At 62.3% G+C, this 52,744-nt stretch carries 66 protein-coding genes and 2 tRNA genes (2 of these 68 running past the window's edge); 27 read left to right on the top strand and 41 right to left on the bottom strand.

The window, feature by feature from the left end:
• From OPC11_RS01975 to OPC11_RS01935, 9 genes are all read right to left on the bottom strand, one after another.
• Positions 1-232, bottom strand: the start of a protein-coding gene (locus OPC11_RS01975; protein ID WP_264780854.1) for a protein-glutamate O-methyltransferase CheR. 563 nt of this gene lie to the left of the window's left edge; 232 of the gene's 795 nt are visible here — the first part of the coding sequence; the start codon lies at positions 230-232; its stop codon lies off the left edge, out of view.
• Positions 229-735 (bottom strand): chemotaxis protein CheD, encoded by a 507-nt coding sequence (locus OPC11_RS01970; protein ID WP_264780853.1) that lies wholly within the window; start codon positions 733-735, stop codon positions 229-231. Before OPC11_RS01970 ends, OPC11_RS01975 begins: the two co-directional genes overlap by 4 nt.
• Positions 732-1,901 (bottom strand): chemotaxis protein CheC, encoded by a 1,170-nt coding sequence (locus tag OPC11_RS01965; RefSeq protein ID WP_264780852.1) that lies wholly within the window; start codon positions 1,899-1,901, stop codon positions 732-734. The genes OPC11_RS01970 and OPC11_RS01965 overlap by 4 nt, the downstream gene beginning before the upstream one ends.
• A 1-nt stretch (position 1,902) precedes the next feature.
• Complete coding sequence (locus OPC11_RS01960; RefSeq protein ID WP_007977466.1) at positions 1,903-2,499, bottom strand: chemotaxis protein CheC; 597 nt, start codon at positions 2,497-2,499, stop codon at positions 1,903-1,905.
• Complete coding sequence (gene cheA, locus OPC11_RS01955) at positions 2,499-4,553, bottom strand: chemotaxis protein CheA (RefSeq protein ID WP_264780851.1); 2,055 nt, start codon at positions 4,551-4,553, stop codon at positions 2,499-2,501. Before cheA ends, OPC11_RS01960 begins: the two co-directional genes overlap by 1 nt.
• A 6-nt stretch (positions 4,554-4,559) precedes the next feature.
• A complete protein-coding gene (cheB, locus tag OPC11_RS01950) occupies positions 4,560-5,597 on the bottom strand; it encodes a chemotaxis-specific protein-glutamate methyltransferase CheB (RefSeq protein WP_264780850.1) in 1,038 nt (345 codons plus the stop codon).
• The gene (gene cheY / locus OPC11_RS01945) at positions 5,594-5,956 is read right to left on the bottom strand and encodes a chemotaxis protein CheY (protein ID WP_007977457.1); all 363 of its coding nucleotides are present in this window, start codon (positions 5,954-5,956) and stop codon (positions 5,594-5,596) included. The genes cheB and cheY overlap by 4 nt, the downstream gene beginning before the upstream one ends.
• Positions 5,957-6,041: 85 nt before the next feature.
• Positions 6,042-6,524 carry a chemotaxis protein CheW gene (locus OPC11_RS01940; protein ID WP_007977455.1) on the bottom strand — a complete coding sequence of 161 codons (483 nt, stop codon included), beginning with the start codon at positions 6,522-6,524 and terminating at the stop codon, positions 6,042-6,044.
• A gap of 68 nt (positions 6,525-6,592) precedes the next feature.
• Positions 6,593-7,273 (bottom strand): hypothetical protein, encoded by a 681-nt coding sequence (locus OPC11_RS01935; protein ID WP_264780849.1) that lies wholly within the window; start codon positions 7,271-7,273, stop codon positions 6,593-6,595.
• A 149-nt stretch (positions 7,274-7,422) separates the two neighbouring features.
• On the opposite strand from OPC11_RS01935, the gene OPC11_RS01930 reads away from it, so the two are divergent.
• The 4 genes from OPC11_RS01930 to OPC11_RS01915 all read left to right on the top strand — a co-directional run bounded on the left by OPC11_RS01930 (position 7,423) and on the right by OPC11_RS01915 (position 8,673).
• A complete protein-coding gene (locus tag OPC11_RS01930) occupies positions 7,423-7,644 on the top strand; it encodes a helix-turn-helix domain-containing protein (RefSeq protein ID WP_018128750.1) in 222 nt (73 codons plus the stop codon).
• Between the two features lie 73 nt (positions 7,645-7,717).
• Entirely contained in the window at positions 7,718-7,888 is a 171-nt protein-coding gene (locus OPC11_RS01925) for a hypothetical protein (protein ID WP_264780848.1), read from the top strand.
• Positions 7,889-7,927: 39 nt separating this feature from the next.
• Complete coding sequence (gene bcp, locus OPC11_RS01920; protein ID WP_007977447.1) at positions 7,928-8,380, top strand: thioredoxin-dependent thiol peroxidase; 453 nt, start codon at positions 7,928-7,930, stop codon at positions 8,378-8,380.
• A complete protein-coding gene (locus tag OPC11_RS01915; protein WP_264780847.1) occupies positions 8,377-8,673 on the top strand; it encodes a hypothetical protein in 297 nt (98 codons plus the stop codon). The genes bcp and OPC11_RS01915 overlap by 4 nt, the downstream gene beginning before the upstream one ends.
• Positions 8,674-8,679: 6 nt before the next feature.
• On the opposite strand, the gene OPC11_RS01910 is transcribed toward OPC11_RS01915, so the two are convergent.
• The 7 genes from OPC11_RS01910 to pgk all read right to left on the bottom strand — a co-directional run bounded on the left by OPC11_RS01910 (position 8,680) and on the right by pgk (position 13,791).
• Positions 8,680-9,030, bottom strand: coding sequence for a YbjQ family protein (locus tag OPC11_RS01910; RefSeq protein ID WP_007977439.1), 351 nt, complete (start codon positions 9,028-9,030; stop codon positions 8,680-8,682).
• Positions 9,031-9,069: 39 nt separating this feature from the next.
• On the bottom strand, positions 9,070-9,579 hold the full coding sequence (locus OPC11_RS01905; RefSeq protein WP_264780846.1) for a macro domain-containing protein: 510 nt from the start codon (positions 9,577-9,579) through the stop codon (positions 9,070-9,072).
• 36 nt (positions 9,580-9,615) lie between these two features.
• Positions 9,616-10,005 carry a hypothetical protein gene (locus OPC11_RS01900; protein ID WP_232423723.1) on the bottom strand — a complete coding sequence of 130 codons (390 nt, stop codon included), beginning with the start codon at positions 10,003-10,005 and terminating at the stop codon, positions 9,616-9,618.
• 202 nt (positions 10,006-10,207) lie between these two features.
• Positions 10,208-11,695 (bottom strand): D-alanyl-D-alanine carboxypeptidase/D-alanyl-D-alanine-endopeptidase, encoded by a 1,488-nt coding sequence (gene dacB, locus OPC11_RS01895; RefSeq protein WP_264780845.1) that lies wholly within the window; start codon positions 11,693-11,695, stop codon positions 10,208-10,210.
• A 328-nt stretch (positions 11,696-12,023) separates the two neighbouring features.
• Positions 12,024-12,097 (bottom strand) — tRNA-Thr (locus OPC11_RS01890).
• Positions 12,098-12,114: 17 nt separating this feature from the next.
• Entirely contained in the window at positions 12,115-12,591 is a 477-nt protein-coding gene (locus tag OPC11_RS01885) for a GNAT family N-acetyltransferase (RefSeq protein WP_264780844.1), read from the bottom strand.
• A complete protein-coding gene (pgk, locus tag OPC11_RS01880) occupies positions 12,592-13,791 on the bottom strand; it encodes a phosphoglycerate kinase (protein WP_264780843.1) in 1,200 nt (399 codons plus the stop codon). It lies immediately after the preceding gene.
• 210 nt (positions 13,792-14,001) lie between these two features.
• Here pgk and OPC11_RS01875 point away from each other — a divergent pair, with 210 nt between their 5' ends.
• The 5 genes from OPC11_RS01875 (at position 14,002) to OPC11_RS01855 (ending at position 18,888) form a co-directional block, all read left to right on the top strand.
• A complete protein-coding gene (locus OPC11_RS01875; RefSeq protein ID WP_264780842.1) occupies positions 14,002-15,117 on the top strand; it encodes a branched-chain amino acid ABC transporter permease in 1,116 nt (371 codons plus the stop codon).
• Positions 15,114-16,427 carry a branched-chain amino acid ABC transporter permease gene (locus tag OPC11_RS01870; RefSeq protein ID WP_264780841.1) on the top strand — a complete coding sequence of 438 codons (1,314 nt, stop codon included), beginning with the start codon at positions 15,114-15,116 and terminating at the stop codon, positions 16,425-16,427. Before OPC11_RS01875 ends, OPC11_RS01870 begins: the two co-directional genes overlap by 4 nt.
• Positions 16,424-17,257 carry an ABC transporter ATP-binding protein gene (locus OPC11_RS01865; protein WP_007977424.1) on the top strand — a complete coding sequence of 278 codons (834 nt, stop codon included), beginning with the start codon at positions 16,424-16,426 and terminating at the stop codon, positions 17,255-17,257. The genes OPC11_RS01870 and OPC11_RS01865 overlap by 4 nt, the downstream gene beginning before the upstream one ends.
• Positions 17,257-17,964, top strand: coding sequence for an ABC transporter ATP-binding protein (locus OPC11_RS01860; RefSeq protein WP_007977422.1), 708 nt, complete (start codon positions 17,257-17,259; stop codon positions 17,962-17,964). Before OPC11_RS01865 ends, OPC11_RS01860 begins: the two co-directional genes overlap by 1 nt.
• Positions 17,965-18,042: 78 nt before the next feature.
• On the top strand, positions 18,043-18,888 hold the full coding sequence (locus tag OPC11_RS01855; RefSeq protein WP_264780840.1) for a right-handed parallel beta-helix repeat-containing protein: 846 nt from the start codon (positions 18,043-18,045) through the stop codon (positions 18,886-18,888).
• Positions 18,889-18,896: 8 nt separating this feature from the next.
• Here the strand turns inward: OPC11_RS01855 and OPC11_RS01850 are convergent, their stop codons facing one another.
• The 4 genes from OPC11_RS01850 to OPC11_RS01835 all read right to left on the bottom strand — a co-directional run bounded on the left by OPC11_RS01850 (position 18,897) and on the right by OPC11_RS01835 (position 23,258).
• Positions 18,897-20,168, bottom strand: a complete 1,272-nt coding sequence (locus tag OPC11_RS01850) for an ABC transporter substrate-binding protein (protein WP_264780839.1) — start codon at positions 20,166-20,168, stop codon at positions 18,897-18,899.
• Between the two features lie 153 nt (positions 20,169-20,321).
• A complete protein-coding gene (locus OPC11_RS01845; protein WP_264780838.1) occupies positions 20,322-21,680 on the bottom strand; it encodes an ABC transporter substrate-binding protein in 1,359 nt (452 codons plus the stop codon).
• A 101-nt stretch (positions 21,681-21,781) separates the two neighbouring features.
• A complete protein-coding gene (locus OPC11_RS01840; RefSeq protein ID WP_069450619.1) occupies positions 21,782-22,360 on the bottom strand; it encodes a CBS domain-containing protein in 579 nt (192 codons plus the stop codon).
• Between the two features lie 139 nt (positions 22,361-22,499).
• A complete protein-coding gene (locus OPC11_RS01835; protein WP_007977416.1) occupies positions 22,500-23,258 on the bottom strand; it encodes a GTP cyclohydrolase III in 759 nt (252 codons plus the stop codon).
• A gap of 183 nt (positions 23,259-23,441) precedes the next feature.
• Between OPC11_RS01835 and udk the strand changes: the two genes are divergently transcribed.
• Positions 23,442-24,179, top strand: a complete 738-nt coding sequence (udk, locus tag OPC11_RS01830) for a uridine kinase (protein ID WP_007977415.1) — start codon at positions 23,442-23,444, stop codon at positions 24,177-24,179.
• On the opposite strand, the gene OPC11_RS01825 is transcribed toward udk, so the two are convergent.
• Both OPC11_RS01825 and OPC11_RS01820 read right to left on the bottom strand, forming a co-directional pair.
• A complete protein-coding gene (locus OPC11_RS01825; RefSeq protein ID WP_007977414.1) occupies positions 24,180-24,500 on the bottom strand; it encodes a DUF5785 family protein in 321 nt (106 codons plus the stop codon).
• Positions 24,501-24,544: 44 nt separating this feature from the next.
• Positions 24,545-24,751 carry a helix-turn-helix domain-containing protein gene (locus OPC11_RS01820; protein ID WP_264780837.1) on the bottom strand — a complete coding sequence of 69 codons (207 nt, stop codon included), beginning with the start codon at positions 24,749-24,751 and terminating at the stop codon, positions 24,545-24,547.
• A 176-nt stretch (positions 24,752-24,927) separates the two neighbouring features.
• Between OPC11_RS01820 and OPC11_RS01815 the strand changes: the two genes are divergently transcribed.
• Positions 24,928-25,905 carry a malectin domain-containing carbohydrate-binding protein gene (locus OPC11_RS01815; RefSeq protein WP_007977410.1) on the top strand — a complete coding sequence of 326 codons (978 nt, stop codon included), beginning with the start codon at positions 24,928-24,930 and terminating at the stop codon, positions 25,903-25,905.
• 63 nt (positions 25,906-25,968) lie between these two features.
• Entirely contained in the window at positions 25,969-26,616 is a 648-nt protein-coding gene (locus tag OPC11_RS01810; protein ID WP_264780836.1) for a TMEM175 family protein, read from the top strand.
• A gap of 302 nt (positions 26,617-26,918) precedes the next feature.
• Here OPC11_RS01810 and OPC11_RS01805 read toward each other — a convergent pair.
• A tRNA-Ser gene (locus tag OPC11_RS01805) sits at positions 26,919-27,001 on the bottom strand.
• A 147-nt stretch (positions 27,002-27,148) separates the two neighbouring features.
• Between OPC11_RS01805 and nhaC the strand changes: the two genes are divergently transcribed.
• Positions 27,149-28,597 carry a Na+/H+ antiporter NhaC gene (nhaC, locus tag OPC11_RS01800; RefSeq protein WP_264780835.1) on the top strand — a complete coding sequence of 483 codons (1,449 nt, stop codon included), beginning with the start codon at positions 27,149-27,151 and terminating at the stop codon, positions 28,595-28,597.
• 33 nt (positions 28,598-28,630) lie between these two features.
• Here nhaC and OPC11_RS01795 read toward each other — a convergent pair whose 3' ends face one another.
• Positions 28,631-29,383, bottom strand: a complete 753-nt coding sequence (locus OPC11_RS01795; RefSeq protein WP_018128749.1) for a DUF2064 domain-containing protein — start codon at positions 29,381-29,383, stop codon at positions 28,631-28,633.
• A gap of 68 nt (positions 29,384-29,451) precedes the next feature.
• Here OPC11_RS01795 and OPC11_RS01790 point away from each other — a divergent pair, with 68 nt between their 5' ends.
• A complete protein-coding gene (locus tag OPC11_RS01790) occupies positions 29,452-29,661 on the top strand; it encodes a hypothetical protein (protein ID WP_007977405.1) in 210 nt (69 codons plus the stop codon).
• 133 nt (positions 29,662-29,794) lie between these two features.
• On the opposite strand, the gene OPC11_RS01785 is transcribed toward OPC11_RS01790, so the two are convergent.
• The 4 genes from OPC11_RS01785 to aroC form a co-directional block, all read right to left on the bottom strand.
• Positions 29,795-30,424, bottom strand: coding sequence for a uracil-DNA glycosylase (locus OPC11_RS01785; protein ID WP_007977404.1), 630 nt, complete (start codon positions 30,422-30,424; stop codon positions 29,795-29,797).
• A gap of 31 nt (positions 30,425-30,455) precedes the next feature.
• On the bottom strand, positions 30,456-31,370 hold the full coding sequence (locus OPC11_RS01780; RefSeq protein ID WP_264780834.1) for a hypothetical protein: 915 nt from the start codon (positions 31,368-31,370) through the stop codon (positions 30,456-30,458).
• A gap of 355 nt (positions 31,371-31,725) precedes the next feature.
• Positions 31,726-32,004: a HalOD1 output domain-containing protein gene (locus OPC11_RS01775; RefSeq protein WP_264780833.1), complete on the bottom strand. Its 279-nt coding sequence runs from the start codon at positions 32,002-32,004 to the stop codon at positions 31,726-31,728.
• 124 nt (positions 32,005-32,128) lie between these two features.
• Positions 32,129-33,277, bottom strand: coding sequence for a chorismate synthase (gene aroC, locus OPC11_RS01770; RefSeq protein WP_007977402.1), 1,149 nt, complete (start codon positions 33,275-33,277; stop codon positions 32,129-32,131).
• A 104-nt stretch (positions 33,278-33,381) separates the two neighbouring features.
• Here aroC and OPC11_RS01765 point away from each other — a divergent pair, with 104 nt between their 5' ends.
• Entirely contained in the window at positions 33,382-33,771 is a 390-nt protein-coding gene (locus tag OPC11_RS01765; protein WP_007977400.1) for a hypothetical protein, read from the top strand.
• Positions 33,772-33,774: 3 nt separating this feature from the next.
• Here the strand turns inward: OPC11_RS01765 and aroA are convergent, their stop codons facing one another.
• Together aroA and OPC11_RS01755 are read right to left on the bottom strand one after the other, a co-directional pair.
• Positions 33,775-35,064 (bottom strand): 3-phosphoshikimate 1-carboxyvinyltransferase, encoded by a 1,290-nt coding sequence (gene aroA / locus OPC11_RS01760; RefSeq protein WP_264780832.1) that lies wholly within the window; start codon positions 35,062-35,064, stop codon positions 33,775-33,777.
• Between the two features lie 123 nt (positions 35,065-35,187).
• On the bottom strand, positions 35,188-35,724 hold the full coding sequence (locus tag OPC11_RS01755) for a universal stress protein (RefSeq protein WP_139136229.1): 537 nt from the start codon (positions 35,722-35,724) through the stop codon (positions 35,188-35,190).
• A gap of 110 nt (positions 35,725-35,834) precedes the next feature.
• Here OPC11_RS01755 and OPC11_RS01750 point away from each other — a divergent pair, with 110 nt between their 5' ends.
• The 5 genes from OPC11_RS01750 to aspS all read left to right on the top strand — a co-directional run bounded on the left by OPC11_RS01750 (position 35,835) and on the right by aspS (position 42,376).
• On the top strand, positions 35,835-37,013 hold the full coding sequence (locus OPC11_RS01750) for a Xaa-Pro peptidase family protein (RefSeq protein WP_007977394.1): 1,179 nt from the start codon (positions 35,835-35,837) through the stop codon (positions 37,011-37,013).
• Between the two features lie 161 nt (positions 37,014-37,174).
• Complete coding sequence (locus OPC11_RS01745; RefSeq protein ID WP_264780831.1) at positions 37,175-38,407, top strand: carboxylate--amine ligase; 1,233 nt, start codon at positions 37,175-37,177, stop codon at positions 38,405-38,407.
• A 399-nt stretch (positions 38,408-38,806) separates the two neighbouring features.
• Entirely contained in the window at positions 38,807-39,871 is a 1,065-nt protein-coding gene (locus OPC11_RS01740; RefSeq protein WP_264780830.1) for an ATP-NAD kinase family protein, read from the top strand.
• A gap of 53 nt (positions 39,872-39,924) precedes the next feature.
• Positions 39,925-40,953, top strand: coding sequence for a phosphate uptake regulator PhoU (locus OPC11_RS01735; RefSeq protein ID WP_007977391.1), 1,029 nt, complete (start codon positions 39,925-39,927; stop codon positions 40,951-40,953).
• A 112-nt stretch (positions 40,954-41,065) separates the two neighbouring features.
• Positions 41,066-42,376 (top strand): aspartate--tRNA(Asn) ligase, encoded by a 1,311-nt coding sequence (gene aspS, locus OPC11_RS01730; RefSeq protein ID WP_264780829.1) that lies wholly within the window; start codon positions 41,066-41,068, stop codon positions 42,374-42,376.
• Positions 42,377-42,452: 76 nt separating this feature from the next.
• On the opposite strand, the gene OPC11_RS01725 is transcribed toward aspS, so the two are convergent.
• Both OPC11_RS01725 and OPC11_RS01720 read right to left on the bottom strand, forming a co-directional pair.
• Positions 42,453-42,863 carry a hypothetical protein gene (locus tag OPC11_RS01725; RefSeq protein WP_007977388.1) on the bottom strand — a complete coding sequence of 137 codons (411 nt, stop codon included), beginning with the start codon at positions 42,861-42,863 and terminating at the stop codon, positions 42,453-42,455.
• Positions 42,864-43,006: 143 nt separating this feature from the next.
• A complete protein-coding gene (locus OPC11_RS01720) occupies positions 43,007-44,209 on the bottom strand; it encodes an LEA type 2 family protein (protein WP_007977385.1) in 1,203 nt (400 codons plus the stop codon).
• A 109-nt stretch (positions 44,210-44,318) separates the two neighbouring features.
• Here OPC11_RS01720 and OPC11_RS01715 point away from each other — a divergent pair, with 109 nt between their 5' ends.
• From OPC11_RS01715 to OPC11_RS01700, 4 genes are all read left to right on the top strand, one after another.
• Positions 44,319-44,507: a hypothetical protein gene (locus OPC11_RS01715; RefSeq protein ID WP_018128742.1), complete on the top strand. Its 189-nt coding sequence runs from the start codon at positions 44,319-44,321 to the stop codon at positions 44,505-44,507.
• 67 nt (positions 44,508-44,574) lie between these two features.
• Positions 44,575-44,799: a hypothetical protein gene (locus OPC11_RS01710; RefSeq protein WP_007977383.1), complete on the top strand. Its 225-nt coding sequence runs from the start codon at positions 44,575-44,577 to the stop codon at positions 44,797-44,799.
• 38 nt (positions 44,800-44,837) lie between these two features.
• Positions 44,838-45,269: an SRPBCC family protein gene (locus OPC11_RS01705; RefSeq protein ID WP_007977382.1), complete on the top strand. Its 432-nt coding sequence runs from the start codon at positions 44,838-44,840 to the stop codon at positions 45,267-45,269.
• Positions 45,266-46,066, top strand: coding sequence for a carbon-nitrogen family hydrolase (locus OPC11_RS01700; protein ID WP_264780828.1), 801 nt, complete (start codon positions 45,266-45,268; stop codon positions 46,064-46,066). The genes OPC11_RS01705 and OPC11_RS01700 overlap by 4 nt, the downstream gene beginning before the upstream one ends.
• Positions 46,067-46,097: 31 nt before the next feature.
• Here OPC11_RS01700 and OPC11_RS01695 read toward each other — a convergent pair whose 3' ends face one another.
• From OPC11_RS01695 to OPC11_RS01680, 4 genes are all read right to left on the bottom strand, one after another.
• The gene (locus tag OPC11_RS01695; RefSeq protein ID WP_007977380.1) at positions 46,098-46,697 is read right to left on the bottom strand and encodes an archaellin/type IV pilin N-terminal domain-containing protein; all 600 of its coding nucleotides are present in this window, start codon (positions 46,695-46,697) and stop codon (positions 46,098-46,100) included.
• A gap of 203 nt (positions 46,698-46,900) precedes the next feature.
• The gene (locus OPC11_RS01690) at positions 46,901-47,137 is read right to left on the bottom strand and encodes a UPF0058 family protein (RefSeq protein ID WP_007977379.1); all 237 of its coding nucleotides are present in this window, start codon (positions 47,135-47,137) and stop codon (positions 46,901-46,903) included.
• A gap of 282 nt (positions 47,138-47,419) precedes the next feature.
• Positions 47,420-47,599 (bottom strand): hypothetical protein, encoded by a 180-nt coding sequence (locus tag OPC11_RS01685; protein WP_007977378.1) that lies wholly within the window; start codon positions 47,597-47,599, stop codon positions 47,420-47,422.
• 96 nt (positions 47,600-47,695) lie between these two features.
• Positions 47,696-47,890 carry a cold-shock protein gene (locus tag OPC11_RS01680; protein WP_007977377.1) on the bottom strand — a complete coding sequence of 65 codons (195 nt, stop codon included), beginning with the start codon at positions 47,888-47,890 and terminating at the stop codon, positions 47,696-47,698.
• Positions 47,891-48,078: 188 nt separating this feature from the next.
• On the opposite strand from OPC11_RS01680, the gene OPC11_RS01675 reads away from it, so the two are divergent.
• A complete protein-coding gene (locus OPC11_RS01675) occupies positions 48,079-49,272 on the top strand; it encodes a putative manganese transporter (protein ID WP_018128740.1) in 1,194 nt (397 codons plus the stop codon).
• Positions 49,273-49,286: 14 nt separating this feature from the next.
• Here OPC11_RS01675 and OPC11_RS01670 read toward each other — a convergent pair whose 3' ends face one another.
• From OPC11_RS01670 to OPC11_RS01655, 4 genes are all read right to left on the bottom strand, one after another.
• Positions 49,287-49,577: a winged helix-turn-helix domain-containing protein gene (locus OPC11_RS01670; RefSeq protein WP_007977365.1), complete on the bottom strand. Its 291-nt coding sequence runs from the start codon at positions 49,575-49,577 to the stop codon at positions 49,287-49,289.
• A gap of 131 nt (positions 49,578-49,708) precedes the next feature.
• Positions 49,709-50,014: a hypothetical protein gene (locus tag OPC11_RS01665; RefSeq protein ID WP_007977357.1), complete on the bottom strand. Its 306-nt coding sequence runs from the start codon at positions 50,012-50,014 to the stop codon at positions 49,709-49,711.
• A gap of 58 nt (positions 50,015-50,072) precedes the next feature.
• Positions 50,073-50,348, bottom strand: a complete 276-nt coding sequence (locus tag OPC11_RS01660) for a winged helix-turn-helix domain-containing protein (RefSeq protein WP_007977355.1) — start codon at positions 50,346-50,348, stop codon at positions 50,073-50,075.
• 61 nt (positions 50,349-50,409) lie between these two features.
• The gene (locus OPC11_RS01655; protein ID WP_007977353.1) at positions 50,410-50,694 is read right to left on the bottom strand and encodes a DUF357 domain-containing protein; all 285 of its coding nucleotides are present in this window, start codon (positions 50,692-50,694) and stop codon (positions 50,410-50,412) included.
• A 137-nt stretch (positions 50,695-50,831) separates the two neighbouring features.
• Between OPC11_RS01655 and trxB the strand changes: the two genes are divergently transcribed.
• Positions 50,832-52,145: a thioredoxin-disulfide reductase gene (gene trxB / locus OPC11_RS01650; protein ID WP_306421005.1), complete on the top strand. Its 1,314-nt coding sequence runs from the start codon at positions 50,832-50,834 to the stop codon at positions 52,143-52,145.
• A gap of 83 nt (positions 52,146-52,228) precedes the next feature.
• Positions 52,229-52,558 (top strand): hypothetical protein, encoded by a 330-nt coding sequence (locus OPC11_RS01645; RefSeq protein WP_264780826.1) that lies wholly within the window; start codon positions 52,229-52,231, stop codon positions 52,556-52,558.
• Between the two features lie 4 nt (positions 52,559-52,562).
• On the opposite strand, the gene OPC11_RS01640 is transcribed toward OPC11_RS01645, so the two are convergent.
• On the bottom strand, positions 52,563-52,744 hold the final stretch of the coding sequence (locus OPC11_RS01640) for an inorganic phosphate transporter (RefSeq protein WP_264780825.1). Its footprint extends 1,039 nt past the window's final position; 182 of the gene's 1,221 nt are visible here — the last part of the coding sequence; its start codon lies off the right edge, out of view; the stop codon is at positions 52,563-52,565.

Here is a 52,744-nt window from a genome sequence, read left to right as displayed (position 1 = left end):
AGACGTCCGGGTTCCGGAGGAAGCTCGTCACGTTGACCGAAAGCGCATCGAGGAGCGCATCCCGCTCGTCCGGGTCGTCCGCAAGTAGCGCCCGATACTGTTCGTACTCCTCGACGTCGGTCCGGCGCATCCGGGAAGAAACCCGTCTGTCGAGATACGAGGTGTCGTAATGGCTCGTCGCAAACCCGAGTTCCGATTCGATGAACGACAGCAACGTGTCGAACGAACTCAAATTCGCTTCACCCCTCGGTGGGCGCTCTTCACGACGAGCACCGACGTCCTCGTGTCGAATTCGAGCGAGCGTCCGTAGTCCCCGCCGGTATCTTCGCCGACTATCGGGATTCTTTCATCGGCCAGCAACGCCTCGGCCGCTTCGACGTTTCGCGTCCCGACATCGCTTCCAATACCCGATAGTTCGAGCATGTTGCTTCCGCCCGCTATTTTCGCTTCGACCGTCTCCATGTTTGCACCCGCGTCTTCCATCTCTGTGAGCATTCCGTTGATAGCCGTGTCTACGAACTTGGCTTCGTTACCGTCCGAGTCGGCCGTGGACGGGAGCATTGCGTGGGCGAGTCCCGCAACTCCGCTGGTCGGCTCGGACAGTGCGATTCCGAGACAGGAGCCGAGTCCGGTCGTCGTCAGTCGTGTTTCCGCTTCCGTCACGGCGTACTCCGCCACGCCGACTTTTATCGGTCCACTCCCCCCACGCTTCGAGTCGCTACGATACACCTTCATAATCGTCCCGCGTTCGTTTTCCGTTCCGACGTCGCGTCGGCGTCGAGCGACGAGAGGACTTCCCGGAGTTCGGATTCGTCGGGAAGCACGTACAACGAGCAGTCGAACGGCGTCTTGGCGGCACGGATGGTCGCATCGGAAACGAACGCGAACTCCTGTTTCTGGCCGAGTTGGGCGACCAACGGGTCCGCAATCGCGCTGCCCATGTCGTGGGCGAACGTCGGCGGCGAGATGTCGATGGTCGTTTCGAGCGCGTTCGCCCACCCATCGATGAAGCTGCTCGCCATGATGTTTCCGAGTTCCTGGATGGCATTTTGCTCCGTTTCGCTCAACTCGCCGTCCGAAATGCATTCATCGCCGGGGAGCAGCGCACCGGAGATGTCGCGCGCCGACGTTTCGTCGAACAGAATCAGAACGAATCCGCCGGGGGACGTTTCGAGTTCGATGACAACGCCGACGTACGTCGTGTCACCCAACGCTTCCGGGACCTCTTCGACCGGAACGAAACTGACGTGCGTGATTTCGACCGTCGTCTCGATGCCGGTCATGGCGGTGATGTTCTCGGCGACCGTCGTCGCACCTCCCCGTGTCATCTCGTCGAAATGAGAGAGGTCTTCGACGGAGACCGTCTCCCCGTCGTCCCCGAGGAGTTCGCCGTACTCCCCGACTTCGGGCGAGAGGTGGACGCTGAACGAGATGGACTCGTCCACGGCCCCGATAGAACTCGCGAAAACGAACGTCTCGTCCGCATCGTCGAAGAGAAGCGTCGGGTCGCCGTCCACGTACGTCGGCGGCGAGATGTCGATGGTGGTTCCGAGGTAGTCCGCCCATCCGTCGACGAACCCACCCGCCATCACGTTCCCGAGCTCTCGAACCAGACTCTCGTCCATATCCTCCATTCCGGGCGCGAGAACGTCGCGCACGCGTTCGACGGCTTCCGCGGGAAACGTAAACGCGGTGCGCCCACGTAGCCCGCCGTCCAATTCGATGACGACGCCGACACACTGTTGACGTTCCAGCGCAGTCGCATCCGAGCGAACGTGCGTTCGCGTCACGTCCACGGACGTCTCGATGTCGGTCATCGCGGACAGGTGCGACGCCGCGCGTTCCGCCCCCTCGTGTGCCATTCTGTTTGCCGCTTCGAGCTTTCGGATGTCCACTTCCATCTCAGACCTCTATCTTCCGCATCATCCGAACCAAGTCCTCCAGTTCGGGGAACGTGTACACCTTCACCTCGACGTTCGAGTCGGGAACTCGGACACGCGAGTCGAGCACCATCGCCACGTCGTCGTCGCGGTGCCCGACGAGCGCCTCGACCGTGCGGCTGGCCGGGCCGTAGGTGAACTTCGGCGTCGAAAAGTCGATAGTCGTCTGGAGAACGTTCGCCCACCCGTCGATAAATCCGCTGGTCATGATGTTGCCGATCTCCTGAACGGCGGACTTCTCCATGTCGCTGAACCCCTTCTTCGCGGGTTCTCCCATTCCTCCCATCATGCCGTGTGCAAGCTGTTTTGCGCTTCCCACGGAGAAGAGAAACAGGATGTAGCCGTAGGGCTGTTCGACCAGTTCGATGTGGATGCCGACCTGTTTCTCGTGGCCCATGTGGGCGCGAACGTCGCGGATGTCGATGAAGTTCGTCTTCGTTATCTCCATCTCCGTCTCCATCCCCGTCATCTGACTGAGATGGTTCGCCACCGTGTTCGCACCCTGCTTTGCCATCTTGTTGAACAGGCTCAACTTCCGAATGTCAATCTGCAAGCTCATTAAAGACTCTCCACGTCGAGGATGGTCACCACGTCACCTTCGCCGAGCACCGCCGCGCCCGAGAGGCCCGGAATGCCGGACAGGATTCCCTCGAACGGTTTGACGACGACTTCCTCCTGTCTGCTCACCGCATCGCAATGAATCGCCACCTGTCTCTCCGACTCGTTGACGCGGACGAGCATGCCGTCCCCGTTTTTGGTCTCGCCGGGAACGTCGAGCGCCCGCCCGAGTCGAATGAGCGGATATACCGTATCGTCGTGGGTGATGACCTCCTCGCCTTCGATGTGTTGTACTTCGCCCATCCGCCGTATCTCGTCCACGTTCTTGATGGGGATTCCGTACTCCTCCTCGCCTGACTCCACGAACAACACCTTGACGATGGCGACCGTAACGGGGAGCGAGAGGCTTATCGTCGTGCCGTCCCCGAGTTCGCTCTCGACGCTGATGTCGCCGTCGAGCCGTTTGATGGTGTTTCTCACCACGTCCATGCCGACGCCGCGACCGCTCACATCGGTGATTTCGTCGGTCGTCGAGAATCCGGCGTGGAAGATGAGTTCGTACACCTCCTCGTCCGAGAGCTCGTCGGCTTCTTGGCGCGACATGATTCCCTTGCTCACCGCCTTCGTTCGGACGGCATCCGCGTCGATACCGGCGCCGTCGTCCGACACTTCGATGGTAACGCGGTCGCGCTCCCGTTTACCGCGCAGATGAACCGTCCCGGTCCGCGGCTTTCCGTTCGCTTCACGCTCGTCCGGCGTCTCGATGCCGTGGTCGACCGCGTTGCGAAGCAGGTGCATGAGCGGGTCGCTGATCTCGTTCAGGATGGTGCGGTCGAGTTCGATGTTCTTCCCCTCCATCTCGAAGTCGATCTCCTTCTCCTGCGTGCGTGCGAGGTCCCGGACCAACCGCGGGAACTTGTCCACGATTTTCTTGAGCGGCACGAGCCGCATGTCCATGACCGTATCCTGCAGGCTGGTCGTTATCTTGTCGAGTTCGTCCAGATTGTCCGAGGCGCTCCCGAGTTCGCTCTGTTCGACCGATCGACGGAGTTTGATGCGGCTGGTGACGAGTTGTTCGACCAACCCGTGGAGGTCGTCCAACTGGTCTACGCCGACGCGAATCGACTGGATTTCGTCCACTTGCGTTTTGGTGGTCGATGTATCCGCTTCCGAGGACGCGTCGGATTCGTTCGATGCATCAGATTCGTTCGAACCGTCCGACGCATCCGAATCGTCGGCAGAGTCGGGGTCCGACGTGGATTCGCTGACCGAATCCGCCGTTTCATCGGCGTCGTCCGCTCCGTCCGCCTCGGAAATCGCATCCGGGATGTCGTCGGTCACGTCCGAGATGGTGGCGGCTTCCACCTTTCCGACGCCGTTGACGACTTCGTTAGCTTTCTCCTCGTCGCCACCCGTGACGAACAGGTCGAAGCCGTCGTCGTAGTCACCGTCGTTGATGGCTTCGACGGACGGAACCGCACCGAGGAGCTCGAGTTGCTCCGTCACCTCGCCGAGCACGAACATCGCGTCGACGCCTTTCATCTGCGAGTCGCGCATCTCCACGTCGGCGTGGAACACGACGTCCACGTCGGCGAGCGCCGAGGGGTCATCGAGCCGCGAGAGCGCCGCTTCGGCGGCCGTCGTCTCGGTCGCCGTCTCGTCGTCGTCCGGCGCTTCGTCTGCCGTTTCCAACGTGTTTCGGATGTCCTCGATGGTCGCGCTCGGGTCGGTTTTCGACTCGCCGTGCTCTTCGATTTCGGCGAGTATCAGCTCGATTTTGTCCACGCCAGCGAACACGTGGTCCATTATCTCCGGCGTGACGTCCATCCGCCCCTGTCGAATCTCGTCCAACAGGTCCTCGATGGCGTGTGCGAGGTTGCTTCCGTTCTGGAATCCCATCGCCGCGAAATTCCCTTTCAGCGTGTGCGCCGTCCGGAAGATGGAATCCATCGCTTCCGCGTCGTTCGGGTCATTCTCCAGTTCGAGCAGCGAGTTGTTCAGTTCCGTTATGTTCTCTTCGCTTTCACGAATGAAGTCCTGTATGTATTCATCCATATCGAATCACGTCGGTTTTCGTACGGTCGAAAGTATCCCCTGGGCAACCTCGTCGGCGGGAAGCACGTCGTCGACACAACCGGTTTCGATGGCCCGTGCCGGGATTCCGAACACCGAACAGGTCGCTTCGTTCTGCGCGATGGTTCGTCCTCCGGCGTTCTTTATCGCCTCCACGCCGACCGCACCGTCCGCACCCATTCCGGTGAGAACGACCGCGGTGAGCGGATCGGTAATCGTCTCGGCGGCCGTCTCCATCGTCACGTCGATGGCCGGGCGAACGCCGTGTCGTACCTCGTTCTGTGTGAGTCGAACACGGATTCGCCCTTTCGCGTAGTTCGAGACTTCCATGTGGTAGTCCCCCCGTGCGACGAGCGCCTGTCCCGCACCGATTCTGTCGCCGTCCGACGCTTCTTTCACGTCGTACTCGGTTCGGTCGTCGAGTCGTTTTGCGAACCGAGCGGTGAAGCTGTCGGGCATGTGTTGAACGATGAGAACACGAAGCTGAGCGGACCGCGGCAACCCGGCGAGAACGCTCTCGACGACTCGCGGCCCGCCGGTCGATGCGCCGATGATGATGGTCGCGTTCTCGACGTACGTGTCGTCGGGTTCCACCGGAGTCGCCGTCGAATTGTCCGGTGCGCTGACGGTGACGTCAGCGCGCGCGACCGACCGAACCTTCTCGATGAGGTCGTCTCTGTGGGCCGAAATCCGGGTCGAAACCTCGCCGCCGGGTTTCGCCAGGACGTCGATGGCCCCCCGGTCGATGGCTTCGAACGTCGCTTCCGCGCCGTCTTCGGTGTGTGCGGACAGCATGAGAACCGGGGTCGGCGTCGTTTCCATTATCTCCTCGACCGCTTCGATGCCGTTCATCGTCGGCATCTCCACGTCCATCGTCACGACGTCGGGTTCCTGTTCGGCGACGACTTCGACCGCCTCCCTCCCGTTCGTCGCCTGTGCAACCACGTCGATATCGCCCGATTCGAGAACGTCGGTGATAACGGTGCGCATGAAATGCGAGTCGTCGACGACGACCGCCCGCGTCATGCTGAGATAACGTCGTTGATGGCTTCCATCACGCTGGGCTTCTGAAACGGCTTCGTGATGTATCCGTCGGCACCAGCTTTGATCGCCTTCTTCATCTTCTCTTCCTGTCCGATACTCGTACACATGATGATGTTCGCGCTCGAATCGAACTGCTTGATTTCGGCCGTCGCGTCGATGCCGTCTCGAATCGGCATCACGATGTCCATCATCACGAAGTCCGGTTGCTTTTCCTTGTACAGTTCTATCGCTTCGACGCCGTTCTCGGCTTCGTCGGCGATTTCGAAATTCTCCTCCAGAATCTCGCGCAGTAGATTCCGCATAAATTCCGAGTCGTCGACAATTAGTACGTCATTCACCATTCAATTTTCACTATCGAGAGCTTTTGAAAGCGGGCAAAATAAATGCTCCCCTGTGATTATCACAGTTGATGATTTATCGAGATTCTTAACTCAGGCTAGTAATCATTTTGTCAATATCGACCCAGATGATGAGGTCGAGACCGTTTTCGTCGTCGGGTCGCTTGATGATTCCCTGTGCGATTTGGTCGCGGATGCCGCGGGTGTCGAGGTTCTCCAGTTCGTCGCTGGTGTCGATGTGCTCCGGGGCGTGGGTCGTCACGTCGAGCACCTCGTCCACCCGAATCCCGATTTTCTGTTTGTCGTCGGGACGGTCCAGAACGAGAACGTCGTTCCCTCGCTCGTCGGAGGCGACGCTGAGGAACTCCTTGGGGTCGATGATGGCCGTCGTCTCGCCGCGGAGGTCCATGACCCCCTCGATGGAATCCTGTGTCCGGGGAATGCGCGTGACCTTTTTCACCTCGACGATGCTGTCTACCTGCTCGATATCGATGGCGCACACGTCTTCGCCGAGTCGAAATTCCACGACTTGGGTTTCCCCGGCCGACGGATTCTGTTTCTGAACGCTCATAGTCAGTTACCGAATACATCGAACGGCAATACATAAAACCTACTCCCGACTATCACGGCGGATAATCGCTAGCCGTTTTCCGGGGGAAAGACGATGCCGTTCGCGTCCTGCATCGCTCGAAACAGGTCGGCGATGCTATCGTCGGGTGATAAGTCGTACGTTCCGAGAACACCACGGAAACACCGCGACGGGTAACGGACGCGAACGTTCGACTCCATCATGAGAATGCCGAGCACGTCCTCGACGGGCATGCTCGGTTCGACCTGCTGGGCGTACCACATGAGAAGGCTGTCGAAGACGGTCCCAATGTCGTCCGAAAACATCCGCTGATGGTTGATTTCGTCCTCGGCCTTCGCCGTGATGTGAAACCCGTATCTGGACGCCACGTCGCCAACGTCGTCTTCGAGCCATTCGCGGACGTCTTGGGAATCGATGTGGGATTCCCCGTCCGATGGCGCGGATTGACTCGGAGTGTCCGGTGCCGACGCCGGGTCGATGGCGGGCGGGGAGTCCGTCGATGACGGCGATTTCTCTGGGGGCGCAGGTTCGACACCGGGATTCGCGTCGGCGGTCGGTTCGCCGGTCGTCACTGCCTCCGGGTCGTCGGGCACGGACGGCCTCCCGGACGCGCCGATGACGAACCGGCCATCGTCCAGCGTGACGACGTTCTCGCTGTCCTCGATGTCGAGTTCTTCGGGAGAGATGACCTTTCGGCCCTCCGGGTCAGAATCGTCCCGCGCTGGACTCATTGCCCACGCCTACCACGGCTCGTTACATAAAATCACCGGCAGTTTACCTCGGTGAGAATACCTCTCCAATAAACGACGACTCCGACAGATTTCGACGATTGTCGTAGGGTAATTTTATTATCGTCGAATGTCTGGACCAGCATACCAACATGAGTGTTCAAACAACGCCTCTCGCACCGTTGCCGGACGAACTGGATTCGCCGCGCGCCAAACTGGTCTATCTCTCGCTCGCGACGACGGGCGGGGCGACGCTCGACGAACTCCAGACGGGTCTCGACCTGCCGAAAATCACGCTGTACACCATCATTCGAACGCTTCGAGAGCGCGGACTCGTCCGCCAAGACGGCGAAGCGCTGACGCTCGCCGCCTAACTCCGGAATCGCTTCACGTTCACTTTCACTGCGCTAGGCTTGCCTTCATTATCTGACCGGACAACATTCGGACATGAACGTCGAAATGAGCGCGCAGGAGTCGACAGTGCGACCGTGGAATTCGGCAGACGTCTCCGGGTTGTCAGCCAGCGAAGTCGCCGCGTACGTTCGTACCTCGGCCGAGGAAGGTTCCGTCCACCTCGAACGCAAGGGCGGACGAACGTTCGTCGTCGTCGGCGAGTGACACCGCAACGCAGTTGGTCGCTCGCTCCGAAGCCATCCCATGCTCGAACCCGGCCAACCGGCACCTCCGTTCGAACTGCCGAACCAAGACGGCGAGACAGTCTCGCTCGCCGACTTCGATACCACGGTCGTCGTCTACTTCTACCCCCGGGCGGACACGCCCGGCTGCACCACCGAAGCCTGTGGCTTCCGCGATTCGTGGGACGAATTCGAGGCGCGCGGCGTTCCGGTCCTCGGAATCAGCGACGACCCGGTATCCGACCTCGTGAAATTCCGAGACAAATACGACCTGCCGTTCGACCTCCTCAGCGACGAGTCCGGCGAGGTTGCGAGCGCCTACGACTCCTACGGCGAAAAGAACATGTTCGGAAAGACCTTCGACGGCGTGTTTCGAAACACGGTCGTCGTCGCTCCAGACGGGACCGTCGAAGCCGTCTTCGAGGACGTCTCGCCGGACGGACACGCGGACGAACTCCTCGAAACCCTCGAATGACGTACCTTTCACACCCCGTCCGTGCCATGCGCGACGACCCGATGTCCGACGAGTCGGCCACGCTTCTCCTCCGACTCGCCGATGCGAGCGTAGAAACGACCACCGCCCGCGTCGAAGACCTCGGCGGCGAGGTCCTCGAGGAACTCGAATTCGAGACGCTTCGCGCCACCCTCCCGGAACCCGCCGTGGCCGACCTGTGCGAACTCGACGGCCTGGAGGCGATAGAAACCGCCGCAACTATCGAAATCGGGGGAGGGGACGCGGGTGAGGACGTAGATTTAAACGGCTCTTAAGCAATCTCAGCGAATCGAAACCGCGGTTCCGAACGCCTTGATGTTCATCATTCCGCCCTGTCCGCCGAGGGATTCGTCGGTGATGTCCACCGCGACTACCGCGTCCGCGCCGACCGATTTTGCCTCCTCGACGAGTTCGTCGAGGGCAGTTTCCTGATTCTCTTCGAGGGTCTTCTCCCACGATTTGGAGCGTCCGCCAACGATGTCGCGCAACCCACCGGCGATGTCCTTCCCGATGTTTCGTCCCGGCGTCACGTCGGCGACGACCACGCCGTGGTGGCCCGTGATTTCCCGTCCCGGAACGGTGTGGCTCGTCGTCACCAATATCTCGTCGTCGTGGTAGCTGAACGCGGTCATCGGTCGGTTCTTTTCAGCCACGAATCATAATCCTGCTGGTTAGCCCGAGCGGACAGCGGCGGCAACCTCACGGAGCGTTTCGTACTCCTCGTCGCTGTAGGCGATGAGGCGCGCGTCTTCGAGGGACTCGGGGTCGAAGCGGTGAATTTCCTCGCAGATGATTCGACCACCCTCTCGGAGGTCGAATCCCGCGATACCGCATCCGAGCGCGGGAAGCACCACTGACCCCGCTCCCCGCTCGTCGGCTTCGCGGAGCGCGTTTCGGGTCGCGTCTCGAACGCTCCCGGGCGTCGCCCGTCCGTCCCCGTAGTGTGGCATGGCCGCCGCGTGAACGACGAACTCGGCGTCGAGTTCGTAGGCGTCGGTGACCGCGACGGAACCGAGTTCGACCGGTCCCCTCTCCATCGCTTCTTCGTTTATCGGCCCGTTCGCGCCACGGCGGAGCGCCCCGGCGACGCCGCTGCCCATCCGGAGGCTGGTTCCCGCGGCGTTGACGAGCACGTCAGCACGCTGTGTGGCGATATCGCCCTGAATCACGCTGAACTCCATATCCCCGCTACGCGGTTCTCGAACAAAATTTTCGGGTCAGTCGATCTGCTCTTCGAGGTAGGTCACTTCGACCATCAGGTCGGGGTGCTCGGCGTCCGGGTAGCGGAACGTCCACGCTCGGTCGAAGTCGATCCCTCGACGGTACCCCTTCAACAAGAGGTCGCCGAGCACGTCGCGGAAGTCCTTGAGAACGGCCTGCTCGGGCGGCTTCGTCGGCTGGGGAGGGTTCGTTATCTCTTTCGTCCCACCCTTTTCGAGGTGGGTTATCTCCGCCATCAAATCCGGTGTGTCGTCGGGATAGCGAAACGTCCATGCTCGGTCGAACCGGCGGTCGTTTTTGTACGCCGTACTGAGTACCATCTTGAGCGTACTCTGGAACTCCTCGGGCGACGCCATCCAGAGGGGGACACTCTGGGTGCGACTCATGGAGAAGGAACAGGCTCGGAGGCAGTATAAAACCGTCCGATAATTGTGTTGGCAGGAACGGCGAGCAACAGTTCACAATGCGGAATTCGGCGTTAAGCGGTCGCTAATCATGTCCACGGGCGGTCGTGTCGTGAGACGCACAGTCGGAATTAGTCCCCGTAAATCCGGGCATACCGGTCACCGAATTCGTCGTCGACAACGGTTACGCGTCGATGAGCGCACGAACCAAATCGTCCTGATAGTTGCGAGCATCGCCGAGTCCGACGGTCACGTTCGACATGAGGATAGAGAACAGTACGTCCGGGTCCGTCGGCCGCTCGATGACACCCGAAAGCGCACGTGTTCCGCGAACCGTTCCCGTCTTCGCGTGAACCGGAACGTCCACGTCCCGCAACCGATACGCGAGCGTCCCCTCGCCCGGCGTCGGAAGCGACCCGATGAGCGTCTCCGACCACGGCTTCTTCCGTATCCATTCGAGCAGGGAAACCATGTCCGCCGCCGAAACGAGGTTGAACTGCGAGAGCCCGGAGCCGTCCCGGAAAACGGTTGCGGGAGAACCCAAGCTCTCGAAGTAGGCGCCGGTTAGCTCCGTCCACGCGTCGAACGACCCGTCATCGAGCGCACGGCGGGCCGTCATCAATGCGAGTTGGTCGGCATCGACGTTGTTCGAGTACAACAGCATCGGACCTGTCGTCTCGCGGAGCGGTTCGGATTCGATGCTCGTCTCGAACGCCGCCTCCCGCTCCGTGGGTTCCGTTTGGAGGACGACATCACCTTTGACGGAGACGCCTGCGTCCGCGAGGCGGTCCCTGAACACCGCGGTCGCGTGTTCGTCGGGTCGCATCACGGGTGCCAGTTCCGTCTCCTCGTATCCCGGCGGCAGTTCGCCGATGGCGTAGATGGTGCCGTTCACCCGGTCGAGATAGGTGTAGAAATAGCCGTTCGCCCCTTCGGGTGCCGTGGAGAGGTGCGATTCGACGGTGACGAACTCCGAGTCGGGTTCGACGGCGAGGTCGATGCCGTTCTCGGTTCGCTTGGCGGTGAGGGACACCTTGTTCCAGTGGAGCGCGAGCGTCGAACTCGGTGCGCCGTAAGAGTACTGCGGGTCCTCCCACGTCCATCCCTCGGGGTACCCGGGGCCGCGAACCGAAAAGACGGGGCCGTACCCAGAGGTGTCGAACGCGGTGATGTCGGCCACGAGGTCGCCGTGAACCGTCCGTACTCCGTTCTCCGCGACCTGTTCCGCCAATCGTTCGAGGTCGGCGGTGGACAACACGTCACCGGTGCCGCGTAGCACGAGGTCGCCGTGGAGTTGATTCCCGGTTATCGACCCGTCGCCGACGACACTGGTCTCGAACCGTTCGTCCGGTCCCATATGTTCGAACGCCAATGCGGTGGTGAGCAGTTTCGTGTTCGATGCCGGTTTGACCACCGTGTCCGCCTGATGACTTGCGAGGACGTCGCCGTCCGCTCCGGCCTCCTTCGCGTACACGGAGACGATACCGCCGGGGAACTTCTCGGATGCGCTTTCGAGTAACCGCCCCACGGCGGAGCACCCCGATTCTCCCGTTTCATCGTCGACCCCCGTTCGATTTGCCAGCGCGGTATCGCCGAACATCGCGTTCGCGCCGACGGTTCCAGTCGCTCCGAGCATCGTCCGCCTGTCCAACTGCCAAATTTTATCTCCCATCTCGTAGTTTATTTTTCAATTGTTGGTAAATATTCACACCCTCTTGTGCTAGGTAATAACTTGCTTTGGTAGTGTAACGTTGGCAAAAACGAACGTAGCGACTCGCTTCGAAGGAAATCGCCGAAACGATTTCTATCTCGATTGGGAAGGGGTTGCTTCGAGCGTCGATAAATTTCACAAAAGTCGAGCGTTCTCCGCACCGAATTGGCGCAGATAGAAAGCCAAGGGTGGGATTTGAACAACCCCCGAGAACCAACGCTTCGCGTCGAACCTCGGTCTGCTTCAAATCCAAGAAGGTTGCGCAGGCGACGGAACAGTCGCCTGCACAAGCCAAGGGTGGGATTTGAACCCACGTATTCTCGATTACAAATCGAGTGCTTGAACCACCCAAGCTCCCTTGGCGCAACTGCCAGTTGTCGCTACTCCTTTGAGTGGTTATCGTTTTCGTCCGATTTTTCCATCTCGATTCGATGTGGTTCGTAGCCCCTGTTTTCGTACAGTCTGCGGGCGTTCTCGTTTCGCGCCAACACTTCGAGCGACAGCACCTCCGCGCCCCGCTCTCGGAGTTTTTCCTCCGCGGCGTCGAGGAGCGCCGACCCGACGCCCTCGTTCCGCGACGCGGGTTCGACGTAGATGTTCTGGACGATTCCGCGAGCGGTCGAGTGCCGGTAGAGACCCGTCTCCAGTTCGAACATCACGAATCCCACGATACCTTCGTCTCGGGCGACGAGCAGGTCGTCTTCGATGACGTGGCGCGCGACCGAATCGCGGACCGCACCGCGGTTCTCCTCCGCGAGGAGGTGTGACCCGTGGTCGCGCTGGTCGCGGGCGAGTTCGACCCAGCGGTCGGTAACGTGGTCGATGTCCGCGCTGGTCGCGGCCTCTATCGTAACCATCTATTGGGACAGCGCTTGCAACGCCGGGAGTTCGTCGCCGGTGAGCATCCGAAGACACGCGCCCCCGCCGGTGCTAACGTGGTCGAACCCGCCGAGGTCGAACTTCCGAATCGCGGCCGCGGTGTCGCCGCCACCGACGATGCTGAACTCGGCGTTTGCGGCTGCGGTGTACATTTCGCGGGTGCCTGTGGCGAAGGTGTCGTCCTCGAACACGCCAGCGGGGCCGTTGAGAATGACGGTTCCGGAATCGCGGAGGATCTCGGAGTAGGCGGTGATGGTGGCGTCGCCGACGTCCATCGCACCCTCGTCTTCGTTCGGTGGGAACTCCTCGCGGGCGAGTTCGACGCGCTCGCCGTCCCGTTCGACCGCGGCGTCCTTCGGGAGATGGATTCGGTCGCCGTACGTGTCGAGCAGTTCGGCGGCGTCGTCGATGTAATCCCAGTATCCCTCGTCGTGGATGAAGTCCGCGCTGGCGTCGCCGAGGTCCGCGCCGTCGGCGAACAAAAAGACGTTCCCGACGACACCGGCCGTCAGCACGTGGTCCGCGAGGTCGCGCTCCAGCACGTTTTTCGCAACCGCGATGGAGTCGGAAACCTTCGCGCCGCCGACCACGTAGGTTCGCGGGCGCGGCGTCGATTCGATGTCGCCGAGCACGTCCACTTCGCGCTCCATGACGCGCCCGGCGTAGCCCGGCAGCCGGGTCGGGAACCCGACGAGGGAGGGCTGTGAGCGGTGTGCGGCCGCGAACGCGTCGTTGACGTAGGCGTCGAGGACGGGGACGAGGCGGTCCACGAGGTGGGTTTGGGCGGCTTGTTCCGCCGGGAACTCCATGTACTCCTCGCTGTAGAAGCGGGTGTTCTCCAAGAGCACCGCCTCTCCCTCGTTGAGGTTCGTCACGGCGCGGCGCGCGTCGGCGGAGAACGTCGCATCGCAGTAAGAAACCGGGAAGGAGAGCAGTTCGTCCAATCGCTCCGCGTGTGCGCCGAGCCCGGCGAAATCGTCGCTTCCGGGTCTGCCCTGGTGGGCGAGGATCGCGACCTTTCCGCCGCGCTCCAACAGCTCCGAGAGGGTATCGACGTGCGCCAACAGACGCGCGTCATCGGCGAGCTCACCGGAATCGGTCAACGGACTGTTGATGTCGATGCGCACGCCGAGGGTCGTCCCTTGGACGGCGAGGTCGTCAAGGGTCTGTATGGGCATACGTGTGCCTGCAACACCGCCCGGCATATGTGTGTCGGTAATCCGTGCTGGAAATAAACACGTTTTCGAGTAAATAGACGGATTATTTCTTTTCTCCACATTCCTCTCCGAGAGCTGTTAGTATGCCGCCGTTACTGAAATTCGCTGGACCGCTCTGTCGGAAAGGTTTAATAGTCTTACCGGAACCGGTTATCGTGTGGAGAGTTATCAATGAACGGCGTAAATGAGACCTATTCACGTGGACGTCGCCTCATCGTCGAACGACCGCTGCTGGTGGTCGTCGGACTGGTCGGGGTACTCCTCGTTTTCGACTTCATCAATCGCCTGCTGTCCGGCGACCTACTGGTTTCCGACGTAGGGTCACTCGTGTGGAACGGCCTCATGCGGGGACTCATCATCGGTCTCGCCGGAATCGGGCTTTCGATGACGTACAGCATACTGAATTTCGCAAACTTCTCGCACGGAGACTACATCACGAGTGGCGCGTTCTCGGGGTGGGCAGTTACGTACCTCATCGCGGGGTTGGGGAGCAACAACATCGCGGGGCTGTTGCTGGTCGGCGCGGGCGGGACCGTCTACGCCAGCAGTCTCGGTATCACCATCGCGACGACCCCGATAGCGGTCGTCTTGGGGCTGGTGTTCGCCGGTGTTAGCACCGTCGTACTGGCGCTCCTCATCGACCGTATCGTCTACCGACCGATGCGGGACGCGGAAGGGATTTCGCTCCTCATCACGAGCGTCGGCGTGGCGTTCGTGCTCCGCTACCTCATCGTGTTCGTCTTCTCGACCGAGAACCGCGGAACGACGGCGCTACAGGATATCCCCAAGTGGAACCTGTTGCTCTGGGACGGAACCGTCCGCGTGACGGCACACGACCTGACGCTCCTCGTCTGCACGGTCGGCTTGATGATCGGCGTTCACCTGCTGTTGCAGCGGACGAAACTCGGCAAGGCGATGCGCGCGATGGCCGACAACGAGGACCTCGCCCGCATCAGCGGCATTCCGACCGAGCGCGTCATCCGCTGGACGTGGATCATCGGCGGCGGTCTGACCGGCATCGCGGGCTACCTGTTGGTGCTCTGGAAGGGAACCATCGTCTTCCAGTTCGGGTGGCTCCTCTTGCTCCCGATATTCGCCGCGGTCATCCTCGGCGGCATCGGGTCGATTTACGGCGCGATTCTGGGTGGGTTGGTCATCGGGCTGACGTGGAACCTCTCCATCATATGGATTCCGAGCGCCTTCGGCCGCGCCGCCGCGTTCGGCATGATGATCCTCATCTTGCTGTTCAAGCCACAGGGTCTGTTCGCCGGGAGGACGACCGCATGAGTTCGAGCGTCCGCGATTTCGAGATCAACGACACGATGCTCATCCTCGGCGTACTGCTGGCCATCTACGTGCTGTACCTCTTGGCGGGGTCGGCGCTCGGCTACTCGCTCCGTGGCCAGTTGAACTCCCTCGCGCGCCTCACGTTCCTCATCGGCGTGTACGGGATGTTGGCGCTCGCGTTGAACCTCCACTGGGGATACACGGGCCTGTTCAACATCGGCATCGCGGGGTTCATGGCGGTCGGCTTGTACACGATGGCCATCGTCTCGAAACCCCCCGCGAGCGCGACCGCCGGTGCCGCGACCGTCTCCGGTCTCGGCCTCCCGCTGTGGGTCGGCATCCTCGCGGGGATGCTCGCGGCGGCGATTCTCGGGTTGCTCGTCGCGCTTCCGGCGCTCCGGTTGCGGGCGGACTACCTCGCCATCGTGACCATCGCGACCTCCGAGATCATCCGCTTCATCGTGATGTCGGACCAGTTCCAGACGTTCACGCTGTTCGGCAAGACGCTCGGAACCGGCGGCGGTCGCGGTCTGTTGTTGAACTTCGAAGACCCGCTGCAACCGCTGTTCGACAGCGCCCCGTACGGCGCGCTCGAAGACGCGCTCAATCCGCTCGTCGGCGGGTCCATCGGACCGGTGCTCAACTCGCTGACCTACGCCGTCATCCTGATGGGATTCGTGGCGGCGTTCTACTGGTTGATGAAGCGGACCGGCGAATCGCCGTTCGGGCGCGTGCTCAAGGCCATCCGCGAGGACGAGGAGGTGGCGAACTCCCTCGGAAAGAACACCGACGTGTTCAAGATCAAGTCGTTCATGCTCGGCTGTGCGCTGATGGGACTGGCGGGCATCCTCTGGCAGATGCGCCAAGGTGCCATCACGCCGACCTCGTTCAAGCCGCAGGTGACGTTCTTCGTGTGGTTGGCCCTCATCATCGGCGGTGCCGGGTCGAACACCGGGAGCGTCCTCGGCGCGGCGGTGTTCGCCGGGTTGCTGTATCAGGGACCGCTCTACCTCAAGAACATCATCCGGCAGGTGTACAACGTGTCCGGCGCGCCGAACACGTTCGCGGATGCGGTCGGCCCGCTGTTCAACGGCCACATCACGCCGATGGTCGCGTACATCATCAACAACATCAACGCGCTTCAGTTGGTCATCATGGGGGCCGTCCTCATCTGGATAATGCAACACCGGCCCGAGGGCGTCCTCGGCCACCGTAAGGAGGAAGCGGCGAGCATCCCGCTCTCGCGTCCCGGCGGCGGCTCCGGCGAGGCGAAACCGACGCCCGCGGCGGACGGAGGTGAGGAGCAATGACCGCGAGCGAGACGGCCGAAACCGAGACGCTCGACATCGGAAACGAGGTGGCGGACCTGAGCGAGACGCCGCTTCGCGTCGAGAACCTCCGGAAGACCTTCGGCGGCATCACGGCGGTCGATGGCGCGACGTTCTCCGTCGAACAGGGGTCGTTCACCGGCCTCATCGGCCCGAACGGCGCGGGGAAGTCCACGACGTTCAACCTCATCACGGGCGTCTATCAACCGGACAGCGGCGCGGTGTACTTCAACGACGACGAGATTACGGGACTCCAGCCGTATCAGATAGCCGACCGCGGCATGGTCAGGACGTTCCAGATAGCCCGCGAACTCTCCGAGATGACCGTCTTGGAGAACATGATGCTCGCCCCGAAAGCGCAGGAGGGCGAACGGCTTTGGCGGTCGGTGACGCCCGGATTGCGGGGCGACGTTCGGGAGCAGGAAGAGGAGATGCTCGAACGGTCGTGGGAGATGCTGGAGTTCTTCGAAATCGACCACCTCGCGAGCGAGTACGCGGGCAACCTCTCCGGCGGGCAGCGAAAACTGCTGGAGATGGCGCGGGCGCTCATGACCGACCCGCAGATGGTCCTGCTGGACGAACCGCTCGCGGGCGTCAACCCGTCGCTGGAGAAGAAACTGCTCAAACACGTTCACGAACTCCGTGAACGCGGCTACACGTTCCTGTTGGTCGAACACGACATGGACGTCATCATGAACAACTGCGAACATGTCATCGTCATGCATCAAGGCAAAGTGCTTGCCGAGGGGAAACCCGCGGCCATCCGTTCGAACGAACAGGTCATCGACGCCTACCTCGGGGAGGAAATCTGATGGCGCTCCTCGAAGTGGACGGACTCGATGCGGGATACGGCGAGGACCTGCAAATCCTGAACAACGTCGATATGCGCGTCGAGGACGGCGAGTACGTCACCATCGTCGGCCCGAATGGGGCCGGGAAATCGACCGTGATGAAGTCCGTCTTCGGGCTGACGACATACATGGGCGGGACGGTCACGTTCGACGGGGGGGAGATTCAGGGGGACGCGCCGGAGGACATCATCCACCTCGGCCTCGGCTACGTCCCGCAGAACGACAACGTGTTTCCGACGCTCTCCGTGCAGGAGAACTTGGAGATGGGCGCGTACATCCTCGACGAGGTGCCCGAAGACGCCCTCGCTGAGGTGTTCGACCGGTTCCCGATTCTGGACGAGCGCAGGGACCAGAAGGCGGGCACGATGTCCGGCGGACAACAGCAGATGCTGGCGATGGGCCGCGCGCTCATGCTGGACCCCGACCTGCTGATGCTGGACGAACCCAGCGCGGGATTGGCACCCGACCTCGTGGCAGAGATGTTCGACAAGGTGGACGAGATCAACGAGAGCGGGACGGCCATCCTGATGGTCGAACAGAACGCGAAAGAGGCCCTGCGGCGCTGTGACCGCGGCTACGTGCTCGTGCAGGGCGGCAACCGCTTCATGGACACCGGGGACGCGCTGTTGGCGGACGACGAGGTTCGACAGGAGTTCCTCGGCGGATAGTCCGCTCCCTCGTCTTCCGCTCGTTTCTTCACCTCGCTTCGCCACAACCGACAAGCACGAGCGGTGCGTGTTGCATCCATGGCGCGTTCACGGTGGGTCGCCTCGGTGCTCGCGGTTGCGGTCGTGGCCGCGTTCGTGCTCGTTTTCGGGATTCCGACACCCGCCACGCCCGCCTTCGACGACCCGCCGACTCGCCTCGATTCCTGTTCGGTGATACGTGATTCAGGGCGCTACGTTCTCACCGCCGACATCGACGAGCGTGCGGAGTCGTGCGTTCGAATCACCGCCGACGACGTGGTTCTCGACGGGAACGGACACGTAATCGACGGGCACACGTTTCGGGAGAACACGACGGGTATCGCGGTGACGGGACGGAACGTCACGGTGCGAGACCTGACGGCCGTCAACTGGACGTTCGGCGTTCGATACGAGGGGGCCCGCGGGGGGACCGTGACGAACGTGACGACGTGGCACACCGGGGACGGCGTGACGGTTTCCGACTCCCCGGAGTCGCGGGTCGGACGCGTGACGGCGACGAACGGCTTCACCGGGATTTTCGTGCGCGACTCCGACGGGAGCGTCGTCTCGAACGGCGTCGTCCGGGATATGAGTTCGGTCGGCCTGTTCGTCGCCGACTCCCGAGACGTGACAGTGAGCAACGCCTCGGTCGTCCGGAGCAAAACCGGCATCGCGCTGCTCGGAGACCGGAACGGACGGGTCACGGACGCGGTCGTTCGTTCGACCCACGAGGCCCTCCTGCTCGTCGATTCACGGAACAACGAGATACGGAACGCGACGCTTTCGAATCCCGACGGAGCGGCGGTCGTGGCGCGCACGAACGAGAGCGACAACCGGTTGGTCGGGACTCGTGGGAACTGGACGAGCGACGACGCGTCGGGGACGACGCACAAAAATCGGGCGTAGCGGCGCGCTCAGCCGAGCGCCTGTTGGATGACGGAGGAGTACGACGACTCCCCTTTGTTGAACGCCACCTGATTAGTGACGTTGCCGCCTTGTTCCTGCTGGAACTTCTGTGCGAACTGGTTCGACAGTTGCTGGCCGTAATCGTTGTTCACGTACAGCGTCGCGGCGGATTGCGCGCCGATGCGCTCACCAGCGACCTGTGCCATCACGCCGCCTTGGAGCAGGTCGCTCGGCGCGGTGCGGAAGATGTAGTCGTCGTCCTGCAGGCGCGTGACGGTTATGGCCGTGCTGGACGGCGAACAGCCGACGATTTGGTTCGGGATGAACACCTCGCTCGCAACGGGGATGTTGTTCCCCGAGGACGCCGGACCGGAGATGGCGGGGAAGCCCGCGTTGACGAGGGCGTTCGCGCCGCTGAGCGACGCCTGCCGAGCGGTCTGGGTGTCCTCGACTTGCGTTTCGACTTGGAGGTCGACGTTCCCCTCGTTCACCTGCTGAATCGGGAGTCTCGACGCCTGAATCATCGGGCCGCCGACGGACGCGAGGTCGCCGGTCTGTGGCAACAGGATGCCGACCCTGATGGTTCGGCCCAATCCTCCCGGTGCGTTGTTCGCTTCCGGACCGCCCGCGTTGCTCTGGAACTGTCGGGTGTTTACGACTCGAATTCCGTCTTCCGTTTGCGGTGCGAACTTCCAGACGTCGTAGGCCGCGGACGCCGGGTCGCCGTTCGCGTCGAAGTTCGTCGAACTCGATGCGCCTTGGTAGTTGATGTCTTCGCCGTTCGCGGCGGCTCTCACGGCGTCGACGAGGTTTTCCGGGCCGTACTCGGTTCCCGGCGGATTGGCGACGCGACGCATCTGGTCGCGGATCTTCTGCCCGTCGTTCTCTCCCGCCGCCGCGTTGGCGAGGATGAGAATCGCCACGGAATCGTACGACTGGGCCGTGAACACGCCCGGCGGCGAGTCGTAACGGTCTCGGAACAGTTTCGTGAACGCCTGTTGGTTCGGACCGGCGGCGGCGGGTGCCGTCCCGGTCACGTTCTGCATGTTGTTGCCTACTTCCTTCGGAAGGCTGGAACTCTGTAGCCCGTCCGGCACGAGGACGGGAACGTCCCGTCCGGTCGCGTAGAAGTCGCGGAACAGCTGAATTCCGCTCTCCGGATAGCCGATGACGGTGAGCATGTCCGGGCCACCCCCCTGTTGGAGCGTTCCCATCAGCCCCACGGTTGTCGCTGCACCTGCCGCTCGAAGGTAGGCGCGACGGTCGATTTTCTGACTCATACCCGGTGGAACCCTCACCGTTCCGAGGCAAAAGTATATCTTAAACTATCATTATAGATGTCGGTCGGTTCATCGTCCGGCGGTCGATACACCAGCAGTCAGCGCGACTGACGTTTTTTCCCGAGAAAACGGCCGAACGAGTGAGACGGGCGGTCAGTTCGAACTCATCGCCTTCTTGATGACAGACGTGTACGACGATTCGCCCTTATTGAACGACACCTTCTGGAGCATCGTGCCGTCGTACTTGTCGGTGAAGGTGTTCGAGAACTTGTCGGACAGCTGTTGACCGTAGCTGTTGTTGACGAACAGCGTCGAGGCCGTCTTGCCGCTCAATCGCTCGGACGCGACCTGTGCCATGACTTTGCCTTGGAGCAGGTCGCTCGGCGCGGTCCGGAACACGTAGTCATCGTCCTTCAGGTTCGTCACCGTCAGCGCGGTGCTGGACGGCGAACAGCCGACGATACCCTGCTTGATGTACACCTGCTGGCTCACGGGGATGTTGTTCCCGGACGACGCGGGACCACAGATGGCAGGGTACCCGGCGCTGACGAGCGCGTTTGCGCCGCTGAGCGACGCCTGTTTCTTTGTCTGTGAATCCTCAATTTGGGAGTCCACAGTGATGTTGATGCCGGCGTCGTTGACCTGTTTGACCGGTATCTTCGCCGCGTTTATCATCAGGCTCCCGGTCGACCCGAGGTCGCCGGTTTCGGGAAGCAGGATACCGACCTTGACTTTTCGGTTCTTGCCGCCGGGAGAACTGTCCGCCATCTTACCGCTCGGTTCGCCTTCGAATTTGATGGTATCCTCCGTCTTGATGCCACCGTCGGCACTGGAGTCGAACTTCCAAACGTCGTAGGCCGCGGACGCCGGGTCTCCTTTTTTGTCGAAGTCCACGACGCTCGATGCGCCTTGGTAGTTGATGTCCTCGCCGCGTGAGGCGGCCTTGACGGCATCCACGAGGTCCTCGGGGCCGTATTTCTGCCCGCCGGGATTGGCGACACGACGCATCTGGTCGCGGATTTTCTCCCCGTTGTTGGCCCCCGCTGCCACGTTGGCAAGAATGAGGATGGCAACTGCGTCGTAGGTGTGGGAGTTGAACACGCCCGGTTCACGGTCGTACTCGTCTTTGTACATCTCCGTGAACGCCTGCTGGTTCGGCCCGGAAGCCGCCGGCGCGGTCCCGGTGACGTTCGCCATGTCGTTGCTGACCTGCTTCGGCAGTTTCGAGTCGCGCAAGCCGTCGGGGACGATTATCTTCTGCTTCCCGTCGGTGCTCTTGTAGTAGTCGCGGAACAGTTGGATACCGCTCTCGGGGTAGCCGATGACGTTGATGACGTCGGGACCGCCGCTGTTCGTGCCGCCACCGCCTCCGTCACTGGTTCCGTCTCCATCACCGGTGTCGCTCGTATTGTCGTTTCCGGCACCGCCACCACCGATACAGCCCGCGAGTCCGGCGATTCCCGCCGTACCCAGGCCCTTCAACACGTCACGCCGTTCGATATCATATCGCATGGACAGGGATGGGTATCGACCCAGCCGATATAAATCTACCTTTAGCCGTTTTTAAAATTCAACAAATGCTACCATTTTTCGGAGAAGTAGGAGCGAGTCGGCTAGAAATCGCGGCAGTCGGCACAGACCAACTGTCCGTTGACGTTCGTCAAATCGTGGGTGAGCGCGCCGCAGACCTCACAGATGCTCTGATTCGTGTACTCGCTGTCCCCTCCGTTCGTCTCCATTCGTCCGCCGAGTTCGGTGTCCGCGGCTTGCCGTTCGCGCTCCCGTTCGTTGGAGCGCGTGATGCTCGGCGGGGATGCGGACGCCGAGATGACGTCCCGTTCGGTGAGGACGCCGAGCAGTTCGTCGTCGGCCCCGGTGATGATGATGCGTCGAATTCCCTGCTGTGCCATCATCCCGGCCGCGTCGGCGAGGCTACGGTCGGGACGCATCGAGATGACCGGCTTCGACATCGCTTCGGAGACGGTGGTTTCCTTGGGGTCTTCCTCGTCCGCGACGAGGGACAGTACGTCCGCCTCCGTCATGATTCCGACCGGTTCACGTCCACGGAGGACGACGACGCTCCCCACACCCTCATCCGACATGAGGCGAACCGCACCCAGCACCGTGTCGGATTCGCTGACCCCGACGTATTCCCGGGTCATCACGTCCCGCACTATGACTTCAGCGTCCATATGTGAACGTTTGACACAACCGTCCTAAAAAGTATCCCCGGCATCTTTATTCCCGCGTCCGTCGAATAGTACTAGCTACGTTTTCGGCCCCGAAACCGAGGTCTCGAATTCGGGGACGGCTACCCGAATTCGAAGACGACTACTCGAACTCGATTTTGCTGCCGGTCGCACGACACGTTTCCAACGCGTGTTTTGCGTCCATCCCGGCGTCCTGTGGCACCCGACCCTGACCGACGCCGACTTTCAGGTCGACTTCGACGCTCTCCTTGACGTGTCGAATCGCGTCCTCGTAGTCCGATTCGGTCAGATTCGGGCAGACGGCGATAACGTTGTCGCCCCCGACGAAAAACGAGAGCGAGTCGTGTGCCTCGCGCATGTAGCGCATCAGTTCGGCGTACCCCTGCTCGATGTGGATGAACGAATCGAAGGCGTTCACCTCGTCGGTGTAGTTGCCGGTCATGTCGTTCACGTCGAAGTGGGCGATCTGCACGTCGTCGTCCGTCCGGAACTCCTCATCTATCGTCCGACCGTCGAGAATCTCCCGGCGCGAGTGGTCCTGTGCGCTTCCGGCGTCCTGTAGCAGTTCCGTGGCGTCGTGAAGGGCCTGCACTGGATTCGTGCCGGTGGCGACGCTCAAACTGACGGTCACGGGATAGCGGTTGCCGACCGATTCCTGCACGAGCGCGTGGTCGTCCAGAGAGAGACCGTTCGTCACGGCCACCATGTTGTCGAATCGCGTGAAGAAGACGTAGCCCTCTCGGTTGCCGATGAGTTGCGAGAGGTCGGCGTACAAGCGCGATTGCAACGTTTGAAGGTCCACTTCCCGACGCGGTTCGGGCGTCACGGTCCACGGCCCGTAGTTGTCGATCTGAATCAACGTTATCTGGGCGTTCGTCACTGTTGGTCGTGCGTTGGCAGCACTATCGTATAAGCGGTCCTAATCGTGATTTGCGTCTCAAAAATGGGATGGTGGGGAATCGTTGGGGGATGGGACGGTGAACCGTGAGAATATCGGAACGTCAGTTCTCGGACCGATTCGGATTCCGGGGGATTCAAATCTCCCTTCCACCTGCACCCCACAATGAGTATCCCGTCGTTCGTCATCGGTATCGCGGGGGGCACTGGCGCGGGGAAGACGACAGTGGCCCGCGAGATAACGGAAGCGCGGAGTGATTCTGTCACTCGCATTCCGATGGACAACTACTACAAGGACCTCTCGCACCTCGACTTCGAGGAGCGGACGGAGATAAACTACGACCACCCGTCGGCGTTCGAATGGGAACTGCTCCGCGACCATCTCGACTCGCTGCTTTCGGGCCAATCCATCGAGATGCCCCAGTACGATTTCAGCGTCCACAACCGCAAGGACGAACGCGTCACGATCGAGCCGACGGACGTCGTGGTCCTCGAAGGCATCCTCGCGCTGTACGACTCCGAAGTCAACGAGATGCTCGACCTGCAGGTGTACGTCGAAACCGACGCCGACGTGCGTATCCTCCGCCGAATCGAGCGGGACGTGGTGGACCGCGGACGCGACCTCGAAGGCGTCATGGACCAGTACCTCTCGACGGTCAAGCCGATGCACGAGCAGTTCGTCGAACCGACGAAAAAGCACGCCGACCTCATCATCCCCGAGGGCGCAAACCGGGTCGCGGTCAACCTCCTCGAAGAGAAGGTCCGTGCGGAGACGCGAACGGAGCACGCGTGGGACGTCGAAGAAGAGATTCGACTCCCGACGGACGAGGGAACCGAGCGACCGGAAGCGCCCGCCGCGACACCCGACGGTGGCGGCGAGCGATGGTCGGAAAAGTCGGAGTAGTTAGGCGCGTTTCTTCTCGGGGTTTTCGCCGACCGGGTGGTAGTCCCAGAAGCCACCGGCCCGCATCGCGTTGCCGACGGCTTTGTGGAAGTCGGTTATCGTCTCGAACTCGGTCGGTTCGACGTATTCGAAGATGTCGCCGACGCTGACAACCTTCTTGTAGTTGATCCGAATCGGCTCGTCGGAGTGTTCCTCGACGAACTCGTCGCGTTCGAGCGGGAAGTCCTCGTCCTCGTCCAGTTTCTTCGCGAGGATAGCGAGTCCGTACTTTCGTCCTCCCTCGCTCCCTTCGTCACCATCCGGGTCGTGAGGCCAGTCCATGTTCGCACCTCTATCAGGGGAGAGCAAAAGGGTTGCTTTCTGTCTCACTTTCTCGGCGTGGGGAGTCCGTGTTCGACCAGACACCGATGACCGCGCCGAAGCTGTTCCGAGACGGCTTGGTGTGAGACGCCGAGTTCCTCGTCGAGGCCCGTGGTCGTCACCCACCGCGAAATCTCGTAGTCTCCCCGTTCCATGGCGCTCCGCAACGTTTCGTGTTCTTGCTCGGTGAGTTCGTGCGGTTCGGTTACCATCGTCGTCCGCTTTTGGACGTTCTGTATCTCTAGCGGGAATTCGGGTGCATTCAAATAGGGGCGGTAAAATAACGCACGTACTTTCGTCTCGGTTGTACTTTAACCGGTGTATAATTAACTGGATGGCCTGCTGAACCTCGGAGCATGGCGCGGTATACGCGGGGGAGATGAGAAACATGTCAGGCTCTTCATCCGGAGGATTCATCCACGGGATACTTATCGGCGGTGGCGTCGTTTTCTTCGTTGCGGGAATACTGATCGTGACGGGGGTGCCGGGCGGCGTGCTCCAACCGGCGTCCGGCGGTGCGAACGACTCCACCAGTACCCCGGTCGAAACGACACAGACGACGCCGACCGCCACGACCACGACGGCAGCGCAAACGACGCAAACGACACGAACGACTTCGACCACCACGCGACCGTCCACCACGACGGCACAGACCACAACGACGACACAAACGACGACAGCGACGACGGCACCGAGTAAGACGGTTCGGTACCGTGTCAACGTCGGTGGCCGATGGCTCTCGTCGTCGGACACTGGCCCGAACTGGCTGGAAGATTCCGAAAACGACCCCGTTCGGTTCGGGAACGCGCGTGTCAGCGGCAGCCACACCAACGGAACGAACGACCCCATCGCCATGACGCCCGCGGTTCCGGCGGGCACGCCCGAGGCGATGTTCCAGAGTCGGCGGTACGACGCCGACACGAAGAACGACCGGACCGACGACACGGAGATGCAGTACCGCTTCCCGGTGCGGAGCGGGAAATACGAGGTCAGACTGTACTTCGCGGAGACGTATCTCGGTAACTCGGGCTGGAACGACCACAAGAAGGAAGGACCGCGGGAGTTCGACGTCGAAATCGAGGGCAACCGCGTCCTCCACAAGTACAACATGTACAAAGAACTCGGTCACGACCGGGGAACGATGAAATCGTACACCGTCACCGTCCGCGACGGCACCCTCAACGTGAAGTTCCTCCACCGGAAGGAAGACCCCATGCTCTCGGGCATCGAAATCGTCCGGGTGAACGATGGCAACGTGAACAACAGCCGCGACGGCTCGGACGGAACCGACGGATGGTCGTGGTCCCGCGACGTGCCCACCCAACCGCTCGCCGCGGTCACGGACTCGGGCTTCGAACCGGCGTAATTCCTGCTCGTCTATTTCGACGCGGAGATAGATAAAAGCGTGTGAACGTCGTACATCGGCCGCATGAGCGGCCTTCTTTCACGGGAGACGGAGGAGACGGAACGCCTCGTCACGTTCAGCGATGGCGTCTTCGCCATCGCCATCACGCTGCTGGTGCTGGACATCTCCGTGCCGACAGTCCCGGCGGGAGAACCGGCGTCGGTGCTTCCCACTCTCGTCTTCGAACAGTGGCACGAGTTGTTCGGATACGTGTTCAGCTTCCTCGTCATCGGGTCGTACTGGGTGCTCCACAGACGGGTGTTCTTGTACATCGAGAAGTCCGACAAACGCCTCGTCTGGCTCAATCTCCTCTTCCTCCTGTTCGTCGCGTTCGTACCCTACGCCACGTCCCTGTTCACCGCCTATCCCGACCGGTTCGGCGTCATGTTCTATGCGGGAACGCTCGCCGCCACGGGCTTCCTCCTCGCTGGATTGTGGGGCCACGCCGCACGGACACGCCTCGTACAGGAAGGGCTCCCTCCCCGTGCGATGGCCATCCGAGCTGCGCGATTTTTCGTGTCTCCGACCGTCTTCGTCCTCTCGATAGGAATCGCGTTCATCGACCCGTTCGTCGCTATTTTCAGCTGGTTGCTGGTCCTACCCTTCACCGCCCTGTTCGAATCACGGCTCGTCAACTACCTCGAAGGAGAAACGGAAGAATCGACGTCGTAAACCGAACGATGGCTCGAACCGCCTCACTCGACGCTCACGAGTTGCTCGCGTCGAGAACGGTGGGATTGGGATGTTGAACAACGCCCGAGAACCTGCACTCCGTGCAGAACCTCGGTCTAATTCAAACCTAATCGCCTCACTCGACGCTCACGGATAGTTCGCGTCGAGAACGGTGGGATTGGGATGTTGAACCTCGTCCAGACATTCCTGCTCGCTCGCTATCGCTCGCTTCGCGGGCTGTGACTGGCCTGATTCAAACCCAATCGCCTTACTCGACACTCACGGATAGTTCGCGTCGAGAACGGTGGGATTGGGATTTGAACCCAAGAGGCATGACGCCACCTGCTTTCAAGGCAGGCGCAATAGGCCGCTCTGCCATCCCACCACGGGCGGGTGTACTCGGTACCGGGTCTAAGAAGTGTCGGTCTCGGTTCGCCGACGTATCCATCGAGATAGATTACGCGAGTGAAATATTATTCGAGGACATTGAATCATAACCGTTTAATTCCCCTGGTGCATTTCCCCGGGTACGATGTCATCACTGGATTTCGAGCCGCTAACGTACGACGAGTTGCCGGAGGACAGGCGACCTTCGTTCGGACAGGCGCTCTTGCCCGTCCTCGCCACGGTCGTCTTTCTCGCGGTCGGGTCGGCGTGGTTAGGGATGGACCCCCACATGCCGCTGTTGTGGGCCATCGCGTTCACCGGTCTCGTCGGCTACTACGTCCTCGGCCTCTCGTGGGAGGACTTGTACGACGGAATCGCGGACAGCCTGTTGATGGGGCTACAGGCCGTGTTCATCCTGTTCACCATCTACGCCCTCATCGCGACGTGGATCAGCTCCGGGACGATTCCGGGGCTGATGTACTACGGGCTGAAACTGCTGTCGCCCACCGTCTTCCTCCCCGTGACGGCGGTGCTGTCGGGACTCGTCGCCTTCTCCATCGGGTCGTCGTGGACCACGGTGGGGACGCTCGGCGTCGCCTTCATCGGCATCGGGTCGGGACTCGGGATTCCCGCGCCGATGACCGCCGGGGCCATCCTCTCCGGCGCGTACGCCGGTGACAAGCAGTCGCCGCTCTCGGACACGACCAACCTCGCGGCGGCGGTGACGAACACGAAACTGTACGACCACATCCGTCGCATGCGAACCGGGACGATGCTCGCGTTCGGCCTCGCCGTCATCGGCTACGCGATTCTCGGCCTCCGGGCCAGCGGCGCGGTGCCGACCGGTCGCGTCGGGAACATCCAGCAGGCGCTGCTCGGAACGTACCACATCTCGCCGCTGGTGTTCGTCCCGCTCGTGGTGACGTTCGGGCTGGCGCTCCGAGGATACCCCGCGCTACCGTCGCTCGTCGCGGGAATCTTCTCGGGCGTCGGGACGGCCATCCTCGTCCAAGGGGCGTCGTTCACGGCCGCGTGGAACGTCGCGCTGGCCGGAACCGAACCGAAGACGGGTATGGAACTCGTCAACGGACTGCTCCAGAGCGGCGGAATCCAGGGTTCGGCGTGGACCATCAGCGTCGTCGTCGCGGCGCTCGCTCTCGGCGGACTGCTCGAGACGACGGGCGTCCTCGCCGTCCTCGCACACCGCCTCTCCGAGTCGGTCAGCAGCGTGGGCGGCCTGGTCGCCGGAACGGGTGCGGCCGCGATGGTGACGAACGTGCTCACCGCCCAGCAGTACATGAGCATCGTCGTGCCGGGAATGACGCTTCGCAACCTCTACGAGGAGCACGGACTCGACAGCAGCGACCTCTCGCGGGCCGTCGAAGCCGCCGGGACGCCGACGGGCGCGCTCATCCCGTGGCACGCCGGAGCCATCTACATGGCGGGTGCGCTCGGCGTCTCGACGCTCTCCTACGCACCGTACTACCTCTTCGGCTTCCTCTCCCCGGCCATCCTGTTCGTGATGGCGCTCACGGGGTGGCGGCTCGAAACCGAATCGTCGGAAAAAGCGGGTACGGTCCCGTCCGCCGACTGACGGACGTCTGAACGACGAACGAAGGAGACTTTTCTACCGAACCAACTTGCGTTCTCCGTCCCGTTCTTCGACGCGCACGCCGAGTTCGTGGAGGTACGACGCCGTGTTGACCGGGACGATTCGTTCCGCGGCGATACGCGCGTTCAGCAGGGGAATCAGCGACCGCAGGTCCTCGCCCGTCACCACGCTCGTCATCGAAGGGAGGTAGTCAACGTCGTGTCCGGCATCGACGGCGCGATGGGTTGCCGTTTCGAGTTCCGGCACGGTGTACACGTCATCGAAGTCGATGGTGCCCGTCGCGCCGAGGTAGTATAGTCGCCCGTCGTCCGCGGGGCCGAGGACGACCTCGCTCCGGCGGAGTTTCATCGCCGCGCTGTCGATCTCCTTCCGCGTCAGCATGGGCGCGGTGCCGTCCACGATGGCGACCGAAGTCACCCCCTCCTCTTCGAGCAGGTGCGTCGCCGTGTTTCCGGCGCGTCCCGAGAACGTCTCGCCGACCTGCACTTCGAAGCGCACGTCGCTCACGTCGTCGAGCGCTTCCTCGGCCAGCGCGCGGAGTTCCTCCTCGGAACTCCCGGCACCCTCGTACTCGTCCGGGATTTGGTCGTCGGGACGGTAGTTGACGAGCAGTTCGCCGCCGCTGTTCGCCGCCGCGAGGAACGTGTCCTTCAGCATGGCGGCGTACAGTTCGGTCGCCTCGCTCGCGGAGAGCGGCGACGTTTCGGGGAGTTCCGGCAGGACGAACCCTTCGCGCGGCGGGTCGGCCAGTACGGCGATGGTGGTCATACCCGCCCGTCGGTGCGGAAGCGCCTTGAAAGCCACCATTTTATGGCCTCCTCGTTCCAATTTCGCCCATGCACTGGACGAAACCCCTCGGCCTGCTCGGCGTCGCCGTTCTGGCGGTGCTCACGGTCGGCGCTCTCGTCGCGTTCGTCACGCAAACGCTCACCGGCGACGCCGTTACCGCCAGCATCGCCTCCATCGCCCTGCTCGTCGTGGCCATCGCCGGACTGGCACACGTCGGCGGTCGCTCGAAACGGTGGCGGCAGAACCCGTACTGGTAACCAAATCGAGACCGCTTGTCGGCCCTGTCGCTCTTTCGCCTGCCGTTATCGGCCGTGCCGCCCTTCGTCGGCCGTTATCGGCCTTGTCGTCCTTTCGTCTGCCGTTATCGGCCGTGCCGCCCTTCGTCTGCCGTTATCGGCCCTGTCGTCCTTTCGTCTGGCGGTAGTCAGTCCCCATCAACTCGGCGAAGTGCTCGACGAACGCTTCCGTCTGTTCGTCCGTCTGTTCTTCGGGGTGTATCATCGGCACGAGTTCGAAGCCCCGCCCGCGAATCGTCGTCGCGTGGTCGTCAACGATGTCGATGTCCGCCGCGGGCTTCGTGGTGTATTCGGCGGCGATTTCGGCCAGCGCGCCCGCACCGACCGGGACGAGAATTTCGGGGTTTATCATCCGAATCTCGGCGTTCAGGTACGGCTCACACGTCATTATCTCGCCGTCGTTCGGCGGGCGTTCCGGGTGGTGACAGCGCGTCAGATAGGTGAGAAACGCGTTCTCGATTTCGGGTTCCTCGGCGTCCGCCGGGGACTCGTTCATGCCGAGCCGACCGAGAAGTCCCTGTAGTCGCTCCCCCGCCGCGTCGCCGGTGAACGGGACGCCGGTTTCGTCCGCCCCCGCGCTCGGCATCTCGCCGACGAACAGGAAGTCGGCGTCCACGTCGCCGTAGCCGTGGACGACTCGTTCACGGCGGTTACACAAATCGCAGTTCGTACACTCCTCGTCCATTCCGAAGGGGTTCGAGCGCTCCTCCTGTTTCGCGTTCATGCGTTCGCTTGTGCGGCGAGCCTAAAAGGGGCTACTCCTCGGCGAGGGCGAGAAACGACGCCGCCCATCGCGCGCCGTCGCGCGCCGAGACGCGGTGGCCCCGTTCGTCGTAATCGATGAGGCCCGCGGAATCGAGTTTCGGGAGGTGAAGCTGATACAGCGTCGAGTAGTACTGGCGGTGCTGGGTGGATTCCGGTTCCATCTCGCCGATTTCGCGTCGTGCGACCGCCGTTGCCAACTCGTCGATAGCGACCGCCCCGTCTGTATCGAGAAGGTATCGAAGCGCGTCACGCCGACGCCTCGAACCGAGCGCCTCGAGCATGCCGTCGAGCGGGGGGCCGTCTCGGACCATCGTCGCGGACGAGCGAACGTCGCGGCCTCCCTCGTCGGTGACTTCGACCATCTCGTCCGCGAACACTCGTAGGGGAGCAATCTCCGAATCGTCGGCCGCGCCGTGATAACAGAAGTACCCGACGGCGTTCGCGTCCGCGAGTCGCTCGGAGACGGCATCGAAGAAGGGAATTATTTCGCGGGGTGAGACGTGCTCGAACGCGGTCGTGAGCGAGTCGAAAACGACCGTCGTCTCCCCGTCGTTCGCCGCGAGCGCGGACGCGACCGCCGATAGAATTCCGTCGAGGTCGTTCGGTCGGTGGACGGCTTCGACGGCCGCTTGTACGGTGCGTTCGGCGGATGATCCGTCCTCCGTGGGCGGTATCGCTCCGCCAACCTCGACGAGTCGAACCCGGTCGGGGAGCGTCCCGACGGAGCGTCGCCACGTTCGGAGGAACGACTCGGCGGACTTATCGCACGTCACGGCCACCAGCGCGTTCGTTTCGTCGTACGGGAGGGCGGGGAGAGCGTGACCTCCCGTACGACCGTCGTCGCTCGCCGGAGTGGTGACGAGGATGCATCTTCCTGCCTCGAAATCGAGATTCGCGTTCGTCATGGCGGTTGGTCTCGGTGCTCGTTCGTCGCGTGCGATAGCTGCTGGAGGGTCGTGGTCCGAGGGGAAAGGGTGAGATGATGTGTCATTGGTTCGGTTCTGTGGTTCGCGGTGGATGGGGGGATCGTTTTACGGTGAAGGGCGACACGGTCTCGCGCGTCAGCGGACGCTTCCGAAGCCATCTCTGACGGCGGAACCGACCGGTTCGACCGCGATGACCGGTGCGAAATACGACGATCGGAGTACTGCCGTTCGCCGTCGTCTGTTCACCTCGTACGATGCAATTCGTAATAAGTTTATTCGTGAATAAAAGGGGGTGAGACTGCACGATGGCGCTCGTCGAACGGATGCGACAGTCTTAGTGGCCGCTCGTCTCGTCGTCAGTGGGTCGTTCACGGAGCAATACGTGCCCGTTCGAGTGTGCGAACACCGTGAAACCGTCCATCGAGAACGTGATGTGGCCCCGTTTTCGGCCTTTCCCTTCACGTGTGGCGGTAAAGAGCGCGTCGAGGGCGTCGGGGTCGATAACGTCAGCCAGCGGAATTCGAGTTTTGGTCGGGTCTACGCCTCGAATCGACGCGACCGATTCGATGACGGTTTCGCTCAGAAATCGTGGTGTCGCCGTGTCACAATACACGTGGTACGCGTGCGGATCGGAAGCGACGCGCGTCGGGGTGTTTGCTCCATTTTCTTCGTCACTGTCGACATTTGGTCTGTTCATCTACGATACAGCAGCAATATGTACCGCAAACGATATAAAATTACGTCTCAGGGCGGCTGGGATGATAGTCCGTTTCGTATGCACCCGGTCGGTCGTCCAGTCGGTCGGGATTGACCCGTCCGCCGAGCAACATGAAATCCACGAGCGTCAGCGCGAGCATGGCTTCGACCACGGGGACGCCGCGGGGCGGGAGCACGGGGTCGTGACGGCCGATGACCTGCACGTCCTTCTCCTCGCCGGTTTCCCAATCGACCGTCGTCTGGGTCTTCGGAATCGAGGTCGGCGCGTGGAGCGTAACCTCGCCGTAAATCGGTTCGCCCGTGGTGATGCCGCCCTGAAGGCCGCCGTGACGGTTCGTCACGGGTCTCGGGTCGTCGTTCTCGTCGAACTCCCACTCGTCGTTTCGGTCGTGTCCGGCCCATTCGCGTGCCTCTCGACCGAGCCCGAACTCGAAGGCGGTGGTCGCCGGTATGGACATCATCGCCTGTCCGAGTCGAGACTCGACGGAATCGAACCGCGGTGCGCCCAACCCGCGCGGAACGCCGCGCGCTTCGAAGTATATCGACCCGCCGATGGAGTCGCCCTTCTCTTGATAGTCGTCTATCAGCTCGCGCATCTCGGCGGCGGCGTCGGGGTCGGCGCATCGGACTTCGTTCTCCTCGCTGTGTTCGAGTATCTGCTCGAAACTCACGTCGTCGGAGCGCACGTCGCCGATTTGGTTGACGTGGGCTTTCAGTTCGATGCCGACGGACGAGAGTATCTTCTTGGCGATGGCTCCCGCCGCGACCCAGTTCACCGTCTCGCGCGCGGACGACCGACCGCCGCCGCCCCAGTTTCGCGTCCCGAACTTCGCCGAGTAGGTGAAATCCCCGTGGCTCGGCCGCGGCGCGGTGATGAACGGTTCGTACTTTCCCGAGCGGGCGTCCTTGTTCTGGATGACCATTCCGATGGGCGTTCCCGTGGTGTAACCGTCCTGAATCCCGCTGTTGATGGTCACGGCGTCGGGTTCGTCCCGACTGGTTGATATCATCGACTGACCGGGTTTCCGTCGGTCCAAGTCGGCCTGTACGTCGTCGGTCGTGAGTTCCAGCCCCGCCGGGCAGCCGCTCACCGTGACGCCCATGGCTTCCCCGTGGCTCTCGCCGTAGGTCGTCACCTGAAAGAGGCGTCCGAATCGGTTTCCGTTCATTACCCGTTCCTCTGGCACCCTACCATTTAGAGGTTACAGGCCGCGGAACGTTTCGCCACGACGGCCGAAAGAAAATTTATAGCCGGAACGCGAAGACGGAGGCGATGAATCGGCGTCGATTCACCGCCCTGCTCGGTCTCGCAGGAAGTTTCGCGGGTTGTGTCAGTCGCCTTCCAGTCGATAACGGTGCCGACGCCGCGAAACCGGTGAGCCTCCGCGTTCGCAATTTCTTCGACGAGCGGCGGGTCGTCACGGTGACTATCGACGGAAATCGAACGGGCGACCACTACAAATCCGACTTTTACCTCTTTCCCGGATGGATAGCGAACCGTCGAAACATCCTCGAAGCGGACACCTACGAGGTGAACGTCCAACTCGACAACGGCATGTGGCGCACCGTGGACTGGCAGATGGAAGGCTGTGACACGAACGTCATTTTGATAGACGTCGGACCGGACGGAATCGGCGTCACCGCGACGTGCCAGAAGGACTGACCCTCAGCGCTGTACGCCCGCGCCGAGGTCGTAGAGGACGTCGAAGAAGTCGGGGAACGACACGTCGACGTGCTCCGCGTCGGCGACCATCGTCGTCCCGTCGGCGGCGAGTCCGGCGACCGCGAGCGCCATCACGATTCGGTGGTCGCCGTGCCCGTCCACGACCGAGCCAACGAGGTTCGATTCGTCGCCGTAAATCGTGAGCGCGTCGTCTTCCTCTTCGACGCTCGCTCCGAGGTTCGAGAGTTCTTTCGCCATCACGGCCACGCGGTCGGTCTCCTTGTAGCGGACGTGTTCGCAGTTTTCGATTCTCGTTTCGCCGTCGGCGATGGCGCCGAGCGCGGCGATGGTCGGAAGGAGGTCGGGCGTGTCGCCGACGTCGACCGTGACGCCCGAGAGCGATGACTGCCGAACCGTGAGCACGCCGTCGTTGCGGTTCCACTCGACGTCCGCGCCCATGCGGTCCAGCACGTCCACGATGAACGTATCGCCCTGTGCGCTCGGATACGCGCCCTCGATTCGGACGCGCTCGTCGTCATCGGCGGCGACCGCGCCCGCCGCGAGGAGGTAGGAGATGGAGGAGAAATCGCCGGGGACGTGGTACTCGCCGTCGCTCGGTTCGTAGAACTGACCGCCATCGACGCGGTAGCCGCCGTCGCGTTTCTCGGCGGTGACGCCGAAGTCGTCCAGCAACTCCAGCGTGATGTCCACGTAGGGGGCCGACTTGAGTTCCGTTTCGAGGTCGATGGTCACGCCCTCGTCGGTCAGCGCGCCCGCCATCAACAGCGCGGAAACGTACTGTGACGACACGTCGCCAGGAATCGACACCGTTCCGCCCGAAATCGGTCCCTTCAGGACGAGCGGCGCTTTCCCGTTGCCGCGGGTGCTTTCGCCGCGTCCGCCGAGTTGGTCGATTGCGGAGAGCATCGGTCCTTGCGGCCGCGAGCGGAGCGACGCGTCTCCCGTGAGAACGGTAATGCCGTCCACGAGCGCGGCCGTCCCCGAAACGAGTCGGGTTGTGGTCCCGCTGTTCGCACAATCGAGCACGTCTCCGGGGGTCGTCGGTTCGCCGCCGAAGCCGTCGATTTCGATGGCCTCGCCGGTGTCGGTCACGTCGCCGCCGAAGGCGTCGACGGCCCGCATCGTCGCTTTCGTGTCGGCGCTGATGAGCGGGTCGAACACCAGCGCGCCACCGGAGTAGCCTGCCGCGAGAATCGCACGATGCGTGTAGCTCTTCGACGGGGGTGCCCGCGCCGTCCCCGAGAGTTCAGACTGGGAGATTTCGACGTCCATGTCCGACCCGTCTATCCGAACGGGTATCAGACTACCGCCCCCCGGAAAATATCGCCGGTCGGAGAGATTCCGCCGAGCGAAGATATCGCGCCGGTCGGTGCCGTCCCGACGGTCGGAGTCGCCTCACCTCACGATGGTGACGGGAACCGTGGCGCGTCCGGCGACCTGTTTCGCTACGCTGCCGAACAGGGTTTCGTAGCGCTCCGACGCGCCCCGATGGCCGACGAAGATGGCGTCGAAGTCGTTGTCCTCGGCGAACTCCGTGATGCGCTCGACGGGTTCGCCGTACAGCAGGCCGGTTTCGATTTCGACTCCCTCGCGCTCCGCGCTCGCTACTGCATCGTCGAGCAGTTCCTGCCCGCGGGTTTCCGCGTCCTCGACGCTCGTCAAGAGGAGTTCGCGGTCCGCCTCGGCGAAACTCGTCGGCGGTACGTCGCCCCCCGTGAACACCTCCGTCGGAACGACGACGTGAATCGCCGTGACCGAGGCGTTCGTGTCCGCCGCGAGGTCCACCGCGTAGTTCAGTGCGTCCGTGCTCGACGGCGAACCGTCGAGCGCGACCAAATACCCTCCCATGATGAGTGGTAGTTCGTCGTGAAGGAGGATGTGGATTTCGGCGGAAACTGGCGGTGGGTTCCGAGACCGCCGACGGGAAGACATCCGGTATTGCTCGAACCGTTCGGCAGTCCGCGGGTGGTTCCCGGGCGATGTTGCCGGGAACACGTTCGCGCTCCGACATCGTTTTGGTCGTCGCCTCTGTGTCGAACGACATGGCACAGGACCTCTCGGAATTGGATTCTGCCCTCGACTCGATGGGTGTGGACGGCTTCCTCATCGACGCCGATTCGACGGATTCGGACCAGTTGTATCTCTCGGGTTTCGACGCGCCGGACGCCTTCACGACGCTGTACGCCGATGGCGTCCACCTCCTCGTCTCCAGTCTGGAGTACGGTCGGGCGAAAAAGGAGAGCAACGCCGAAACCGTCTCCCGACTGTCGGAGTACGACTACTACGAGAAGATCGCCGAACACGGACCGGAGGCGGCGAAGAACCACATTATCGCCGAGTTCCTCGCCGACCACGGCGTCGAGTCGGTGGCAGTCCCCGCCCGGTTCCCCGTCGGAACCGCGGACGGACTGCGCGAGGCAGGCGTGACCGTTCGCCCCGACGACTCCTCGGTCCTCGTGGGCATTCGGGCGACGAAGACGGACGAGGAGATAGAACACGTCCGCGTCGCCCAGAAAGCGAACGAGGCGTCCATGCGCGCCGCCGAGGACCTGCTCGCGGCGGCGACGATAGAGGACGGCCTGCTCTACTACGAGGGCGAACCGCTGACCAGCGAGCGCGTGAAAGAGGAGATAGAGGTGACGCTCCTCCGCCACGGGGCCGCGCTTGACGAGACCATCGTGGCTTGCGGCGCGGCGGCGGCGGACCCGCACGACCGCGGCAGCGGCCCGCTCGCGGCGAACGAAGCCATCATCATCGACATCTTCCCGCGCGACAAGACCTCGAAGTACCACGCCGACATGACCCGGACCTTCGTCCGCGGCGAACCGTCCGAGGAGATACGCGAACGCTACGAACTCACGCACGAGGCGTTCGACGCGGCCTTCGACGCCCTCGAACCCGGCGCGACGGGCGAGGACGTGCACGCCGCCGTGTGCGACGTGTACGAGGCGGCGGGCTACGACACGCTCCGGAGCAACCCGAACGCGGAGACGGGATTCATCCACAGCACGGGTCACGGCGTCGGTCTGGACGTCCACGAGGACCCCCGACTCAGCCCCAGCGGCGGCGAATTGGAACCCGGCCACGTCGTCACCATCGAACCCGGCCTGTACGACCCCGAAGTCGGCGGCGTCCGCATCGAGGACATCGCCGTCGTCACGGAGGACGGCTACGAGAACTTCACCGACTACCCGATTCGACTCGTGGTGGACGAGGAGTAAGCCGAACTCGATCGGCGAGCGACCCCGATTTTCGATTCGGTTCTCAATTCCCTCCTTCTCAATTCTCTCCTCTTCGTTCTTGTCTCCGTTTCTGCACCCGAGATACCGGCGGCTTTCACCCGGTCGAACAGCCTTTAGGCACCCCTCCGAAAATCGAACCCATGGCCGACGAATTCCGTTCCTTCGAGGGGCTTCGGCGCGCGCTCGCCGAGACGACGTTCGACAAACCACCGGCGATAGTCTGCAACGCACACGTCACCGGATTGAGCGTGGCTCGCGCGCTCTCCGCCCACGACGTACCCGTCATCGCCATCGACCGGGACGGCCTGGGCGTCGCACCGCCCTCCGACGCCGTGGACTTCGCCGGACGGGTGACGTTTCCGCTCGACGATGCGGCGGGGTTCCGCGAGGACGTGGAAGCGCTCGCCGCCGAATTAGACCACGAACCCGTCGCGTTCCCGTGCATGGACGAATGGGTCCACGCATTCGCCGGGACGGAACCCGAGGGCGTCCGCCTGCCGTTCGCCGGTCGGGAGACCATCGACGCCGTTCTCGACAAGGAGTCGCTCTACGCGAAAGCCGAGGAGCTGGGCGTCCCGTACCCCGAGACCTACCGCCTCTCGGAGACGGACCCGGAGGACGCGGCCGACGCCCTCGGTTTCCCGCTGGTGGTCAAACCCGCCCGCAAACGCGAGTTCGAGGAGGCCGTCGGCACCAACGTCATCGAGGTTGCAGACCGGGAGGAGTTGGCCGACGTGACCGCGATGGCCGACGACGCCGGAATTCGCGTCATGGCACAGGAGAAGGTGAACATCGCGGCTGGACGCGACTGCTCACTCGCCTCCTACGTCCCCCGGTCCGGCGACCCGGTGACGTTCGTCGGCAACGCCCGCGTTCGCTACCCGCGAGCGTTCGGCACCTCGTGTCTGGTTCGAGCGACCGACCAGCCCGAAATCGAGGACCGCGCGCTGAAGGTGCTGGACGAGACTGGCTATTATGGCATCAGCGAGTCGGAGTTCGTCTACGACCGGGACCGCGAGGAGTACGTCCTTCTCGACGTCAACACCCGTCCGTGGAAGTGGATTTCGCTGCCCGTGCAGGCCGGTGCCGACCTGCCGGGGGCCGCCTACGCCGAAGCGGTCGGTGAGACGTTCGAATCCGACGAGACGCACGACGCGACGTGGGTCTATCTCGCCGACTATCTGAAACTCCTGTCGAGCGAGGCCGGGTTCTCGGACGTGCTGTCCGCGGGGCAGTGGGAATCGTTGCTCTCCGGCGGGTTCGAGGATTCGGACGACCTGACGACCGGCGTGTATCGACCCAGCGACGTCGGTCCCGCCTATCGGCTCGTGAAGACCGAGTTCGGAACCAGCGACTACTACTGCTCCTGTTAGCCCGATTTCGGAGCAGTCCGGTCGCCCGTCGATAATCGGCAGTTTCCTCGCGTCTGTTTCTCTCGCGGCGGCTTTTCTTTTCGCCGTCTCGTCGCCTCGCCTTGCCGTCTCGTCGTAGCGTTTCTCGGGGGACGGCTGGCGGCGAGCATCCCGCACCGCACCCACACCCGTACCGCCGGTGTCCCCACTCCTCCCCGCCAGCGCGGGGATGCGCTCGCCGTTCGCGTCGCTCCCGCCTCGCGCGAAGCGCGCTGGCGCATCCGTTCGACTGGCGAGGAGGCCGTAGTGACGCGGATGGACGGGGACGGCGAATGGAGGACATCCCGCGACGAAACGAGTCCGGGGTCCGACTGTCGGTACCCATACGCCTTTCCTTCGGGGTGCCCAAGCCCCAGCCATATGCGAATCGGCGTGGTCGTCAACCCAATCGCTGGCATGGGGGGACGAGTCGGCCTGAAGGGAACCGACGGAAAGGTCGCGGAGGCGCGGGAGCGCGGAGCGGAGCGACGCGCTCCCGACAGGGCCGTTGCCGCTCTGTCGGCGCTGTACGACCGCGCGCCGGACTCCGAACTGCTGACCTACGCTGGCGAGATGGGGGCCGAGGAAGCGCTGGCGGCCGGGTTCGACCCCGAAATCGTCGGCGAACCCGGCGAGGAGGAAACGAGCGCGGCGGACACCCGCGAGGCGGTTCGCCGACTGGTCGCGGACGGCGTGGACCTCGTTCTGTTCGTCGGCGGGGACGGAACCGCCGTGGACGTGGCCGAGACGCTGGCCGAGGTCGAGGCCGACGCGCCGATGCTCGGCGTCCCCGCCGGGGTGAAAATCTACTCCTCGGTGTTCGCGGTGACGCCGAAGGCGGCGGGACGGGTCGCGGCGTCGTTCGACCGCACGGAGGAGCGCGAGGTGAACGACATCGACGAGGAGGCCTACCGGGCGGGCGAGGTGCGGGCCGAACTGAAAGCCGTCGCCAGCGTTCCGGTGGCCGAGTCGCTCCAGTCGGGAAAGCAACTCGGGGGCGGAACCGTCGAGAGCCTCGCGGCCGGGGTCGCGGACGACGTGCAACCGGGCGTCACCTACGTCCTCGGGCCGGGAAGCACCGTCGGAGCCATCAAATCCGAGTTGGGATTCGACGGGTCGCCGCTCGGCGTGGACGTGTGGCGCGACGGGGAGGTCGTCGCCCGCGACGCCAACGAGGAGGAACTCCTCGCCGCGCTCGGCGACGAGAACGTCATCGTCGTCTCGCCCATCGGCGGGCAAGGGTTCGTCTTCGGACGCGGAAATCACCAGATTTCACCGGCCGTGATTCGGCGGTCGGACGTCGAAATCGTCGCCTCGAAGACGAAACTGGACGGCATCGGCGTCCTTCGGGCGGATACGGGCGACGAGGCGGTCGACGAGTCCTTGCGCGGTTGGTGGAAGGTGCGCGTCGGGCGGTTCGAACGACGAATGTTGAAACTATCGTGAGGCATTTAGTGACATACGGTGAAGTTTAAGGCTTTCTACGCGGATACAAGGATATGGAAACACGAAAGGTACAGCGGCTGGGTCCATCGACGTTGGCGATGACCCTTCCGGCGGAGTGGGCACAGCAACACGGGGTCGAGAAGGGCGACGAAGTGTCCCTTCGCATCAGCGGGAAGGGGACGCTCACCGTCCTGCCCGAGTCGGCCCACGACGAGGAGTCGGAGGCGACGATTCACACCGAGCAACTGGACGCTGATGCGGTCGAACGCGCCATCGTCGCCCAGTACGTCCTTGGGCGGCGCGTCATCCACGTCGTGAGCGAGGACACGCTCGAAAGCAGCCACATCAACGCCGTTTACAACGCGGAGACGCAGTTGATGGGGTTGGGCGTCATCGAGGAGACGCCGGAAAGCATCGCCATCCGGTGCTCCGTGGACCCCGAGGATTTCGACTTGGACAACCTGCTGGAGCGGTTGGAGAACACGGGCAGCACCATGCGCGGCGAGGCCGTAAAGGCGCTCGCCCACGGCAACCCCGACCTCGCCCAACGGGCGCTCAACCGGGAGCGGCAGGCGAACAAGATATTCGTCCTCCTCTTGCGTCTCATCTTCACGGCACACGAGAACCCCTCCATCGCCCGCGCCATCGGGTTGGACAGCGGTTTCCCGCTCATCGGCTACCGCTCGATAGCGAAGAATCTCGAACTCACGGCGGACAACGCGGAGGACATCGCGGATATCGTCCTCGAATCGGAGGGACACACGCTCGAAGTCGATAGCTCGACGATGCGCCGCATCCGGGAGTTCACGGACCAGGTGGACGAGATGACCGCGCTGGCCGTGAAGGCGAGCGTCGAGCGCGACTACGACATGACGCTCGAAGTCAGGCACAAGTTCCACGAACTCGGCGACCGGGAGTCGGACATCCTCTCGGACCTCCCCGAGATGTCGAACGACGACCTGCTCGAAGTCCGGGACGTGCTCGTCAGCCTCCAGCACACCGCCCAGTACGCCATGCGGAACGCGGAAATCGCGGCGAATCTGGCGCTCAACGAGGAGAGCGAGCACACGACCATCAACTGAGTCGAGCCACCCGGATTATCCCGATTATTCCACCGATTTGCGGCCCGTAGTCGGAAGAATCAATAGCCGCGACTGACTCGGTGGGAACACGATACGAAGCGTAGTCGAGACAATGATAGAGCGAACGTATTCTGACGACATCACGGCGGAACAGGACGGCGAGACGGTATCCATTGCGGGACACGTCCACGACATTCGAGACCTCGGTGGACTCTCCTTCGTCATCGTCCGCGACCGGGAAGGGCAGACGCAGGTCGTGTTCAAGGAAGGGAACGACGAGGACCTCTTCGAGGCGGCGAACGACCTCGGGAAGGAGGACGTCGTTCGAATTACCGGCTCGGTGAAAGCGAGCGACCAAGCGCCGGGCGGCGTCGAACTCATGCCGTCCGAACTCGAGGTCATCAACCAGGCCGAATCGCCGCTGCCGATGGAAGTGGCGAAGGACATCGAGTCGGACCTCTCGACGCGGCTCGACAACCGGAGCATCGACCTCCGGAAGCCGGAGGCGTACGCGGTCTTCTCGCTCCGCTCGAAGCTCGTCAACGCGATGGAGGAGTGGTTCGACGGCGAGGGATTCCGTAACGTCGATACGCCCCTGCTCTCGCAAGAGGGTGCGGAGGGCGGCGCGGAACTGTTCCCCGTCGTCTACTACGGCGAGGAAGTGTTCCTCTCCCAAAGTCCCCAGTTGTACAAGCAGATGCTCATGGCGGCCGGATTCGACAAAATCTACGAAACCGGGACGGCGTTCCGCGCGGAAGCGTTCGCCACCTCCCGGCACGTCTCCGAAATCTCGATGTTCGACGTCGAGTTGGCGTACATCGACGACCATCACGACGTGATGGACGTTCAGGAGGAGTCGCTTCGCCACACGCTCGAACGCGTGAGCGAGAACGCGACGGACGAACTGGAGACGCTCGGCGTCGACCTCGCGGTCCCGACCGACCCGTTCCCGCGCGTCACGTTCGAGGAGGCCCGCGACATCCTCGCCACGGAGTTCGACCACGTGCCGGAGGACGAAACCGACCTCGACACGAAGGGCGAGAAACTGCTCGGCGAGTACTTCGAGGAGCAGGGCCACCCCGCCTTCTTCGTCGTCGGCTACCCGGACGAGAAGTTCTACTACAAACAGGACGTGCCGGGCGACGACATCGCCTCGCGGAAGTTCGACCTCATCTACAAGGGCCAGGAACTCTCCTCGGGCGGTCAGCGTGAACACGATATCGAGACGATGAGCGAGTACATGGAAGACCAGGGTGCGGACCCCGAGAACTTCCACTTCTACCTGGAGGCCTTCCGGTTCGGCATTCCGCCCCACGGCGGCTACGGTCTCGGTATCGACCGACTCGTCCAGAAGGTCGGCGAGCTGGACAACATCAAAGAAGCCATCCTCTTCCCGCGCGACCCCGACCGCGTAACGCCGTAGACGCGGCCGATTTTCGACCGACTTCGCGCCCGTTTTTGACTTTTTCACACCGTTCGATGCGTTCCGCGTCGGCACCTCAGTCGGCGCCGACCTCCGTCGTTCCGGTAGCGACGGCCACCTCGTCCTCCTTTTCCGCGGTCAGCGGGTTTCGTGAGGATATCCGACACGGGAAATCGGGGTGTTCCCCGAAGTGTCGAATGAGCAGGTGGCGGCGCGACCCCGTGATTCCGGTTCTGCCGACGTCCTCCGCGGTGAACTGCGCGGGGAGCCGGTCGAACAACCGCGCCATCGCGTCGAACGTTTGGAACACCTTGGCGTTCCCTGCGGAGTCGGCACCGCGGCGGGAAACCTCGTAGCTGCCGTCTTCGCGGAACGTCCCTGCCGTGCGGAAGAACTCGCGGCGCTCGGTCAGCGCGTCGCCTACCGCGTCCTGCAGGTCGGTAGCAGTTTCGCGCGATAGCTCGAAGGTTTCGCCATCGATGTCCACTCGAATCGATTCACCGTCCCGCGTTGCGGTTACGGTATTCTCATTACGGGAGAAGAACTCGACCAGGAGAGTGAGTACTCCGTGTCATACACCCATCTGCTCCCGCCGGAATAAAAACTCTATCGGTGGTGGTGAATTCTACGTCAGTCGTAACGGGGCGCGATGGTGCGGAGGTCGCCGAGCAAACCGCCGTCGTCCGTCGTCGCGGTTGTGGTGGTCGTCGCGTCGGTCGCCGCGGATTCGGTCGTGACGGTCGTCGTGGTTCCATCCGTACCGGCCGCGGTTCCGTCGCCCTCCGTGGTCTCCGTCGCTGTCGTCGCCGTCGTTCCGCTGGCGGTCGTTTTCATCGAGTTACCGCCCGCCGTTCCGTTCGCTTGGAGCGTGCCCTCGGCCGAGTCGTTCTCGAAGATGTGGGTCTGTATCCGTTTCTCGTAGGTGAGTTGGCGGAGCGGGACGCGAACCGTCTTGCCGCTCGGCAGCTCGATGTTGGCGTAAAACGAGATTTTCAGGTCCGTCTGCTGTCCGTTTCGGAGGTGACTGACCCACCAGTCGTCGAGGTGTTCGTTCCGGATGACGGTTTTCATCCGAATCGTCTCCTCGGACTTGCCGGGAATCGCGTACGGCCGGTCGGTCGTTCCGTTCCCGACGGCGATGCCGTTCATCGTCATGTCGTAGCCGATTTCGCTGATCGTGTACGTCACCGTCTTGGGGTTGTACACCCGCATCCGCATCCGAATCGGCGTCGTCTCGCGCGTCACGGCACCCCAGTTCGCGCTCGTTTCGTTCACGTAGAGCACCGGGTCGGAGACGAGCGGCGCGTTCGCGTTCACGGGTCGCGTTTCCGAGGAATTGAACTCGCCGATGATGTCCGTCTCTATCTGCTGGCTGTAGGGCACGCGCACCGACCGCCCGACCAGCGAAGAGTGAACCGTCGACTGAAGCCGGAGCGTGGTTTGCTCGCCGTTGCGGATGTGCGACACCCACCACTCTGGGATTTTGTCGTTTCGCATCCGCGTGGAGAACCGAAGCGTCGTGTTGCCGCGGTCGAGCCCGAGGTTCGACCTGCTCCCGTTCGCCATCGTCACGTCGTTCATATCGACGGTGTAGTTCACCGACGTGTTGCCCGCGCTGATGGCGATGGGATTCGGATTGTTCACCACGAGCGCGGTTTCGATTCCAGTCGTCTGATTTGTTACTGTTCCGAACTCGTTGTCTAACCCGACGACGCTCGGTACGCCGAGAACGCCGTACAGCACGCCTGCGCCGACGAGCGCGACGACGAGTACGATTGCGAGAAATCCTCGCTTTCCGAGACGTAAGATTCCCTTGAGTTTTCCCACGACCATACGCGGTTCCTGTCGAGCGACGGCAAAAACCCCTCGAATTACTGTCGTACCGTGGTAGTCACTCCACCGAGTAGAATGAACTAAGTTCCCGCTCCGAAAAAGAGAGCATATGGCAGGAACACAGGCAGTTACGACGGATATGGGGACGGGACTTTCCGTGCTGTTCGTCCTCCTCGCAATCGCTGGTGCAGCGGTAACGTTTGTCACTCCGGGGACGGAAACCGCCGCGTGGGGCTTTGCGGCAGCGATGATTGCGGGAGTCCTCGCGGTCGCCGCGAGCCACCTCTATCAGAACTGACTCGAAATCGATACTTGTCCGGCGGAGGATAATGGTTAAGGCCGTCAGGCCCGTAGTGGGGGTGAGGATGACAGAGTTCAGCAACGAGGAACAGCGTATCCTCGAATTCCTGCGCGAGAGCGTGGCTGGTGGTGAGCGCTATTTCCGCGCAAAGAACATCGCCAAACACCTCGGACTCTCATCGAAGCAAGTCGGTTCCCGACTCCCCCGACTGGCCGAAAAGTCCGAAGACGTGGACATCGAGAAGTGGGGACGCGCTCGTTCGACGACGTGGAAAGTAAGTCCGAGCTAAGTGGCTGGCTTTTTACCGCTACAGCCTAATCTAGTCGTATGACTGTCCGGGTAGAGCGGACCTTCGATCTTCCGGTACCGCCGGAGGACGTGTGGGACTTCATCGCCGACCCAAAACGCCGAGCCGAAGCTATCAGCGTGGTTGCGGACTACGACACGAAAGCCGGAGGCAGGAGGGCGACGTGGCACATCGAACTCCCGATTCCGTTCGTGAACCGAACGATTCCCGTCAAGACGGAGGACGTGAGCCGCGAGGAACCTCGATACGTGAAGTTCGTCGGCCGATCATCGGCGATGCGCGTCACGGGCGAGCACACTATCGAGGAGACCGACTCCGGTTGTAAACTCCACAATCGGTTCATCGTGGAGGGTCGGGTTCCCGGCATCGAGCGCTATTTCAAAAAACACCTGGACGACGAGTTGACGAACTTGGAGACCGAGCTGCAAGAGGAGGTCGGTGTCGTCTCGTGAAACTCGCACTCGCCCAAATCGCCATCGACGGCGGCGACGTGGAAACGAACGTCCGTCGGGCGACCGACGCCATCGAATCGGCGGCGGAACGCGGCGCGGACCTCGTGGCACTCCCCGAGATATTCAACGTCGGCTACTTCGCCTTCGATACGTACCAGCGAAATGCGGAAGCACTCGACGGGCCGACGCTCTCACGAATCTCCGACCTCGCCGACGAACACGATATCGGCGTCCTCGCGGGAAGCATCGTCGAGGACCTCTCGGAAACCGACGGCGAAACCCCCGCCGAGGAGGGCCTCGCCAACACGTCCGTCTTTTTCGACCGCGACGGGCGACGGAAAGCGGTGTATCGAAAACACCACCTGTTCGGCTACGAGTCGGCGGAAGCCGAGATGCTCGTTCCCGGTGAATCGCTCGGCATCGCCGAGTTCGATGGAATCACCGTCGGGATGACGACGTGTTACGACCTTCGGTTTCCCGAACTCTACCGCGACATCGCGGAGGCGGGCGCGACGTTGGTTCTCGTTCCGAGCGCGTGGCCGTATCCGAGGGTCGAACACTGGGAAGTGCTTACCCGGGCGCGTGCCATCGAAAACCAGTGTTTCGTCGCCGCCATCAACGGGTCCGGGTCCTACGAGGACGCGACGCTCATCGGTCGGTCGTCGGTGTACGACCCGTGGGGAACGATGCTCGCCAGCACGGGCGACGAACCGGAAGTCGTGGTCCGGGACATCGACCCGACGCGGGTGGAAGAGGTCCGCGGGGAGTTCCCCGCGTGGCACGATAGGCGTCGCTGAGCAGGCTGAAAAAACTGACAAAGGGGTGTGATTATAGCGCGATTGCGTGGCTATCCGAGAGCGTTTCCGGGATGCTGTGGTGGTACGTCACCGCACCCGCGGTAGTCACGATTTTGATCGTGAACTCCTGTCGCTCTTTGAGTCCGCCGGTGATTCTCTCCGTATCGAGGACGATTCTAAACCGGTCGTCCTGATTGACGAGAACGGGAAGCGTGTCATCCGTGTCACGAATCGGTTCGACTGTGAAGTTCTGCTTGTCCGGGGTGCTTCCGTTCACCAGAATGAGACCGTCGTCGGGTCCGAGCCACTCGATTGTCGCCTTCGAGAGGTTGATGTCGCCTGCGCCGGAGCCTTTCATCACCGTGAGATTGACGTAATCCACTACGTGTTGATTCATCGATGAGTTATACGTGACATTCCCGTACGCGCTGACCACGTGTACGCGGTCGGTAACCTGTGCGGTACTCTCCGTTCCAGTTCGTTGGGATTTCGACTGAAGGAATCCTGCCGTGTTGATGAGGACGCCCGCAGCGATTGCGGCGACCAGCACCATCGCGATGAACACGATGAGTGTTCCGATGCCGACCTGACCTCGTTCCAGCGACGAACTGTCTGTCTTATTATCTTTCATGTTTGTCTTATGGTGTTTTTGTTTGATATTTGTCAGTCCACTACCGTCCGAGTACGGAGGGACATGTATTATAACCCACAGACTGTTATCATGTCTGAGAATCCGATACAGCACATAAGTTGTCACTTCTGGCAGGAGAATTTAGCAACAGCGGAAGTTGCCACTGGAGAATCAGTTATCGTCGAGAATCGGCGTACCGTCGCTCAGTCTGCCTGCGGTGCGACCGCTTCGCGTTCGGTCGCACGCATACCGTCGGTGATGGCCTCGGAGAGTGCAAAAACAGCTGCCTTGTGGTCTGTTTTTGATTTATGAATAGACGTCGGTCGTACACCGAGAGAGTCGTAGTCGTCCAGCGTGATCTGTTTCCCGTCCTGTTCCTCGAAATGGTTGCCAACTTCCGCAAGCAGGCCGTGAAGGTGGATGAGCTCCTGCTTCTTCATAAGCACACGAACGTAACGGTTGCAGGGTTATATTATTATCTTGAGTCCCGTTAGCACGCCGTATAGTCAGCTTTTCGGTGGTTTCCGGTCGGTATCGAAGCCGACTCCGAAATCGTCCGGTTCTGACGCTCGAACACGTTCGATTTCGAGGGGGCAGTCGTCGAGTGTGTCGGGGCATAACGACGAGTAAACGACTCGTTCGCTACGGGAGACGAGAGACGGCGAACCGCAAAAAGAGATCCGTCGTTCGAAATCGGTCCCTTCGCCGAGTACAACGTCGGCTTACTGGAGTTGTTTGAGCGTTTCGAGGTCGCGCTCGGTCCGCGTGAACTCCGACGTCCGTCTCGTTGCGTGACAGTTCGGACAGTGGAACTGTCGTTTGGGTTCCGGCAGATCGTTGGGACTGGATTCCCAGTGTTTTCCGCATTCCGGGCAGAGTAATCGAACGTAGGTTTCCACCATACCGACAGTATCGGTCGGAAAGGAGAAAAATCTTGTTGGCGCTCTGCCGAAACTGAGCGGCCGCTGTCCGTCGTTCGTCCCCCGAACGAGATTCGTTCAGAGCCGCTGGAGATTCGTCGCGCGTGGGCCTTTGTCCGCCTGTTCGATGTCGAATTCGACTTCTTGTCCCTCCTCTAAGTCCGGGCCGCCGACATCCTCCATGTGGAAGAACACGTCGTCGTCCGCGTCGTCAGTCTCGATGAAACCGTAGCCGCCGGTGTCGTTAAAGAAGGTTACCGTACCTTTCGCCATTGCAGGTAGATAGAACGGAGTGACGGGCATAAAAATTGCGGCTATTGATATCATATGGCACCATCTCAGTTCTTCGGAGGAGAGACGACGGTTGTTCGACGGGCAAAACACTAATGTAGTATAGTGCTAAACTAGCTTTTAGATATGTCTAAAACCATCTTCGGTAGGCAGAACGGAGCGTGGAGCGGATGAATAACGTTGTGGAGATATTCTTCGCATCCGTCAGGGACGGCTACGTGCAGGTGAGTGCGTTCGTCGCCGTTACCGTCCTCCTCTTCGGACTCGTCCAGTACCGAACGAACGGGGCGCTGGTCGAGCGACTCTCCGAAAACGAGCGCCTCCAACCGTTGTTCGGCGCTCTCATGGGACTCACGCCGGGCTGTGGCGGGGCAATCGTGATGATGCCGCTGTACGTTCGCGGGACGGTTAGCTTCGGCACCGTCGTCGCAACGCTCATCGCGACCGCCGGTGATTCGGCGTTCGTCATCCTCGCACTGGCCCCGAAAGCGGGATTGTACGCCTACGGCGTCGCCTTCGTGACGGCCGTCCTCTCCGGCTACGCCATCGACCGCTTCGGGATGGGTGTCGGCCGAATCGACCGCGCCGTCGCATCGTTCGGACGGACCGCGACCGACGGGGGGTTCGCCGCCGACGGTCCCGGCGGCAATCCGACGCACGAGTACGATGCGGGTTGTGAAACGGGGGCCGCACGAACCTCGTCCGTCTTGACGCCGCTGAGTCACGCGGCTCACGCGGTCTGGTGGGTGTCGGCGGCCGCCGCGCTCGTCCTCGGAGTGATGTACCTGCTCGCGGGTGCGCCGGACGTCGCGCTCACCGTCGGTCCCTCCTATGCCGGAGCGTTCACCGTCGTCGGAGTGACGGGAACCACCCTGTCGTTGTATCTCTACTTCGTCGGCCGACACTACCTCGGCGACGGGCACGTCGGTCGGGCACCCGAATCGTTCGGGGATGCGTACGAAACCCTCACGCACGCGGCGATGGAAACGAGTTTCGTCACCGTCTGGGTGCTCGCCGCGTACCTGCTCTACGAGTACGGTGTCCTGCTGTTCGGTATCGACGTCGGCGCGCTCGCCGCGGCCGCGGGCCTCCTCGCCCCCATCGCCGGTGCCGTCGTCGGCCTGATTCCCGGCTGTGGCCCGCAAATCGTGCTCGCCAGCGTGTACGCCGAGGGCGCGATACCGTTCTCCGCGCTCACCGCCAACGCCATCAGTCAGGACGGGGACGCCCTCTTCCCGCTCATCGCCATCGACAAAACGGCCGCGGTCGTGGCGTCCATCTACACCACGATACCCGCGCTCGTCGTCGGCGTCCTGCTTCACGTCCTGTTCGGTCCGATGAACGGATTCGGCGTCCTCGGCTGAGCCGTGTCGGGTCGCTACGACACCGTTCGGATTATCCGCTCGACCTCCTCCCAGTTCCGTTCGGTTTCCGCCGATAGGACGTACCGCGACCCGTAATCTCCCGTCTCCGTTTCGACGAGTTCGTGCTCGACGAGGACGTCCAGATGATGCCGAACGGTGCTGTAGTCGATGTCGAGGTCGGCCGCCAACCGGTTCGGATTGCGCGGCTCCTCGGCGAGTTCCGCCAGTAGGGTCGCCCGGCGAGCGCCGCCGCGACTGCCGGAGAGGACGTACCACAGTTTCCCGCTTCCGCTCACCTTGACCACGCCCCGGTCGGTGCGCGTCGAGTTCGAGGTGTCACGGACGTTTCGTAGGTCCTCCGGACCCCTTGCTATGGAGTGGCTAAACACGCGTAAATGGTCATCTAGTCCGAGAGGCGACGGTCGAGAAGAGGAGGTCAGTCCCACGTGACCCACGCGAGGAACACCAGCGCGAGAAATTCGAGGACGTGAAGCGCGAGCATCGCTTTCCACGCGGGGGCGGGAACCTTGGTTGCGAACCAAACGGACAACAAGTTATCCCACGAGTAGATGTAGAACGCCAACGCGTTTTGCGCGAGAAGGAGGACGGAAAACACGGAGAGACCGAGCGTGTGTTTCGACTGAAACTGACGGTAGTTGTCGAGCCACACGTAGCTCAAGCCGAGGAGTAACACCACGTTGAGCGCCGTGGAAACCCGCGCGACGTCTATCCAGATTCCCATCCGTCGTCCCTCCTTTGTAATCGTGTTCGCATATATGCTTTCCCAGATTCGGCCATACTCATTCCACCTTCCCGATTATCTCCTCGACCGTCTCCCAGTGCTGTCGCACTCGGTCAGTCAACAGGTACACCGCACCGTACTCGTCGCCGCTGTTCTCGACGATTCCGTTGTCCATGAGGACGTCCAGATGGTGACGAACCGTCTTGTAATCGAGGTCCAAGTCCTCCGCGAGTTGGTTGGCGTTCCGTGGTCGCTCGTCGACGGCCCGGACCAACCGAACGCGGTTGGCTCCGCCACGGGTACCGGTGAGCACGTACCAGAGGACGCCCTCCATCACCCCCAACCGAAACACTCTGCCCACGTAAGCGCATCGCCCTACTGATTCAGTATGCGGCCTACACCGTGAACAGATGCCCCTCTCGGGGAACGTCGAAGACGCCGATGCGCGCCCCGGCGTCGAGCCACGCGTGGCCGTAGGAAAACGACGCCAGCGCGTTGACGAAATCGTCCTCGTCCTTGAAATGCCGCCCGTCCTCCAGATACGACCGGGCCATCTCCCGGCAGTCCACCGCCGCTTCGCCCATCGGGGTGTCCGTCGGCGCGGCGATTTCGGCGGCGTCGAGCGCCTCCGACAGCAGGCGTTCGTAGCGGTTCGTCTTCTCGACTAACTCTGCGGCCATAGCCGAATCGTGGCGGAGCGCGAAGGTAAGACCTTCGAGCGAGTTCGACGGCGAAACCGGAAACGACGGGAGACAGCGCAAGGTAAATACACGACGACGAGTGATATTGCACCATGAACGAAGAGCCTCGTGTCGAGATGTACATCAAGGAGAACTGTTCCTATTGCGATAAGGCCAAAGAACTCCTCGACGGAAAAGGAGTCGAGTACGAGACGTACAACGTAACCCGCGACGAGGAGCTGTTCGAAGAGATGGTCGAACGCGCCGACGGGCGAAAAACCGCCCCGGAAGTGTTCATCGACGACGAACTCATCGGGGGCTGGGACGAAACCTGCGCGCTCGAAGAGGAAGGCGAGCTGGACGAAAAGCTGGGCCTCGCGCTGGCCGACGGCGGTGAAACCGTCGATTCCGACCCGGAACACCGGAAAGTCATCGTTTCGGGGAGCGGCATCTCGGGACTCACCGCGGCTATCTACTCCGCCCGGTCGAACAACGACCCGCTCGTCCTGCAGGGCGACGAACCCGGCGGGCAGTTGACGCTCACGACGGATGTGGAGAACTACCCCGGATTCCCCGACGGCATCAGCGGACCTGAACTCATCAACAACATGCAGGAACAGGCGGAACGCTTCGGTGCCGACGTGCGGACCGGCATCATCGAGGACGTTGACGAGTCCTCCCGTCCGTTCCGCGTCGAGCTCACGAACGGCGACGTGTACACGACCGACGCGCTCATCGCGGCCAGCGGCGCGAGCGCCCGCACGCTTTCGATTCCGGGCGAGGACGAACTGATGGGCTACGGCGTCTCGACCTGTGCGACCTGTGACGGCGCGTTCTTCCGCGACGAGGAGATGATCGTCGTCGGCGGCGGCGACGCCGCCTTCGAGGAGGCGACCTTCCTGACGAAGTTCGCGGAGAAGGTGTACCTCGTCCACCGCCGCGAGGAGTTCCGCGCCGAGGACTACTGGCAGGACCGCCTGCAGGAGAAGGTCGACGACGGCGAAATCGAGGTCATGAAGAACACCGAAGTCACCGAGATACACGGCTCGCCCGAGGAAGGCGTGGACCACGTGACGATGGTACGAAATCCCGACGGAAAGCCGTCCGAGAAACTCGACGACCCCGAAACCGAGGAGTTCGACTTCGACATCGGCGCGGTGTTCCTCGCAATCGGCCACACGCCGAACACGGGCTACCTCAAAGACACGGGCGTCGAACTGGACGAGGAAGGCTACATCCAAACGCAGGGCGGGAAAGGCGGAAACCAGACGAGGACGGACGTGCCCGGAATCTTCGGCGCGGGCGACGTGGTGGACTACCACTACCAGCAGGCCGTGACCGCCGCGGGAATGGGCTGTAAGGCGGCCCTCGACGCGGACGACTATCTGGAGACGGCCGAACTCGGCGAGGCGAGCGCCGCCCAAGAGGGTGCGGCGGCCTCCGACGACTGATCGAGGATTCGAGGCACGACGTTTTTCCGCGAAGTGAACGTCCAGCCACAGCGTTTAGTGTTTGGACGCGAGTAGTGGCGCGCATGGACTTCGACCTTCGCGTCTCCGAACTGGACCCCCTTCACGGTCGGCTCGAAGAAGCACAGGAGCGCGTCTTCGAGTTACAGGCGGGAACCCGGGTGGACTCGGACGAGTTCTTCTCGAAGGAGTTCATGCGAAGTCACACCCAGTACGACTCGTTTCGCGCGTTCTATCGGGGAGGTTCGTGGGACCTCGACGAGGCGGGAGACATGGACGAACTCCCGAACGACCGTCTCGACGGCTACGTCGCGGAGACGACGGAGTTCGAGACGTGGGAGGAGATGAAGACGGCGGCGGCAGAAGAGGAGATACTCGACCAACTGGTTTCGTGACCCCTCACGTGAACCCGGGAATCATCGTCAGCACGCGATAGAGACCGAAGCTGATGAGTCCGGCACCGACCATCGAGAACACCCACGCGCCGAGCGTGTAGCCCGCTTTGGACGCCGAAACGCCGCCGCCGGACCCGGACGAGCGAACGGCCAAGCCAGCGCCGACGATGCTGGAAATCATCACCT

The organism is Haladaptatus sp. T7 (assembly GCF_026008575.1).
Taxonomy (GTDB): Archaea; Halobacteriota; Halobacteria; order Halobacteriales; family Haladaptataceae; genus Haladaptatus; species Haladaptatus paucihalophilus.
This window is presented reverse-complemented; position numbering and strand designations above follow the sequence as displayed.

What these genes read in the sequence shown, in the direction of transcription:
- OPC11_RS01970 (WP_264780853.1), bottom strand. Translation starts at nt 735, where the DNA reads ATGAAGGTGTATCGTAGCGACTCGAAGCGTGGGGGGAGTGGACCGATA.
- OPC11_RS01965 (WP_264780852.1), bottom strand. Translation starts at nt 1,901, where the DNA reads ATGGAAGTGGACATCCGAAAGCTCGAAGCGGCAAACAGAATGGCACAC.
- OPC11_RS01960 (WP_007977466.1), bottom strand. Translation starts at nt 2,499, where the DNA reads ATGAGCTTGCAGATTGACATTCGGAAGTTGAGCCTGTTCAACAAGATG.
- cheA (WP_264780851.1), bottom strand. Translation starts at nt 4,553, where the DNA reads ATGGATGAATACATACAGGACTTCATTCGTGAAAGCGAAGAGAACATA.
- cheB (WP_264780850.1), bottom strand. Translation starts at nt 5,597, where the DNA reads ATGACGCGGGCGGTCGTCGTCGACGACTCGCATTTCATGCGCACCGTT.
- cheY (WP_007977457.1), bottom strand. Translation starts at nt 5,956, where the DNA reads ATGGTGAATGACGTACTAATTGTCGACGACTCGGAATTTATGCGGAAT.
- OPC11_RS01940 (WP_007977455.1), bottom strand. Translation starts at nt 6,524, where the DNA reads ATGAGCGTTCAGAAACAGAATCCGTCGGCCGGGGAAACCCAAGTCGTG.
- OPC11_RS01935 (WP_264780849.1), bottom strand. Translation starts at nt 7,273, where the DNA reads ATGAGTCCAGCGCGGGACGATTCTGACCCGGAGGGCCGAAAGGTCATC.
- OPC11_RS01930 (WP_018128750.1), top strand. Translation starts at nt 7,423, where the DNA reads ATGAGTGTTCAAACAACGCCTCTCGCACCGTTGCCGGACGAACTGGAT.
- OPC11_RS01925 (WP_264780848.1), top strand. Translation starts at nt 7,718, where the DNA reads ATGAACGTCGAAATGAGCGCGCAGGAGTCGACAGTGCGACCGTGGAAT.
- bcp (WP_007977447.1), top strand. Translation starts at nt 7,928, where the DNA reads ATGCTCGAACCCGGCCAACCGGCACCTCCGTTCGAACTGCCGAACCAA.
- OPC11_RS01915 (WP_264780847.1), top strand. Translation starts at nt 8,377, where the DNA reads ATGACGTACCTTTCACACCCCGTCCGTGCCATGCGCGACGACCCGATG.
- OPC11_RS01910 (WP_007977439.1), bottom strand. Translation starts at nt 9,030, where the DNA reads ATGACCGCGTTCAGCTACCACGACGACGAGATATTGGTGACGACGAGC.
- OPC11_RS01905 (WP_264780846.1), bottom strand. Translation starts at nt 9,579, where the DNA reads ATGGAGTTCAGCGTGATTCAGGGCGATATCGCCACACAGCGTGCTGAC.
- OPC11_RS01900 (WP_232423723.1), bottom strand. Translation starts at nt 10,005, where the DNA reads ATGAGTCGCACCCAGAGTGTCCCCCTCTGGATGGCGTCGCCCGAGGAG.
- dacB (WP_264780845.1), bottom strand. Translation starts at nt 11,695, where the DNA reads ATGGGAGATAAAATTTGGCAGTTGGACAGGCGGACGATGCTCGGAGCG.
- OPC11_RS01885 (WP_264780844.1), bottom strand. Translation starts at nt 12,591, where the DNA reads ATGGTTACGATAGAGGCCGCGACCAGCGCGGACATCGACCACGTTACC.
- pgk (WP_264780843.1), bottom strand. Translation starts at nt 13,791, where the DNA reads ATGCCCATACAGACCCTTGACGACCTCGCCGTCCAAGGGACGACCCTC.
- OPC11_RS01875 (WP_264780842.1), top strand. Translation starts at nt 14,002, where the DNA reads ATGAACGGCGTAAATGAGACCTATTCACGTGGACGTCGCCTCATCGTC.
- OPC11_RS01870 (WP_264780841.1), top strand. Translation starts at nt 15,114, where the DNA reads ATGAGTTCGAGCGTCCGCGATTTCGAGATCAACGACACGATGCTCATC.
- OPC11_RS01865 (WP_007977424.1), top strand. Translation starts at nt 16,424, where the DNA reads ATGACCGCGAGCGAGACGGCCGAAACCGAGACGCTCGACATCGGAAAC.
- OPC11_RS01860 (WP_007977422.1), top strand. Translation starts at nt 17,257, where the DNA reads ATGGCGCTCCTCGAAGTGGACGGACTCGATGCGGGATACGGCGAGGAC.
- OPC11_RS01855 (WP_264780840.1), top strand. Translation starts at nt 18,043, where the DNA reads ATGGCGCGTTCACGGTGGGTCGCCTCGGTGCTCGCGGTTGCGGTCGTG.
- OPC11_RS01850 (WP_264780839.1), bottom strand. Translation starts at nt 20,168, where the DNA reads ATGAGTCAGAAAATCGACCGTCGCGCCTACCTTCGAGCGGCAGGTGCA.
- OPC11_RS01845 (WP_264780838.1), bottom strand. Translation starts at nt 21,680, where the DNA reads ATGCGATATGATATCGAACGGCGTGACGTGTTGAAGGGCCTGGGTACG.
- OPC11_RS01840 (WP_069450619.1), bottom strand. Translation starts at nt 22,360, where the DNA reads ATGGACGCTGAAGTCATAGTGCGGGACGTGATGACCCGGGAATACGTC.
- udk (WP_007977415.1), top strand. Translation starts at nt 23,442, where the DNA reads ATGAGTATCCCGTCGTTCGTCATCGGTATCGCGGGGGGCACTGGCGCG.
- OPC11_RS01825 (WP_007977414.1), bottom strand. Translation starts at nt 24,500, where the DNA reads ATGGACTGGCCTCACGACCCGGATGGTGACGAAGGGAGCGAGGGAGGA.
- OPC11_RS01820 (WP_264780837.1), bottom strand. Translation starts at nt 24,751, where the DNA reads ATGGTAACCGAACCGCACGAACTCACCGAGCAAGAACACGAAACGTTG.
- OPC11_RS01815 (WP_007977410.1), top strand. Translation starts at nt 24,928, where the DNA reads ATGTCAGGCTCTTCATCCGGAGGATTCATCCACGGGATACTTATCGGC.
- OPC11_RS01810 (WP_264780836.1), top strand. Translation starts at nt 25,969, where the DNA reads ATGAGCGGCCTTCTTTCACGGGAGACGGAGGAGACGGAACGCCTCGTC.
- nhaC (WP_264780835.1), top strand. Translation starts at nt 27,149, where the DNA reads ATGTCATCACTGGATTTCGAGCCGCTAACGTACGACGAGTTGCCGGAG.
- OPC11_RS01795 (WP_018128749.1), bottom strand. Translation starts at nt 29,383, where the DNA reads ATGACCACCATCGCCGTACTGGCCGACCCGCCGCGCGAAGGGTTCGTC.
- OPC11_RS01790 (WP_007977405.1), top strand. Translation starts at nt 29,452, where the DNA reads ATGCACTGGACGAAACCCCTCGGCCTGCTCGGCGTCGCCGTTCTGGCG.
- OPC11_RS01785 (WP_007977404.1), bottom strand. Translation starts at nt 30,424, where the DNA reads ATGAACGCGAAACAGGAGGAGCGCTCGAACCCCTTCGGAATGGACGAG.
- OPC11_RS01780 (WP_264780834.1), bottom strand. Translation starts at nt 31,370, where the DNA reads ATGACGAACGCGAATCTCGATTTCGAGGCAGGAAGATGCATCCTCGTC.
- aroC (WP_007977402.1), bottom strand. Translation starts at nt 33,277, where the DNA reads ATGAACGGAAACCGATTCGGACGCCTCTTTCAGGTGACGACCTACGGC.
- OPC11_RS01765 (WP_007977400.1), top strand. Translation starts at nt 33,382, where the DNA reads ATGAATCGGCGTCGATTCACCGCCCTGCTCGGTCTCGCAGGAAGTTTC.
- aroA (WP_264780832.1), bottom strand. Translation starts at nt 35,064, where the DNA reads ATGGACGTCGAAATCTCCCAGTCTGAACTCTCGGGGACGGCGCGGGCA.
- OPC11_RS01755 (WP_139136229.1), bottom strand. Translation starts at nt 35,724, where the DNA reads ATGTCTTCCCGTCGGCGGTCTCGGAACCCACCGCCAGTTTCCGCCGAA.
- OPC11_RS01750 (WP_007977394.1), top strand. Translation starts at nt 35,835, where the DNA reads ATGGCACAGGACCTCTCGGAATTGGATTCTGCCCTCGACTCGATGGGT.
- OPC11_RS01745 (WP_264780831.1), top strand. Translation starts at nt 37,175, where the DNA reads ATGGCCGACGAATTCCGTTCCTTCGAGGGGCTTCGGCGCGCGCTCGCC.
- OPC11_RS01740 (WP_264780830.1), top strand. Translation starts at nt 38,807, where the DNA reads ATGCGAATCGGCGTGGTCGTCAACCCAATCGCTGGCATGGGGGGACGA.
- OPC11_RS01735 (WP_007977391.1), top strand. Translation starts at nt 39,925, where the DNA reads ATGGAAACACGAAAGGTACAGCGGCTGGGTCCATCGACGTTGGCGATG.
- aspS (WP_264780829.1), top strand. Translation starts at nt 41,066, where the DNA reads ATGATAGAGCGAACGTATTCTGACGACATCACGGCGGAACAGGACGGC.
- OPC11_RS01720 (WP_007977385.1), bottom strand. Translation starts at nt 44,209, where the DNA reads ATGGTCGTGGGAAAACTCAAGGGAATCTTACGTCTCGGAAAGCGAGGA.
- OPC11_RS01715 (WP_018128742.1), top strand. Translation starts at nt 44,319, where the DNA reads ATGGCAGGAACACAGGCAGTTACGACGGATATGGGGACGGGACTTTCC.
- OPC11_RS01710 (WP_007977383.1), top strand. Translation starts at nt 44,575, where the DNA reads ATGACAGAGTTCAGCAACGAGGAACAGCGTATCCTCGAATTCCTGCGC.
- OPC11_RS01705 (WP_007977382.1), top strand. Translation starts at nt 44,838, where the DNA reads ATGACTGTCCGGGTAGAGCGGACCTTCGATCTTCCGGTACCGCCGGAG.
- OPC11_RS01695 (WP_007977380.1), bottom strand. Translation starts at nt 46,697, where the DNA reads ATGAAAGATAATAAGACAGACAGTTCGTCGCTGGAACGAGGTCAGGTC.
- OPC11_RS01690 (WP_007977379.1), bottom strand. Translation starts at nt 47,137, where the DNA reads ATGAAGAAGCAGGAGCTCATCCACCTTCACGGCCTGCTTGCGGAAGTT.
- OPC11_RS01685 (WP_007977378.1), bottom strand. Translation starts at nt 47,599, where the DNA reads ATGGTGGAAACCTACGTTCGATTACTCTGCCCGGAATGCGGAAAACAC.
- OPC11_RS01680 (WP_007977377.1), bottom strand. Translation starts at nt 47,890, where the DNA reads ATGGCGAAAGGTACGGTAACCTTCTTTAACGACACCGGCGGCTACGGT.
- OPC11_RS01675 (WP_018128740.1), top strand. Translation starts at nt 48,079, where the DNA reads ATGAATAACGTTGTGGAGATATTCTTCGCATCCGTCAGGGACGGCTAC.
- OPC11_RS01665 (WP_007977357.1), bottom strand. Translation starts at nt 50,014, where the DNA reads ATGGGAATCTGGATAGACGTCGCGCGGGTTTCCACGGCGCTCAACGTG.
- OPC11_RS01660 (WP_007977355.1), bottom strand. Translation starts at nt 50,348, where the DNA reads ATGGAGGGCGTCCTCTGGTACGTGCTCACCGGTACCCGTGGCGGAGCC.
- OPC11_RS01655 (WP_007977353.1), bottom strand. Translation starts at nt 50,694, where the DNA reads ATGGCCGCAGAGTTAGTCGAGAAGACGAACCGCTACGAACGCCTGCTG.
- trxB (WP_306421005.1), top strand. Translation starts at nt 50,832, where the DNA reads ATGTACATCAAGGAGAACTGTTCCTATTGCGATAAGGCCAAAGAACTC.
- OPC11_RS01645 (WP_264780826.1), top strand. Translation starts at nt 52,229, where the DNA reads ATGGACTTCGACCTTCGCGTCTCCGAACTGGACCCCCTTCACGGTCGG.